Consider the following 57671-nt stretch of genomic DNA (forward strand, 5'->3'; position numbering starts at 1 on the left):
TGTTTGACAAACACGCCAACCTCAAGTATAGGTTTGGGGATCGGCATTTTGGGGCGGAAGGTTATTATGTGAGTACGGTTGGACTCAATGAAGCCACAATTAAGAAATATATTCAAGATTAAAGAAATTATCCAGTGGATGATTTCTTCACGAGTATGAAAATTTGAGAACGAGTAAAGCATGATATAGCACTAGATAAATTGAGTGTAAAAGAATATGAGGATCCCTTTAGGGATAGTGGTAAGTAATACTAAAGCCTCTTTAAGAGGCAAGTGACGAGTCAAGAGCAATGAGGCTTGAACAAAGTGAAAGCCAGCGTCTTTAGGCGCTGGCTGGTAATTTGGGCTTATAGCCCTGGTACAAACCACCCGTTTTAGGGGTGGTCATGATTCGGTTGATTTTTATTGAAATGTACTGAAATTAACAAAAAGAAAAAACGCTTGAATAGCGTTTTTCTTCTGTATTGATTCGTATTGAATGCTTACTTCACTTCTGTAAGGGTTAAATAATTGACCTATATCCCCTATATTATCAAGGATTGTAGAGTTTTAAGTTTAAAGGTAGTGAAAAAGGTAGTGATGGAATCAACTTGCCAGCTCTTCCATTTTATTTAGGAAAATATCCACTGCTTCAAACTTCTTTTTAGGAGCTAATTCAGCATAGGTATCCATAGTTGTTGATATGGACTTGTGTCCCATTCTATGTTGTAGCTCTTTCCAGTTCATACCAGCATTTAACATCATAGAAGCGTGTGTATGGCGGAAAAGATGGAAACCATAGTCAGGTAAACCAAGAGCCACTAATCGCTTTTTAAGGGTTGCACGTTCATTTCTATCACACATATAGTTGCCATAGATAGTTGGGAAGATAAGCGAAGATTTTGGTAGACTATGCTTTTCAAAATAGCCAGTCATTTCCTCGTGAAACTCTTTGAGACTTTCCATGATTGAAAGTGAAACTGCAACCCTACGATTCCCAGAATCCGTTTTAGGAGTTTTCTTACAAACCATTTCCCCTTTGATACCTAGTTTTTTATTTGCACTTTTCCACATTAATGTTTTACTGACAAGAATTTCATTAGTTTCAAAATCAAGGTCAGTAATTTCTAACGCTAGCAACTCATTGATTCGTAATGCAGACGCTAATAGCGTGTTACAAATGACCTTAAAGCGTCTATTTGCTCTGGTATTGGGCAAGGTCTCAAGGTAAAATAACCAATGTTTCAGATTATCATCATGGAGTACCATGATACGCTCTTTGTTTGCTTTTGGTTTAGGTGGAATCTTGATTGATTTAGCTGGATTAGTGGTCAGCCCACAGTTTGTAATGCCAAAATCAAAAATATCACTGACTTTGTGAGCCATTGCACCAAAATCTTTTGCACTACCTTTCGGGGCACGTTTTACACCGGAATCAACAGATTTCTTTGCTTTTCTAGCTAGCTTATTTACCCAAAGTTGAACATCAGCAGGTTCAATTTGACAAGGTTTATAATCCTCAAAGTGAGGAATAATATAGGTATCAAGATACCCCCTCACTCGGTTGATAGTGTTTTGTGAAGACACCCAAGTTTTGAAGTTGCTAAACCATACCTCAGCTAGACTTTCAAAGTTATCAATTTTGATAGTTTCTTTAAGGGTAGAGCCAGCTTTTTCAAATTCAATTTTAGCTTCAACAATTTTTCTATCCAAAGATTTCAATGTCTTAGCAGTGATAGTTTTTGTGATGCGTTTACCAGTCTTTACATCAGTTCCAATGTAAACACCTTTAAGTGAATAACTAATTACGCCATTTTGTTTTGTGATTTTTGTTATCTTTTTATTGTTGTGTTGAATGATTTCTTTACTCATATAGCCTCTTTTTTTCGGACAATTAAAAGGCTAGAATAGGACCCTCACATTCTTTATTTGATAATTCTATTCTAACATACTTAAAGTTAAATAGTCAAAAATCCAATGACATCTTCCAATTTATAATAAATTGTACGTGTTCCTTCAATCGGAGGCTCAAGACGTTTTAAACCTTTATTTTCCCATGACCTCAAAGTGTTAGGAGAAATCTGTAAAATTTTCAATAGTTCTTTTTGTGTGACTATCCCATGAGAATTATTACTTTTTAATTTTTGTTGAATGATAACAATGAGCGTATTAAGTAGCTCTTCAATTTGATTTAATTTCGTCATATCCGTCATATATTTTTTCCTTTCGTTCTCTTACTTGAATACATCCCACGGCTTCTTTTCTTTCTTTAGTTCATCTTTTCGATTATTTAAAAATATAATCGTATCAGGAGAGGGTTTGTACTTTGTTTTGAAATGAATCAAAACATGCTTGAAAAATTCCTGAATTGATTCTTTACCGTAAATTTTGTCAATCTTGTATAGAAAAGATTCTAAACCACTATTTTTTAACAAATAAATGTAAGTAGATAGTAAGTCATTCTTCCGCCTTGGTTTTGACCTCAATAAATCAAAATCAGTCGAAACGTATTCCAGCATAACCTTTGAAATATCCCATAATTCATCATTTTTGAAAAATAAATATTTGTCAGTAAAACGTTGAAAGATCAAACTGGATAGTTCTTTATCATTTCTGCACTTTAAAATATCTAATCCAGTTTGATTAGCGTAAGCCTGCCTAATTGACATTTCAAATCGCACCCAATCATCACATTTCAAGGCATCATCATAAAAGATGCCCTTCTTTTTCTCCTGCTCCAATTTTTTATCATAAATTCGTAGTAGTAGAGAGTTTCCTTTGTTTGCCTTGCTACCAACATAGATTGTTTCTACTCTGTTGTTTGTGTTAATCGTACTGATATTTGACTGATTTTTTCTTAATTTGATTGTATTTGTAAAACTGTCAACGTATTTTGATTTGATTATTGACTTGTTTAACTCCTGATGAATCTGATTCACTTTCAAACCTTCATCTATAAAATCAATCGCAAAATCAATCCTTGAAACTCTACAACTACCACTAAAATAATTTTCTAATTCAAAAAATTTTTGAACTAATTGACGATACGAAATTTTTTGATTATCTTCTTCGCGTCGTTTCAAGTAATGTTTTAAACCTTGACCTGAGAATTTGAGAAATATCCCCATTCGTGGGCTATCCGTGTTAAAACATAATAGAATTTCAAATTCATCAAAATTGACAATATAATTGTAGCCTGCAAATCCTTTTTCATTTAACTTGAAATTGACCGTGTACTTTTCTAATTCCAATAATTCATCAATTTTTAAACAGATATTTGAAGCAAATGCTTCATAATTAGACATCATTTCATTGAAATCTGGTAAAAATACAAATGAAATTTCATCAACGTCACATTGAATCATATAACATAACTCCTTTTTTATTGTTTTGTAGTTGACCCCGTTAGGGGTGGGGACTGGGATGGGGGTCATTACTATACCCCCATGAATGCTAGTACCCCATTATTTACACTTCTTTCTTAATCGTTGACCGTATAAAAACGCTTTTTTAAATGTACTAATCTTTTCCAATCCGTGTTCGTGTAGATTGATATTCCAAAATTTTCTTGGTTTACTGAACTGTCCGTCAGTGGTCATGATGTATCCTGAAAATCGTGGCGCATGATTATCAATATTATCTGTTTCTCCAAATACCATGCGAGCCAATTCGTCAGTAATAGCGCCATTTGATAAACAGATACGAACACCTAAATTATCTCTGATAGCTGTTGAAAGTAATTCCGAACGCGGTTGTTGCATACAGATACAGATATAGACACCACTCGAACGAGAACGAGATACGATAGACAAGACCAAATCTTGAACCCTTTTTCTCATTTTAGTATCAGTTATACTTGATAACATCGCAGAATATTCTTCGATAATACACAGCTTCATCTTCATCTCTTTACCGAAATTGACAAAAGTTGCTCCAGTAATATCATCACGTGCCGACAATTTCGCAATTTCTTTTTCACGTTTAATAACTAATTCCAACAATTCTTCAAAATATTCTAAAATCTCTTCACTGTCTGATAAAATAGTCCCAACTGGTAGAAAATCCCATGAGCTGAACTCAGATTTAACATCCAAGATTGTTAAATCAACATCTTCATTAAACATGAATACTTGTGCAAGCATTGATTTTAAAAACGTTGTTTTTGAGCTGTTTGTATTTCCAACTAATAAAATTTGAGGAGAACGCAAGAATGAAAATGTCAAGCCTTCTTCAACTGTTATTTCAAAATCATTGATTGGTCTTAATTCTGTTATCTTCTTTGGTCGTAGCTGTCTTGCTCTAGCTTCTACAATATCATCTAATAAATAAATGAATTCTGTATTATCTTCACTCAACCAATAATCTAAAACAATTAAAGAACGATTTTTACCCACTAAACAAGCTGATAACATTTCCGCAAACTTTTCTAAATCGTCATTAGTCTGGTCAGCTAATTTTTTGATTTTAACCGTGATGCGCCTGCTTAGCTTCTCGAAGCTCGCATGCGCTTTACTAACATCTATGAATTTGCTACCAACTTTGCGATTCGCAGTTGCTGAATCCAACAGCGCTTTGTGTGTCTGTCGTTCTATCAATCTTAGCTGATAGTATAAAGATATTGACCCAATTTTTGATAGATTCAAACCTAACCGAATCAATAACCCAAGATTAATCAAAAGCAAGACAGCTATTCCAATCACTATTAAATTCAAACTAAACTGTGCTTCACTTCTAAAAATACCAATCTCTGTTCCTTTAAATACTAACCATCTAACAACAATCCCAAAAGATAGTAACCCAACTCCAAGAACTTGGAGTAGAGTTACAATATTGGGAAAAGCTGGACTTAAATGACCTGTATTTTTATTTAACCTGTATCTAATCATAAATACCTACAAATTTCTTGCATGTCATCTAACATTTTTTTTCGCCTAAATTCCAAATACATATACGAGCGAATAAAATCAGTGTAACGTCCATCTGAGTAAACCAAACTCAAATTCACGAAAGATGAAACTCGTCCTTGAACCTCAGAATTAATGTATGTTGCTAAAATCTTGCGCAATTCGATGGGCAAGTCTAAAGCTGATAAGTCATCTAATTCTTTAAAAATTTCTTTCATATCTATTTCCTCACTACTTCAATCTAACTTCATTAACATCTTCAGCCCAAACTTCTATAACATCATAACTTTTGAACTTATAGCGACCGCGTGGGTTGACTAACTGATACAAATGTCTGAACTGGATCTTGTTCGCAATTTCTAAAGTTGGGACAACAAGACTAATCAATTTAACTGCTCCATCATCTTTGGGCATTGATAAAAATACTTCATAACCAATTGATTTGTCAGAAAAAACTGGGGCGTTTTTACCATTTTGATTTTTCTCAAAACCGATGATTGGGAAAAATGGTTTTGGCTCTGTAACACTAACTGCAACGCAAGTTGAAATATTAGTAAGAGCTGGGGCAGTACGACGGTCGTTTACAATTGAATCGCCTGATTGTTTTGAATTGCTTCCAAATAAGCCTGTTTGCAATAATTTTTCCATTAGTTTTACCTTTACTAGCTTGAAGCTAGTTCTTTCTTTTAAAGCTTTCTTGTAAATATTTGAACCTTCTTTATTTACATTTTAAGTGTATCATGATTAAGGTTGAGTGTCGATTGAGAGAAAAAACAGACATTTAAAAACATTCTCATACAACTATTTTAATCATGTGACATGAAATGAAATTAACTGATTCATCATTCACAAGATAAGTATATCAAAAATATAATTGTATTTCGTTGAAATAAAACAGATGGAAACATAGAAGCATTTCATACAACTATTATAATTACGAAACATAAAAACAGTATATATAAAGGAAGAAATAGTTGTACAATAAAGTTTTTAAAATAAATTATAAAATCGGTTGCAACGTACAATATATTGTGTTATACTCTAAATATAAACTTATAGAAAGTAGGACATTAAATGTTTAAAAACACAGTAGAATTTATAAAACGTTCAACGATTGATGCAGTACCTGAAGCAGTCAAAAGTTTTAAAGCTGAACAGTCACAAAAAGGACTAAAATATTATTGGTATTTGTTTTTGCATGATGAAAGAATTGGAGAAGTATCTGATATGTTTGCATATTACGGCGGAAACAAAGACACAGCTAAACAAAAAATGAGTCGATTAATGAAAGATAGTCGAACTCATTTGTCTGAATATGTTTTAGAGTTGCTTGCTAAGAATATGAATGTAAGTGTTTCAGAATTGTTATGGGGTAATGAAGAAAACTGGAAGAAATTGCTTCCCTCACTCTTTTATTTAATTGTTTTTGAATCTATTAACGCTTCTGATTTTAAAACAATTAGAGAGCAACAATTGAAATCAAATATGCTCGAAGTTTTGAAAGAGTCTGTCTTGTTTTCAAGTGAATTAGCTAAAAAAGAAATCGAAGCAGACTTATCTGATGGTATTGTTTCATTTGATATTTTTGATAAGAATTTATTTAAAGTTATTTCAAGACTTTATCAAAATGAAGTAGAAGAAAAATTTTACAGACTATTTAAAGAATTCTTTATTGAAAAAAACTATTGTTTGAAAAAATTAAATAATAGAATAATTGATTTTGCAGAACGAGTGTATGTAGATGTTATTTTTGATAACAAGAAAACAGAAGACTCTTTAGGGATTCAGGTTTATCAGACTTCAAATTTATTTTTGAATGCGGATTATAGAGAATATAGAACAAGTAATATACAAAAGAACTCATTGAGTGAACTAGTACTAGAAGATGGGCAAACATTAGAACATTACTTGGCTGAAGAACAAAGAATGATATCTGAACAAGTTTCAAAATTTGTCAGTGGTTTAGATAAGCTTCAAAGAATACAAGATGAACGCTTAGGATATCGAAAGAACAACAAAAATTTATTCAAATATGGATTTGATTTTGTAAAATTTGATGAAGAATATTTTAGAGAATCAGAAGAGAAAGTAGAAGAAACTATGATATCTACTGAACAAATGAGCGCAGATTTGAAAAAATTAGATATGTAAAAAAAACAACCGCTAGAATTTTTAGCGGTTGTTTATGTTATTCAATAGGGTTGCTATGTTATCAATTATAGCGCTTTGAAATTAATTAAAATATTATTTAACTTGATTTAGAATCGTATGAAATGCGGAAATTATTTCTTTTTGTTTATTATCAGGTAAATTTTTTATATTTGAAATTAATTCAACAATCTCAGGATTTTCATCTTTTTTTGTAATATCAAAGAAAGATGAAATATCACATTCAAGGGCATTCATAACTTTTTCAAGTGTGTTAATTGTTATGTTCGTTTCTAAGTGTTCAAGTTTATATACATAATTTGTTCCAAGGTCGGCTCGTTCTTCAATTTGTTCTTGTGTAAAACCTTTTTTCAGTCTTAAAAGGCGGATTCGTTTTCCTACATATTTTCTTAGTGATTGCTTCATGTAATACCTCACAAACTTAATATTACAGTTTTTTTACTACATATTTTAGTTCTTGAAAGATTGGTTTAAACTTTACAAGGTTGGTTTAATGCGATATAATTAAAGAAAAAACAACTATATATAGTTGTTAATGTGAATTTTTGGAGATGTTATGTCAAAAAATACTTTTAAAACCCTCACAACCTCAACAGCTATTGCGCTTGCGTCTGTTGGTGGAACTGCATTTGCTCAAGAAGCAACTACTACAACAGCAGTTGATGTAACTGCTGTAAATGAACCAGCTCTTGTTTCTAAACCTGTAGCTGATACAAAACCAGAAGTGAAGAAATCTTCTGATGTCAAGCCTGCTCTTGATGCTCAAGCGTCTACTGTTAAGCAAATTGAAGCTGAGAGTGAAACAGCAAAAGCTGAAGCTACTTCTGCTAACCAAGCTGTTACAACTACTGAAACTGCTTTGACAAGCGCTAAAGACGAATTGAAGTCAGCGGAAGCCGTTAAAGCAAATGCTACAGAAGAAAATATCACTGCTAAAAAAGCTAAACAAGATGCTAATGTAAAAGCTCAAGAAGCCAATCAAAAAGCAACTGAAGCGTCTACTGAAGCAATTAAAGCTCAAACTGAGACTGTAGCAACTGAAACAGCTAACGTTGCAAGCGCAACAAGTAAGAAAGCTGAAGCGGATAAAACAGTAACCGCTAAAGAAGCTAACGTAAAATCAGCTGAAGACGCGCTAAATGGTTCAGGACTTGGTGAAGCTAAAGCCTCACTTGCCCAAGCTGAAAAAGATATTGAACAAGCCAATGCCAATATCTCAAGCGCAACAACAGCTGTCGAAACCGCTAAGAAAGCAGATAGCGACCGCGCAGAAGCCATCAAACAAGCTGAGAACAATGTGAACATCAAAAACGATGCCTTGAAATTAGCTAAAGAAATGATGGACGCCGACCAAAATAAAGTTGAATCCATCCAAGAAAAAGCAGATGCTACAGCCTCTAAAGAAAAAGAAGCTCAAACTGCCTTGGATGCGGAAAAAGCTAAGTTGAATAAATCTGAAGGAATGAACATTCCAAATCCAACATTCACTATTCCAACAAATGTGTATAATGGATTTTCAGCAGATGTATTGAAATCAGCTGGTGTGTCTTCAAATGTTGTCACATTTGGACAACTATTAAAATTAGAAAAAGCTAACAAAAACAATGCAATTAAAAATGATTTAGATGATTTGATTCTCAATTCTGTAGCTGATATCGTTAAACAATCAAATGCTAACGTCAAATATGACAATGCTGACCTAAATCGTCCAGTTGATATTGACAATTTGACAGATGCTCAAAAACTTGAAATCTCAGAATTTTACGTTAATGGATTGAAACAAATCCGAAATGCATTTAAAGATTCATTCAACGTAGAATCAGAAACAGGAACAACTAAAGAAGCTGTTACTTTAGCATCAACACAAGCTAAAAAATATGAAGAACGTGGATTAGACCCAATGGTTCATGGTCACGTACCTAATGCTGTTGAAAACGTTGCTTCAATGCGTTCTGATATTTCAAATATGTATGAACTAAAACAAACTGTATACAATAATTTGATGTTTACAACATATCTTGATGGCGTTTCAAATGCTGATAAACGTCGCCCATGGGGACACCTTTATGCAAACCTAAACTTTGCAAAATATGTTGGTATTGATGTAGCTAATATCAATGGTCGTCATTACATGATTACAGCATTTTCAAATGAAGGAACTCCAGTTTCTAAATCAAATGACCTTGCCCAACTCGAAGCAAAACTAGCTGAAGCACAAAAACAAAACAGCCAAGCTCAAACTGCTCTTACAAATGCTAAAGCAGAATTAGCAGAAGCTTCACGCAAATATGCTTCTGCACTTGAAGCTAAAACAGACGCTGAAAAAGAATTGGCAAGCAAATCAGCTAGTCCACTTCAAACAGAAGTCGCTGAAAAGAACTTGCAATTGGCAAACCTTGCTTTGAAAAATGCACAAGAACGTAAAGCAACTGCTGAACAAGCTGTTGAAAACTTCTCAAGAAGCCAAGCAGAAAAACAAACTGCTCTTGAAACAGCTAAAGATGAACTAGCTACAGCTAAAACTGCTCAAAAAGATGCTGAAACTGCTCTTACAAATGCACAAGCAAAATTACAAGCAGAAGAAAACAAGTTGACTACTCTTCAAGCTGAACAAGCGAAGTTACATGAAGAAAAAGACAAATTGGTTTCAGATGCGAAAGCAATTGCAACAGAATTAAGTGCTTATCTAAACGCAGACAAAAATCTTGCAGATGCGCAAGCAAAAGTAGCTGATTTGGAAACAAAATTGACTCAAGCAAAATCTGCTGCAAAATTAGCACAAGATAAATTGGACGCAGTTACAGATAAATTGAAAGCTGAACAAGTTAAATTAGCTGAAATCCAAGAAGAGTTTGATAAGTTGCTAGACTTAGAAAACAAAGCTAAAGATAATGTAGTTGCAACTCTACCAGATGGAACTGTTGTTGCTGTAGACTCAAATTCTAATACTTTACCTACAGAAAATACTGAAGAAACTGTTGATAAAACAAAGACAGCTTCACAATCAGGTAAAGATGTTGCTTTGGATGCTAAAGAAGATGTTGTTGTGAAAGATAAACAACAAACATATTCAGCTCCAGCTGTTAAAGCGGGTGCAGATGAAAAAGTGACATATTCACGAGTAGAACGTGCAAAATCATTACCAAATACTGGAGAGTCATCAAGTGTTGCAATGTTGGTACTCGGTGCAATTCTTGGAGCATTTGGACTTGTAACAGTACGTAGAAAGAATTAGAATAATAAAAAAATCTTCTTATTGTAAATGATAGGAAGATTTTTTGGATTCACAAAATTAGTTTAAAAGACTACGCTATTTAAACCATTTTTGAGAATGAATAGAAGCGTTATTTGAAATATATACAGAAAAAGAACCCCAACGTACATTGGAGTTCCTCTTGTTTTTAATTGTCCGAATCAATATTTTTATTTCAAAAAAAGGTAGTGAAAAAGGTAGTGATTCGGTTGATTTTTATTGCAATGTAGTGAAATTTAAAATTTCAAAATTCGCTTAAAATCAAGGTTCCTCACGTCTATTGACATGTAGTGAATCCCTATTTCACCTCTGTAAACACAACGTGTTTGCGAAGTTTTGGTGAGTATTTCTTCAATTGAAGACGGTCTGGAGTGTTACGTTTGTTTTTAGAAGTAAGGTACAAGCGTTCACCAGATTCTTTGTGTTCAAGTGTAATATTTACGCGCATGGTATCTCCCTTCTATTATTCAGCTGATGCAGCTTTAGCGATTTTACGTCCTTTGTAGTATCCTTTAAGTGATACACGGTGAGAACGTGAGTAATCTCCAGTAGTTTCGTCAAAGTTTACAGATGGAGCTGTTACTTTGTAGTGTGTACGACGTTTGTTTTTCTTCGCTTTTGAAGTGCGACGTGCAGGTACTGCCATTTTAATTTCTCCTTTTAAGATATAATTCAGTTAGGTTTGATTTTCATCAACTTTAATAGTATATCAAAACTTTTTTGTAAAGTAAAGTTACTTGACAAAAAAAGATGAAAAAATTCTCCTATTCGGCACGGCAGACAGGAGAAGGTGTTAAATATCAATCTCAAATGGTTCGTCAATGGTTTCTGATACGTATTTTCCGTCTTTCTTCCGTTGTTTGACACATTCTGTGAGGAGATATTCGATTTGGCCATTGACTGAACGAAAGTCATCTTCTGCCCATGATGTGAGTGCAGCGTATAACTTTGTTGAGAGTCGAAGGGGGATCTGCTTTTTTTAGCTTCAACCATCTTTAGTAAAGACTTCCTGTGTTGACAATTGGTTGTGCATCATGATTGCCACAAAGAACGACAAGGAGATTTGAAACCATGGCAGCTTTTCGCTCTTTGTCAAGCTCTACCAATTCCCCTTCATTGAGCCGTTCTAGTGCCATTTCAACCATTCCTATTAATTGTTATCTAAATGATATCGCTTTAATTTATAACGTCAAGAAAAAGTAGAAAAATAATTACTAAAAACTTTCAGCCCAATAATTTCTTTTAAAAGGTGAGATTATATTGTGCTCAAATACTCTTTTATTCTTATAACTTTTACACTATAATTGTAGTTAGAAAGGAAGAGAAATGTTTGATTATAGAGCACTAGTTATTTTGATGACTTTGATGGATCATTGTGAGCTATCATTATATGAATTATCTGTTAAGGTGAGCTTACCTATAAAGGAAGTCAAAGAAGGAATAGATTATTTAGTGCCTTATCTAGCTAATAAAGGGATAGTGCTGGATAAAAAGCAAGGTCGCTATAGTTTATCAAATCGTACGAAGCAGTCTTTGACAGATATTATTAAGTCGGATGAATTGGTTTTACCAAAGTCGACTCGCTTAGCTTTGATCTATCTTTACACTTTTTGCCGATTAGATTTTATATCGAATAATCATTACCAAGACTTTTTGAAAGTAAGTAAGAATACAACCTTATCTGATATTCAATCATTAAGAAAGATTATGTTAGATAATGATTTGGAGCTAGGGTACAGTAGAGCAAAAGGTTATACTTTACACGGTTCAGAGTGGAATAAGCACCGTTTAGCTTTTCAAATGGTTAGTGAGTTGCTGGAATCCTCCATAGGAATTTGGGGTTTGGATTATGTTTTATCCAGTTGGGGGTATTCATTAACTTATGATTTGATAAATCAGGTAGTTAAAGATTATTATGAGAAGCTACAGCTAGTACCTATTGTTAATCAATTAAAAGTTTGCCTTTTCGGTTTAGTATTCATTCTGTGTAGGTATCAAAGGGATGTTGAAAGAGTAGGTCTTTCAGAGACATTAGTATCTCCTGTTATTCAAGATATAACCACTATTTTATTGGATACAGTGGTTGATTTGGGAATTATAGATACGGTGTTTTCTGAGGATGATTATCGCTATATCACCGTTTTATTATCAAGTTGCTTTGAAGGTGAAGTAGATGTTGCTCCGGTTTACTTTAATCAATTAACAGAGGCTATTATAAGTAGAATGGAAGATATTTCTTTGTTACATTTTAAACAAAGGGAAGGATTGAGAGAAAATCTTCGTCGCCATCTTATACCGGCTTACTATAGATTAAAGTTCGGTCTACCTAGTTCAAATGAATATGTGTTGCATGTTAAAGAACATTATCCTGATTTATTTGAACTAGTAAAAGATTCTTTGACTCCCTTGATGGACGCTATTGACAAGCCCATACCTGATAGTGAAACAGCATATTTTGTTATCCATTTCGGAGGTTATTTAAAGAAAGCAGATACTTTGCCTCAAAAATGGTATAAAGCAGCAATCATTTGTCCTAATGGTGTTAGTTCTTCATTGATGTTAAAAGAGAATCTATTAGCATTATTTCCTCAAATTGAGTTCATAGGAACCTCAAAGATTGATGATTTACAGGCGAAAACTAGTAGTGACTATGATATGGTTTTTTCTACCATAAAGGTGGAGACAGAAAAGCCAAATTATCTAGTTTCGGTTATGATGACTGAAGAGCAAGCAATACAACTAGTAGAACTAGTGTTAAAAGATTTTCCGAATTTAGAGTATGGGGATTTTGAGATTGAACAAATCCTGAATATTGTCAAAAGATATGGAATTATTACACAAGAATTGGAATTAAGATTGGCGTTAAAGAATTATCTTTATCAAAAAAATGATAGAAAGGAAATTGTACCAGTGCTAGAACAACTTATTACCAAAGAAACCTATCAGGTGAGTTCGCAAAAATTAGGATGGAAGGAGGCGATTCGTTTAGCAGCTAAACCGCTTTTGGATCAAGATAAGATAACTGAGAACTACCCTGAGGCAATGATTCAAAAAGTAGAAGAGTTTGGACCTTTTATTAATTTAGGGAAGGGAGTAGCAATTCCTCACGCTCGGCCAGATGAAGGTGTGAATGAAATAGGAATGTCAATGTTAGTTTTGGAAGAACCGATTTATTTATTGGATAATCCAGAACAAGAGGTAAGATTGTTGATTTGTATTGCAGCCATTGATAATGAAAGTCATTTAAAGGCTTTGTCACATTTAACAACAATTTTAAGAGATAAAAATCATGTTCAAACTTTAATATCATCAAAAAACTATGATGACATTGAAATGATAATTAAACAGGAGGATTAAATAATGTTAAAAATTGGTACAGCTTGTGGTTCAGGATTAGGTTCAAGTTTTATGGTACAGATGAATATTGAATCTGTATTGAGTGATTTGAATGTTTCAGATGTAGAAGTTGAACACTATGATTTAGGTGGAGCAGATCCAAATGCTGCTGATATTTGGATTGTTGGTCGTGATCTAGCTGATTCAGCTAGTCATCTTGGAGATGTTCGTATCTTAAATAGTATTATTGATATGGATGAACTACGAGAATTAATTACTAAACTTTGTGAAGAAAAAGGACTTATATAGGAGGCTAGCGTCATGATGAAGTTCATATTGGATATTGTTAGTACACCAGCTATTTTAGTAGCTTTAATTGCAATCTTAGGATTAGTTCTTCAGAAGAAGAAATTACCTGATATTATTAAAGGTGGAATTAAGACCTTTGTTGGTTTCTTAGTTGTATCTGGTGGTGCAGGAATTGTACAAAATTCTTTAAATCCATTTGGTACCATGTTTGAGCATGCTTTTCATTTATCTGGCGTTGTGCCGAATAATGAAGCAATTGTAGCTGTAGCTTTAACAACATATGGCTCAGCTACTGCAATGATTATGTTTGCAGGTATGGTATTCAATATCTTAATTGCTCGTTTTACTCGATTCAAATATATCTTTTTAACAGGGCACCACACTCTATATATGGCGTGTATGATTGCAGTCATTTTATCAGTTGCTGGCTTTACAAGTTTGCCTCTTATCTTACTAGGAGGATTAGCACTCGGTATTATTATGAGTATTTCCCCAGCATTTGTGCAAAAATATATGGTTCAATTAACTGGAAATGACAAGGTGGCTTTAGGTCATTTCAGTTCTTTGGGATATTGGTTGAGTGGTTTTACTGGTAGCCTTATCGGTGACAAATCAAAATCAACAGAGGACATTAAATTTCCAAAGAGTCTAGCTTTTTTACGTGATAGTACTGTTAGTATTACTTTATCCATGGCAGTTATTTATATTATTGTAGCTATCTTTGCAGGGTCAGAATATATAGAAAAAGAAATCAGTAGTGGTACAAGTGGTCTAGTTTATGCTTTACAATTAGCAGGTCAATTTGCAGCAGGTGTATTTGTTATTTTAGCAGGTGTTCGCCTTATTTTGGGTGAAATTGTTCCAGCCTTTAAAGGTATTTCAGAGCGTCTTGTACCTAATTCAAAACCTGCTTTGGATTGTCCGATTGTTTATACTTATGCACCCAATGCAGTTCTAATTGGATTTATCTCTAGTTTTGTTGGTGGTTTAGTAAGTATGGCAATTATGATTGCTTCAGGAACGGTTGTTATATTACCAGGCGTTGTGCCTCATTTCTTCTGTGGAGCGACTGCAGGTGTTATTGGGAATGCATCTGGTGGTGTTCGTGGAGCCACTATTGGAGCATTTTTACAAGGTATTTTAATCAGTTTTCTTCCAGTCTTTTTAATGCCAGTTTTGGGAGGACTTGGTTTCCAAGGATCAACTTTCTCAGATGCAGATTTTGGTCTATCAGGAATTATTTTAGGAATGTTAAATCAATTTGGCTCACAAGCAGGCATTGTGATTGGTCTTGTTCTTATTTTAGCAGTTATGTTTGGAGTATCCTTTATTAAAAAGCCATCTGTAAAGGAGGAATAAGGGATGATTTTAAGTAAAAATAGAGAAGATGAGTTAAGAAAATTTGCGACTAACATCCGATTAAATACTCTTGAAACCTTGAATCATCTTGGATTTGGTCATTATGGAGGGAGCCTGTCTATCGTAGAAGTTCTAGCAGTGCTTTATGGTGAAATAATGCCAATGACTCCAGAAATATTTGCATCGCGAGATAGAGATTATTTCATATTATCAAAAGGTCACGGAGGACCAGCTCTATACAGTACACTCTATTTGAATGGTTTCTTTGACAAAGAATTCTTATATTCTTTAAATACAAATGGAACCAAATTACCGTCTCATCCTGATAGAAATCTAACGCCAGGCATAGATATGACAACGGGCTCTTTAGGACAAGGAATTAGTGTTGCAACCGGACTTGCATATGGTCAGAGAATAAGAAAAAGTCCCTTTTATACCTATGCTATTGTTGGAGATGGTGAGTTAAATGAGGGACAATGTTGGGAGGCTATACAGTTTGCTTCTCATCAACAGTTATCTAATTTAATTGTATTTGTAGACGATAACAAAAAACAATTAGATGGTTTTACAAAGGATATTTGTAATCCAGGTGATTTTGTAGAAAAATTCTCATCATTTGGATTTGAATCCATTAGGGTCAATGGTTCAGATATTAGAGAAATTTATGAAGGGATTATCCAATTAAAACAGTCAAATAATTCATCCCCTAAGTGTATTGTATTAGACACTATTAAAGGTCAAGGAGTTCGAGAGCTGGAAGAAATGAAATCCAATCATCATCTTCGCCCTACTGTAGAGGAGAGACAAATGTTAACTTCAGTTGTAGAAAGATTAAGTCAGGAATTGGAGGAAACAGAATGATGAGAAGTACGAAAGAATTACGACATGTGTATAGAGATTTCCTTCTAGAGGCTAACCAAAGTTATTCTGATATAGTAGTTTTAGAAGCAGACTTGTCAAGTTCTATGGCTACTAATAATCTTGAAAAGGACTTTGGAGACCGTTATGTGAATGTTGGAATAATGGAAGCAGAAATGGTCGGGCTTGCAGCAGGTTTATCTATTCAGGGGTTTAGACCTTATCTTCATACATTTGGCCCTTTTGCTTCAAGAAGAGTATTTGATCAATTATTTATTTCTCTTGGGTACGCACAATTGGATGCCACTGTGATTGGCTCAGATGCAGGAGTAACGGCAGAGATGAATGGTGGAACACATATGCCATTTGAAGAAATTGGATTGTTACGTTTAATTCCTAAATCAATCATTTTTGAAGCAACTGATGATATCCAATTTCATGAAATCTTGAACCAGACATTAGACTTAAAAGGACTAAAATATATTCGAATAATTAGAAAGGCTCCAGAGGCTGTATATCAAGGTGGAGAAGATTTTTCTAAAGGCTACATTGAGTTAAGACACGGTGAAGATGTTGTAATAGTTGCTTCTGGCATAATGGTTGCTCCAAGTATTCGAGTTGCGGATGAACTGTCTAAATTAGGTTATTCAGTAGGTGTGATAGATTTATTTAGAATTAAACCGATACCAGAACAGATAAAAACAATGTTAAGTGGAAAAACTATATTTACTGTAGAAAACCACAATCAGATAGGTGGAATTGGCAGTGCTTTATGTGAATTATTCTCTGATGATGGAATAACAAAAATTCATCGGATGGGTGTTCAAGAAAGATTCGGTCAAGTAGGGAAAGTGGATTATCTTCTTAATGAGTATGGTTTGAGTGAATCGAATATAAAAGAGAAAGTTCTAGAAATTTATAATGCAAGATAGATGTTGAATACACTGTTCTGAAAGAATTTTTGTAACAATTACAGTACGTTATTTAAAGAAAGCGGATTAAAAAGCATATTCTGGTCATCAGAAAGTGCCCTAATCCGCTTTGTTGTTTTTAGTTTTAAATATTTCATATGTATATAGAATTTTCTGAAAATTCAAGAATTTTCTTCTGTTCATTGCTTTTAAAATGTGCTATAATAGTAAAAACTGAAATGGGAGGGAACAAATGACTGAATTAGATAAACGTCACCGCAGTAGCATTTATGACAGTATGGTAAAATCACCAAACCGTGCTATGCTTCGTGCGACTGGTATGACAGATAAGGACTTTGAAACACCGATTGTGGGAGTGATTTCGACTTGGGCGGAAAATACGCCATGTAATATCCACTTGCATGATTTTGGGAAATTAGCCAAAGAAGGTGTAAAATCAGCAGGTGCTTGGCCTGTGCAGTTTGGAACTATCACCGTAGCGGACGGGATTGCTATGGGAACGCCTGGTATGCGTTTCTCTCTAACATCTCGTGACATCATCGCGGACTCCATCGAGGCGGCTATGAGTGGTCACAACGTGGATGCCTTCGTCGCTATCGGTGGCTGTGACAAGAACATGCCTGGATCTATGATTGCTATTGCTAATATGGATATCCCAGCTATTTTCGCCTATGGTGGAACGATTGCACCGGGAAATCTTGATGGTAAAGATATCGACTTGGTTTCTGTCTTTGAAGGGATCGGAAAATGGAACCACGGTGACATGACAGCTGAGGACGTGAAACGTCTTGAATGTAATGCCTGCCCTGGCCCTGGTGGCTGTGGTGGTATGTATACTGCTAATACCATGGCGACTGCTATCGAAGTTTTGGGTATGAGTTTGCCAGGTTCTTCATCTCATCCAGCTGAATCAGCTGATAAGAAAGAAGATATCGAAGCAGCAGGACGTGCTGTAGTTAAAATGTTGGAGCTCGGTCTCAAGCCATCAGATATCTTGACTCGTGAAGCCTTTGAAGATGCCATTACTGTGACTATGGCTCTCGGTGGTTCTACAAATGCTACTCTTCACTTGCTTGCCATTGCCCATGCTGCCAATGTTGACTTGTCACTTGAAGACTTCAATATGATCCAAGAGCGTGTGCCTCACTTGGCCGACTTGAAACCATCTGGTCAGTATGTCTTCCAAGACCTCTACGAAGTCGGTGGTGTGCCTGCGGTTATGAAGTACTTGCTGGCAAATGGATTCCTTCACGGGGACCGTATCACATGTACGGGTAAGACTGTCGCTGAGAACTTAGCTGACTTTGCAGACCTTACACCAGGTCAAAAAGTCATCATGCCACTTGAAAATCCAAAACGCGCGGACGGTCCGCTTATCATCTTGAACGGGAACCTTGCTCCTGACGGTGCGGTTGCCAAGGTGTCAGGTGTTAAGGTCCGTCGTCACGTTGGACCAGCTAAGGTCTTTGACTCAGAAGAAGATGCTATTCAGGCCGTTCTGACAGATGAAATCGTTGATGGTGATGTAGTCGTTGTTCGTTTCGTTGGACCTAAAGGTGGTCCTGGTATGCCTGAGATGCTGTCACTTTCATCAATGATCGTTGGTAAAGGTCAAGGAGACAAGGTTGCCCTCTTGACAGACGGCCGTTTCTCTGGTGGTACTTATGGTCTGGTTGTTGGACATATCGCTCCTGAAGCTCAGGATGGTGGCCCGATTGCCTACCTTCGTACAGGCGATATCGTTACGGTTGATCAAGATACTAAAGAAATTTCCATGGCCGTATCTGAAGAAGAACTTGAAAAACGCAAGGCAGAAACAACCTTGCCACCGCTTTACAGTCGTGGTGTCCTCGGTAAATATGCCCATATCGTATCATCTGCTTCACGCGGAGCTGTGACAGACTTCTGGAATATGGACAAGTCAGGTAAAAAATAAACTCATACTCTTCGAAAATCTCTTCAAACCACGTCAATGTCGCCTTGCCGTAGGTATGGTTACTGACTTCGTCAGTTCTATCCACAACCTCAAAACACTGTTTTGAGCAACCTGCGGCTAGTTTCCTAGTTTGCTCTTTGATTTTCATTGAGTATCAAAAAGCAAGCCAACTTCGGCTTGCTCTTTTTCATCTTCAAAAGTGATTTGCCTGCTTAACGAGGTGGCAGTCCAAGGGCAATGCGGCCGTAGCGACTGATTCGTGTGATCTTCCAAGCAGGCGACCAGGTAACTTCAACCTTGACATCTTCGATATCCTCGATTTGTTTGAGACCTGCCACGATTTCGATAGGCAGGCTTTCGGCGCAATCGCAGGCAGTATCGGTGAAGGTCATGACAATCTTGCAGAGACCCGTTTCGTCCAGATTGATTTCATAAATCAACCCTAGATTGTAAACATCCAATTCCACATCTGTATCAAAAACCTTCTCTAGTTTTTCGATAATTTGGTCTTGTATGGCCAAAGCGCGGTCATTGATTTTGATATCCTCTCTCATTACAGTCCCTCCACGTGATAAATATCCTCTATTTTCTCATAATTCTGACAATTTGGCAAGTTTTTGATGAATTTTCTGAAAAATATGATAAAATGAAGAAAATACTGAATCAAGGGGAAGTCTATGGAGCAGATTGGAAAAGTCTTTAGACAATTACGAGAGTCAAGAAATATCTCGCTGAGACAAGCAACTGGGGGACAATTTTCGCCGTCTATGTTGTCCCGATTTGAAACAGGTCAGAGTGAGCTTTCGGTGGAAAAGTTTTTATTTGCCCTAGAAAATATATCTGCCAGTGTAGAGGAAATTCTCTTTCTGGCGAGAGGTTTTCAGTATGATACAGATTCTGAGTTGAGAAAAGAAATCATAGATGTCTTGGATCCAAAGAATATAGCACCTCTTGAGGACTTGTATCGCAGGGAGTATCAAAAGCATGCCCATTCTCAAAACAAACAGAAACATATTTTAAATGCCATTCTTATCAAGTCTTATATGAAGAGCATGGACGAAAGGGTAGAGTTAACGGCAGAGGAGGGGAAAGTCCTTCATGACTATCTGTTTTCTACCGAGATCTGGGGAATCTATGAACTCAATTTATTTTCAGTCAGTTCTCCCTTTTTATCTGTTTCTCTTTTTACTAGGTATGTTAGAGAGATGGTACGAAAATCTGATTTTCTAATGGAAATGTCTGGCAATCGAAACCTTTTTCACACTATACTATTGAATGGCTTTTTAGCCAGCATTGAGTGTGAAGAATTTACCAATGCCTCTTATTTTAAACGTGTTATCGAAGAGCATTTCTATAATGAAAATGAAACCTATTTCCGAATTGTCTATTTATGGGCGGAAGGTCTCCTTGATAGCAAGCAAGGTAGAGTCAAGGAAGGTCAGAAAAAGATGGAGGATGCTGTCCGTATTTTTGAGATGCTTGGCTGTAATAAATCTGCCGAATACTATAGAAAAACCTCCGATTGTTGAATATTTGCAAACTAAGAAAATAATTTAAAATTTGAAGCGATAGAACTGTTGGGCTCTCTCGTGTCACTGGAGAAATTCTATCGTTTCTTTTTGCTCATTTTATTTGTTGCATATGTTCAAAAGTTTTTCCTCTAAAATTTCTAAGTGCTATACTATAGTCATACTTCACATAAAACTTATACTCTTCGAAAATCTCTTCAAACCACGTCAGCTTCACCTTGCCGTACTCAAGTACAGCCTTCGGCTAGCTTCCTAGTTTGCTCTTTGATTTTCATTGAGTATTTGAACAAGAAGGGAGATTATCTATGAAACTATTGTTTAGAAATCAAGCTTATCGACTCTTGACTTTGTCACGTTTCTTCAATGCTTTTGGTGCTTCAATTTTTAACCTGGTATTTATCGTTTATGCATCGACCTTGCCACAAGCCTCTTTTGCGGTTGCTATGGCGAATATTGTCATGATTCTTCCGACTTTCTTTACAGTTTTTGTAGGGATTCGGGCAGATTACACGAGGGACAAGGTCAAATGGATGACTTACAGCGGTTTGTTTCAGGCGGTTTTATTTTTTCTGGCAGCCCTAGTTGTTCATCAAGCTAGTCTCTTTGCCTTTTCTAGCCTGTGTTTGATCAACGTCATTAGTGATGTCATCAGTGATTTTGCAGGTGGCTTGCGCATGCCTCTTATTAAGGAAAAAGTAGCTGAAGAGGATTTGATGGAAGCTTATTCTTTTTCACAGTTTATCACCTATATTTCAGCTATTGGTGGTCAAGCTTTTGGAGTCTGGCTCTTAGGTCTATCGGTCAATAATTTTTCTCTCGTTGCGGGAATCAATGCCTGTTTTTTCCTAGTATCAGCCGTTATCCTCTTTTTAGGAAAAAGCAAATTGAGCCTGTCAATCTCATCTGCTGATGGTGAAATTCTAAAAAATGAGAAGCTTCCGATCAAAGAGCAGTTCCTAACAATTTACCGAAATTTACGTCTCGTTTTTCTTAAAAGTGGACAGAAAAACTTTGGTTTTATGCTCTGTGCTGTCTTGCTTATCAATGCCTTGGGTGGCGCTTTAGGAAGCATCTATAACATCTTCTTTTTGAGCCATTCTCTTTTGGACTTTTCTTACACAGAGGCATTATTTATCAGTCAATTCTGTGCTTTGTTAGCAATCATCATCAGTAGCCTTACGGGCAATGATTATTTTGGGAAGCAGTCCTTGCCTAGATTGATGATGTGGGTGACCGTAGGACTCAGTCTAGTTGGTCTAGCTAATTTATTCAATCAAGTCGTACTTGGTTTACTATTTCTCTGTTCAACTCTGTATATGTCTGGTAAAGTTCAACCAAAGATTGGTGCCTTGCTCCTGAAAAATCTAGCTCCAGAGGTTCTAGCTCGTACCAGTAATTTTTTAGGTTTATTGTTCACCTTATCCATACCTGTGGGAACAGCTTGTTTTTCACTTATAGCTGTATGGAATATACAGTTGACTTGGATGCTATTTGTTGGTCTTTCCTTGTTAGCTATTCTTTTGACAGTTATTAATCTCAAAAATGATATCTAATACTCTTCGAAAATCTCTTCAAACCACGTCAGCTTTATCTCCAACCTCAAAGCTGTGCTTTGAGCAACCTGCGGCTAGTTTCCTAGTTTGCTCTTTGATTTTCATTGAGTATAAATCCTAATTTTTTTCTTACTGTTTTAATCCCTCTATTTATGGTAAAATAAGACTATTAAGTTTAAAGAGGATTCCCTATGAAATTACAAAAACCAAAAGGAACGCAGGATATTTTACCTGCTGAATCTGCCAAATGGCAGTACGTTGAGGGCTTTGCCCGTGAGATTTTCAAGCGCTACAACTATGCAGAAGTGCGCACGCCTATTTTTGAGCATTACGAGGTTATCAGCCGTTCTGTCGGAGATACAACGGATATCGTAACCAAGGAAATGTATGACTTTTATGACAAGGGTGATCGCCATATTACTCTCCGTCCAGAAGGAACAGCGCCCGTTGTCCGTTCCTACGTGGAAAATAAACTCTTCGCCCCAGAAGTACAAAAGCCAAGTAAGTTCTACTACATGGGCCCTATGTTCCGCTATGAGCGTCCACAGGCAGGGCGTTTGCGCCAGTTCCACCAGATTGGTGTTGAGTGTTTTGGATCTAGCAATCCAGCTACTGATGTGGAAACCATTGCTATGGCAGCTCATTTCCTGAAAGAAATCGGCATCCAAGGTGTCAAATTGCACCTCAACACTCTTGGAAATCCTGAGAGTCGTGCGGCCTACCGTCAAGCCTTGATTGACTATTTGACACCGCTCAAGGAGACCTTGTCTAAGGATAGCCAACGTCGTTTGGAGGAAAATCCTCTCCGTGTCTTGGACTCTAAGGAAAAAGAAGACAAGGTGGCAGTGGAGAATGCACCGTCTATCTTGGATTTCCTTGATGAAGAAAGCCAAGCTCATTTTGATGCTGTGCGTCAGATGTTGGAAAATCTTGGAGTAGACTATATCATCGATACCAATATGGTGCGTGGTCTGGACTACTACAATCACACTATTTTCGAGTTTATCACTGAGATTGAGGGCAATGACCTGACAGTCTGTGCGGGTGGCCGTTACGATGGTTTGGTTTCTTACTTTGGAGGCCCTGAAACTGCTGGATTTGGTTTTGGACTTGGTGTAGAGCGCCTGCTTCTCATTCTTGAAAAGCAAGGTGTGGCTCTCCCTATCGAAAACGCCCTAGATGTCTATATCGCAGTCTTGGGTGATGGAGCAAATGTTAAGGCCTTGGAATTGGTACAGGCTCTTCGCCAACAAGGTTTCAAAGCAGAGCGTGATTACCTCAACCGTAAGCTCAAAGCTCAGTTCAAGTCAGCCGATGTCTTTGCGGCTAAGACCCTCATCACTCTAGGTGAGAGCGAAGTCGAAAGCGGACAAGTGACGGTCAAGAACAACCAAACACGAGAAGAAGTGCAAGTATCACTTGATGCTATCAGCCAAAACTTCTCAGAAATCTTTGAAAAATTAGGCTTTTAATAGTAGATAAACTGGTCAGGATTTTACTCCTGACCTTTTTCTTTTGCAAAATGACAAAAATCATAATCTTTTTGACAAATATGATTGTCAAAAAGAAAAAGATGTGTTACAATATAAACAAGTTAAGAAATAGGAGGGAGCCACATGTGGGTATGGATTTTGTTTCCTTTTCTCGTCTTGATTTATATGAGTCAATCTAAGAAAATCAAGCGGTTAGAGAAGAGGTTAAAGGTAATCGAAAGAAAAGAGAAAGGAAACGCAGAAATGTCGAGATTATTGCAAGAAATGATTGGAAAGAAACCAACAATCATTGGAGAACTATTTGGAACAAATTTTTGGGAAGTTGTGGATGTTGATGAGGAATGGGTCAAGCTACGATATGTAGACAAGACGGGAAAAGAAAAAATCAAGTTGCAACGTATTGAGGATATCCAATCCGTTGAATTTGACGGAGAGTAGGTGTGTAACATGCAACTAAAAAATCGTCTAAAAGAGCTGCGGGCTCGCGATGGCCTTAATCAAACCGAACTAGCCAAGCTAGCAGAGGTTTCCAGACAGACTATCAGCCTATTAGAACGGGACGAATACACCCCGTCCGTTGTGATTGCTTTGAAAATATCTCAAATTTTCAACGAAACAGTCGAATCAGTATTTCGCTTGGAGGAGGACGAGTGATGAACAAGTATAAAGTGATTTATTACATGAGTGTTCTTGCCCTTATTGTGAATGCTTTCGCTATGGTTGGAACATTACTGGGGTGGTTCTATTTTGTTGAAAGTAAGTATTTGTTTTGGGTTAACTTAGTCCTCTTATCCATTTTCAATCGGTTGGAGAAAAAGGAGAAAAATGATGAACAAGTATAAAGTGATTTATTATGTAGTTGCCATAGCTCTATTAGTCAGCCTGTGTCTACTAATTGGAACAAATCTAGGATGGTTTGATCTCTATTACAGCGACCAATTTATCTGGGCCTACTTTGCTCTTATCCCAGTCGTTGACTGGATTGAAAAGAAATCCAAAAATCTAGCAAGTAAATAAGGAGAATGAATATGGAAAAGAAAAAGAAAAATAAAGGTGGATTGTTATTTTTAATGTCTGTTGTCTTGGGAGGTTTCTTGGGCGGTTTTGTAGGGATGTTTAAGGCACTTGCTGAATCCCACGGAATTATGTTAGATGTAAAAGTCTTGATACCATGGATATCAGCTATTTGTTTATTGATAGGTTTCATTAGCATTCTTTTGACTTTCAATTTCTTAAAGAAAAGCAGAAAATTTCACTCCTTGTATCAAGAGGAAATGGACGATGATCTGAATGAAACCTATTATGTGCAAATGCATCGTAATCTTGAGTTTGGAACTATTGCTTTTCATATTACAAGTGTAGCGATTTTATTGGCTCTCTTTATTTCAGGAAGTGAAGTGATTGTACTAGATAGAAGCAATCTAATCTTACCTCTTTCTTTTTTGGGATTAGTGTTGATTTTTAATGCTCAAAAATATTTTTATAAGACTATTGCGATTGTTCGTCAGTTTGATTTGGCATTTTTCTCTACACCAAAGGATTATTTAGACTATGTCAATTCTTGCGATGAAGGGGAGCGCCAGGCTAATTTGGAACAGAGTTTTCGAATTTTATTCCAATTAAACCAATATGTCTTGCCAGGTCTCTACTTTTTGATTGCTCTCTTTTCCTTGCTGACAGGAGAGATTCAGTTACTAGCTTTCCTGCTGGTAGGAGTGATCCATATTTATATCGGTGTGATGCAGTTGCCTATGGTGAAACGTTATTTTAAATAAAGGAGTTTCTATGATTCGTGTTGAAAATGTAAGCAAAAGTTTTGGGAGCAAGAAAGCTCTTCACCAGATTTCTTTTGAGATTAAGGAGGGAGAAATCTTTGGTTTTCTTGGCCCTTCTGGCTCAGGTAAAACAACCATGATCAATGTCTTGACAGGTCAGTTGGCTGCAGATCAAGGTAAAACAGTTTTGTTAGGCAAGAATTCTCAAGATTTAACCTCAAATGATTTGGAACAAATTGGCATTGTTAGTGATGGCAGTGGTTTTTATGAAAAGATGAGTCTTTATAAAAATCTTCTCATCTATGCTAAGTTATATGGTCTCAAGTCAGATAGAGTAAATCAGGTGCTCCAACAGGTTGGATTGGCAGATGCTAAAGATATTATTGCAGAAAAGTTATCTACTGGAATGAAACAACGAATGTTCTTGGCTCGTGCCCTTCTGAATGCTCCTAAGATTCTCTTTCTCGATGAGCCAACCAGTGGCTTAGACCCTACAACATCTAAGATGATTCATACCCTACTTCAAGAATTAAAGCAGGCGGGGACAACTATCTTTCTGACCACGCATGATATGAATGAAGCAACTCTGCTTTGTGATCGCTTATCTCTTTTAAATAAGGGTAATTTAATAGAGTATGGAAGTCCACAAGATATTATCCAGAAGTATCATGTGGATAAGAAAGTACATGTGGTTTATAACGATGGACGAGAACAGATAGTTCCATTTGAAGAATTACCACATTTAGACACGACAGATTTGATGGTGGTTCACTCTTGTGAGCCGACACTAGAAGAAATCTTTATCAGATTGACAGGAGAAAAGTTAGATGTTTAGAAAATTAAATGCCCTACTATGGTTAAGAGTGCAAGTTCTTATCAGCAATTCAACTTTGTTGGCGACTCTATTGATGCCTTTTGGTATTGCTGTTTTATATAATGAATTTTTAAATAAGAATGGACAATTGAGCCTATTTTTACTATCTGCTAGCTTGACGATGGTCTTGAGCATGGGAAGTGGTTATATGGTATCGATTATGATGGCAGAGGATAAGGAAAAACGAAATCTTAAATCACTCATTCTAAGTGGTGTGACAGCAACAGAATATACTTTCAGTATGCTCGTTCTCCCTATTCTGATAATGTTACTTGCTATGATTGTACTTCCCATCTATCTTAAAGTAGATGTATCTGGTTATTTATTTGCCTATGCTATCTATTTGCTCCTAGCAACTATTTGTATTATTTTTCTCAACCTTCTAATCGGTGCGGTGTCAGATACTCAATCTAAAGCGCAAGTTTATAGTATCTTCCCTATGCTAATCGTATCTTTTTTACCCATAATTGCTCTTCAAAATGATACGGCTCAAAAAATGTTGGATTACTCGTTCGTTGGTCCTATTGTAAATCTTTTAAATAAAAAAGGTGGGGAAATATCTTTTTCTAATATTGGTATGTTACTTGCATGGGTACTTGTGTTAGGGATAGCAAACCTCTTTGTATTGAAAAACAGCTATAAAGCAAGATAGGAGATCTATATGAAATTACTTAAAAACCTTGGCTGGTTTCTTCTAGCCTTTCTATCCTTTTTATTCATCTATGGCTTCATTCAGGTGCTCGCGACTACGTCGCTTACCTTAGGCGCTTCACCCTATGCTGTGACCTTACTCTATGTGGCCTTGGCTGGAGTTTATGTGTACGGCATTTACAAATGGTATCAGAAAGGTCCTGTTCGTATTGAGAAGAGTGGCTTCAACCGATTTATTTGGCTTCCTGCCTTGGTTTGGTTCTTATCTCTGGTTGTCCAGTTTTTCTTGCCAAATGATCCTTCAGTAAATCAGCAAATAGCGATAGACTTGACCTTGTCTCAACCACTTTTCTCATTCTTTGCGGTCGTTATTTTTGCTCCTTTGACGGAAGAACTTATCTTTAGAGGGATGTTAGCACGCTACCTCTTTCCTAAGCAGGACAATAGTAAACAAACTCTGATTTTTCTTCTGGTATCCAGTGTTCTGTTTACCTTGATTCATTTCCCAGGTGATGTGCAACAATTTTTTGTCTATTTTAGCCTTGGTTTTAGTTTGGGATTGGCCTATATTAGCAGAAAAGGTCTGGTCTACAGTATTTCTCTCCACGCTTTGAATAATTTAGTCGGCTTTTTGATGATTCTCATGCTATAATAGAGTCAGGAGGTCACATGAAACGAGTAATTTTATTAGCAGTGATTCAAGCAGTCGTTCTATTTTTCATCATTGGAGCGCTAGCTTATGCCTTTAAGGGCGATTTCTTCTATAACTATCTAGCAGTAGTCTTTGCCCCTATTGCTGGTATCTGGCGTTTTGGGACAGCTTACACAACGGAAATTGTCTTGCCTCGAAAGGCAGCTGAAATCGCTGAAAAGCGTAAAGCAGGCAAAAATTCAAAATAAAAGAGTCCGGTGAAGTTCATCGGACTTTTTGTATGGGCGTTAATTTTTAAAGACTGGCAAACTTTTCTGATGATTTTCATGAAGAGCCTGCGCTTTTATGGTAAAATAGTAACAGAATAAAAGAGGAGAGAAAACATGAAACGTAGTATGTATGCTGGTCGTGTTCGTGAGGAACACATCGGACAAGAAATAACCTTGAAAGGATGGGTTGGCCGTCGTCGTGACCTCGGTGGTTTGATCTTTATCGACCTTCGTGACCGTGAAGGAATCATGCAGTTAGTTATCAACCCTGAAAAAGTCTCTGCAGAGGTTATGGCAACAGCTGAAAGCCTTCGTAGCGAATTTGTTATCGAGGTGACAGGTCAGGTCGCTGCGCGTGAGCAAGCCAATGATAAGTTACCAACTGGTGCAGTTGAGTTAAACGTGACAGCTCTGACAGTGCTTAATACAGCTAAGACAACCCCATTTGAGATTAAGGATGGCATTGAGGCCAATGACGATACGCGTTTGCGTTACCGTTACCTTGACCTTCGTCGTCCAGAAATGTTGGAAAATCTGAAACTTCGTGCTAAGGTGACACACTCTATCCGCAACTATTTGGATGAGTTGGAGTTTATCGACGTGGAGACACCATTCCTTTCTAAGTCAACACCAGAAGGGGCGCGTGACTACTTGGTGCCATCTCGTGTTAATAAAGGGTATTTTTACGCTCTTCCTCAAAGTCCACAAATCACGAAACAGCTCTTGATGAATGCTGGTTTTGACCGTTACTACCAAATCGTTAAATGTTTCCGTGACGAGGACTTGCGTGGTGACCGCCAGCCTGAGTTTACCCAGGTCGACTTGGAAACATCTTTCCTTACTGAGCAAGAAATCCAAGATATTACAGAAGGCTTGATTGCGCGCGTGATGAAGGAAACCAAAGGCATCGAAGTGACGCTACCATTCCCTCGTATGAAGTATGACGATGCGATGGCTCTTTACGGTTCTGATAAGCCTGATACTCGATTTGACATGTTGCTTCAGGACTTGACAGGAGTGGTCAAAGGTGTAGACTTCAAAGTCTTTTCAGAAGCACCTGCTGTAAAAGCCATTGTGGTCAAAGGAGCTGCGGATAACTATTCACGTAAAGACATCGACAAGATGACGGAAGTAGCCAAACAGTATGGTGCCAAAGGTCTTGCTTGGGTTAAGGTTGTTGATGGAGAATTAAATGGACCAGTTGCCAAGTTCTTGACAGGCATCCAAGCAGACTTGACAGCAGCGCTTGCTCTTGAAGATAAGGATCTCGTTCTCTTTGTGGCAGATACGCTTGAAGTGGCCAATGCAACGCTGGGGGCCCTTCGTGGACGTATTGCTAAAGAGCTTGGCTTGATTGATAATGATAAGTTCAACTTCCTTTGGGTGGTTGACTGGCCGATGTTTGAATGGTCTGAAGAAGAAGGTCGCTACATGAGCGCCCACCATCCGTTCACCCTTCCACAGGAAGAAACTGCTCACGAATTAGAAGGTGATTTGGCTAAGGTTCGTGCCATTGCTTACGATATCGTCTTGAACGGTTATGAGCTTGGTGGTGGTAGCCTTCGTATCAACCAAAAAGACCTTCAAGAACGCATGTTCAAGGCTCTTGGTTTCTCAGCAGAAGAAGCAAATGACCAGTTTGGCTTCCTTCTTGAAGCCATGGACTATGGTTTCCCACCACACGGTGGTTTGGCTATCGGGCTTGACCGATTTGTCATGCTCTTAGCTGGAGAAGAAAATATCCGTGAAGTCATTGCTTTTCCTAAGAACAACAAGGCAAGTGACCCAATGACACAAGCTCCATCAACAGTCGCTCTCAAACAACTAGAGGAACTCAGCTTACAAGTAGAAGAAGATGAAACAAGCAAAACGAATTAAGCGGTGGCGCTATTATCTGCGCCGCTTTGCTTATCAGATAAAAATTTTACGTGTCTTACAAAGCATCTCTCGTGAAAAATACGATGAGAAGATTTCGGCTTCTCTGGTCTATGGTTTTTTATCAGCAGTAGCGGTCAATTTCTTTTTCCAACCAGGTCATGTGTATTCGAGTGGTGCGACAGGTCTGGCACAGATTATCTCTGCCTTGAGTAATCACTGGTTTGGTTTTCATATTCCGATTTCGCTAACCTTCTACGCCATTAACTTCCCTTTGATGGTCTTAGCTTGGTATCAGATTGGCCATAAGTTCACCGTCTTTACCTTTATCACGGTATCCATGAGTTCCTTCTTTATCCAGTTTGTCCCTGTGGCAACCTTGACGGAGGATCCCATTATCAATGCCCTTTTTGGGGGTGTTGTCATGGGCTTGGGGATTGGTTTTGCTCTTCGAAACAATATCTCTAGTGGTGGAACGGATATCGTCAGCCTGACCATTCGCAAGAAAACAGGTAAGAATGTCGGTAGTATTTCTTTCTTGGTAAATGGAACCATCATGCTGATAGCAGGTTTGACCTTTGGTTGGAAATACGCTCTCTACTCTATGATTACCATCTTTGTCTCTAGCCGTGTGACAGATGCAGTATTTACCAAGCAAAAACGCATGCAGGCCATGATTGTGACCAATCATCCAGACAAGGTAATTGAAAAAATCCATAAAAAATTGCACCGCGGAGCAACCATGATCCACGATGCAGAAGGAACCTATAATCACGAGAGAAAGGCAGTTTTAATTACTGTCATTACACGTGCAGAGTTTAATGAATTTAAACAGATTATGACACAAGTGGATCCAGGTGCCTTTGTCTCTGTATCTGAGAATGTTCATATTTTGGGACGATTCGTTGAAACAGAAAATTAGTGATAAAAAAACCAGCGCGAGCTGGTTTTTATTTTTCAATAATTTTGTGGGCGATTAACTGACGGTAGCAGATTTGTCTATTTTCTTTAGAATCATTGATGATGCAGAGAATAGTTTCTAAAGAAGTGCGTCCGAGGGCTAGGCTATTGATATCTATATAGGCTGCCAAATTGAGCTTGGGATTGACTGAGTCAAAGCTGAGAACAGGGACATCCAGTTGGTGCTTAGCGATGTAGTCACAGACCCCTTCAGCTAGGAGGCTATCGGTTGTGATGATGGCATCAATTTGTGGATCGTGCTTGAATAATCGCTTGCTAAATTTATAGCCCTTTTCTTCCAGAAACTCGTCTGCAAAGTAGATGCGATTGGTGTCAGTGGTAAGTTTGTAATGTTTCAGCGCCTGTTCATAGCCTGTTAAACGGTCTTTGGTCACGAAGAGCTTTTTACTTCCTCCGATAAAGGCAATGCGTTTGCAGCCTTTTTTGATGAAATATTCTGTCGCATCAAAACCAGCTTGAACGTTGTCATTATCGACAAGTGGAATGAAAGGAGATAGAGATTTACCTAAGATAAGGAAGGGGAACTGTTCTTCTGCTACGAGTTTGACGAGGGGATCTTCTTCTTGGGCATAGAGAAAGATTAGCCCATCTACACGCTTGCCGTAGACCATTTGTGAAATAGCGTTGAGACGCTCCTTCTCATCTTTCCCTGTTGCTATCTGAATGGCATAGTGGTTTTCAGATGCGACTTGAGAGATGCCACGTAGAACCGATGGAAAGAAAGGATTCTGGTAGAAGGCGTCTGAGTCATCAGGAAGAACCAAACCAATCACCTGAGTATAGCTACTTACCAAGCTGCGAGCATTGAGGTTGGGATGGTAATTGAGCTCTTTCATAGCCTTACGAACGCGTTTTTTTGTTTCGTCGCTAATGGTTGATTTATTTTGAATAACACGGGTTACGGTTGAAGGTGAAACACCAGCAGCCTTGGCCACGTCTTTAATCGTAACGGGCATAAAAATCTCCTATTTATGGTAATCTGGATCACGGAAATGTGTTTTATAAAAGATAGTGACCAGATACAGAACAAAAAGAATATTTTGTACAGTAATCAGGGTTGACATATTTTGGCCAAATAATCCCAAAATAAGTGTAATCAGAGTCGGCAATCCTAAACAATTCAAGATAAAATGGTAGCACTCTTTAAAGGTTCTAAATGAAAAGAGGCGTGATTTCTTAGTGATATAAAGGAGAAGACTCGCTCCTAGAGAGACGATAAAGAAATTCAAACCAAAGAGGAAGCTGGCACCGAGAACTAGGAAGAGACTGATATAGACACGATTCTGCTGGTACCAGTCTTTAGAAATTGCTTGGGTCAAGCTGTCCTTACTTTTGAAACTCTCAGTCTGAATCGCTCGGTAAGAGATTCGGGTCAGTTCCTTACTTTCCTTGCTGATGATCAGCTCATTTGTATCGAAATGCAGTTGCAAGTCCTTCGGGAACTCCTTACTTGGGCTTGGACCAATCACAACAGAAGGCGCTTGATTAGCTGTTCCTGTATAAGTTAATGTGCCATCAACAATTCTAGCATGTTCAGAGAGATCCTGGATAACCTCATCTGTCAGAGGTTCATAGACATTATCGATAAAAGTTTCTAGCGGATAAGTCTCCTGTGAGCTGTTTTGGATGGCAATGGGTACCATAGACAAGCTGATAAGGAAGATACTGGTAAAGAGAAGTTGAAACCAGTTGAGTCCGAAACGTTTGGACAGGGGCTTACGAAATCCCCAAATACTTGAAAAATAGGAAAATGGATATGGAAGCATAGGTATCTTTCTAAAAGGTGTTTTCTATATGAGTATTATTATATAGAGAAATGTGCTTTATTTCAAGTCTAGGAGAAAAATTGCTTGTTGTAAGGACATTACTTACAGTAACAATCGTTAATACTCAATGAAAATCAAAGAGCAAACTAGGAAGCTAGCCACAGGTTGCTCAAAACAGTGTTTTGAGGTTGCAGATGGAAGCTGACGTGGTTTGAAGAGATTTCCGAAGAGTATAAAATGAAAAAGGGTGGCGGGGATATATTATCCCTTGTCGCCACCACTTGTAAGTCCTGAAACAAAGTTCTTTTGTAGGAAGAAGAAGAGAATACTGATCGGAAGGGCGATGAGGATAGCACCTGCTGAGAAGTAGGCAATCTTCAAGTTCTTCGCATTGTTAACGAAGGTTTGGAGACCAACGGCAACAGTAAAGTATTCTTTCTCACGAAGCAAGAAACTAGAGAGGATGTAGTCCCCGAAAGGTCCCATGAAGGCCCAGAGAGCTTGTACGGCAACCATTGGGCGAACAAGTGGAAGAACAATTTGCCAGAAGCGGCGGAAGTGTCCTGCACCGTCTAGTTTTGCAGATTCGTCTAAAGACATTGGCACTGTATCGAAGTAGCCTTTCATGAGCCAAGCATTCATCGGGATACCACCACCAACGTAGAGGAAGATGAGGAACCAGCTGTGGTTAAGGGCGTTCAACATAAGCGCCATAACGAAGAAGGCTGTCAAAGCGGCCATGGTTGGCACCATTTGGATAATCAAGAAGAAAACCAAACTTTGTTTACGAGCCAAGAAGTTATAACGGCTGTAAGCATAACCAGCAAGTACGATGATACTTGTTTGAACAGCCATGGTAATCAAGGCGATAATCAAAGTGTTGAGGTACCAAGTGCCGTACAAGGTTTCAGTGAAGAGGCCTTTAAAGTTATCAAAATTGAGGTCGATGTTAGTATCTAGTTTAAAGGCTGAGACGTTACCTGCTTTAAAGGCTGACATGATGGTAATCAAAAGTGGATAGATAATGACAATTGATAGACCAATCAGGTAAAGGTAAGTAAGGGTTTGAGTCAGTCTACGTTTGAGTTTAATTGAGTTATTCATCTTAGACGTCCTCCATATCAAATGCGTGTAGTTTCTTGAATGCGATCATAGAGATTGAGATGACAATGATAGAGATAATCAAGGTAACAGCTGCCGCCATTGAGTATTGAGGAGATGTACCTGTTGTCAAACGGTAGATCCATGAGATCAAGATATCGGTTGAACCAGCTCCACCACCGACACTACCAGGTCCTCCACCATTGAAGAGGTACATGATAGAGAAGTTGTTAAAGTTGAAGGTGTATTGGCTAATCAAAGTAGGTGCCGCAACAGCCAAAATCATTGGGAAAGTGATGTTGCGGAATTTTTGCCAAGCATTAGCACCGTCAATATAAGCTGCTTCGTAAAGGTCGTTAGGAATAGATTGCAAGATACCCAAGGTCAAAACGTAGATGTATGGGAATCCGAGCCAACCTTGCATCATAATCAAGGCAATCTTAGTCCAAGTTGGGTCTGTTTTCCAAGGAATAAGAGCCCCATCAAGGAAAGGAAGGAATTTAGCAAAGATTGGCAATACTTGAGTGTTGATAGCTCCGACACTATCGTTAAACATGTTTGAGAATGTCAAGATAGTGATGAAGGCTGGAACAGCCCAAGGAAGAAGGAAAATAACACCGAAGATACGTTTTCCTTTGATAAATGGCTGGTTAGCAATGATAGCTGTGAAGATACCAATCACGATCTGCAAAGTTGAGGCAGATAAAGCCCAGATGATAGTCCAAGAAAGAACAGAACCAAAGGCAGAACGGAAGGTACTCAAGCTCCAAATGTTTGTAAAGTTGGTCAAACCAACCCAGTCCAACAATTTGTTTGGTGGTAAGTGTTGGAAGTCATAGTTAGTAAAGGCGATCATCAAGGTTACGATAACTGGGAAGATAATCGCAAAAGTCATGGCAACATAAGATGGAATGATCAAGAGGTAAGGGAAGCCATTTTCATAGATTCCTTTGATCATTTCTTTGAGGGTACGTGGAACTGGAATTCCATTGTTAATGCGTTTTGCAATCGTATGTGCATCTTTAATATTTGAGAAATAAAAGAGTACATAAACGACTACAAAGATTAAATGGAAGGCACCACGAATCAGCATAAAGAGGGAATTGTCACGACCTGGCTTGTCACCAAGAGTGATGAGGTTGCTCAATTCAGGGGCTGCAAGTGCTAGGAAGTAAAGGACAAATACGATGGTTACACCAAGGAAGATAAAACCTTTGGCTTTTTGTTTATTGTAAATCTGTCCTAACCCAGGAATGATAGACAGCAGGGCTGCTTTACTAGGTTGTTGCTTTTCCATAATAACTCCTTTCATAGGATACTGCTTTTTTATAAGAAAGCTAAATTATTTGTGTTTCTATTGATAAATTCAAAGGGGGATTTGATTTCCACCCCCCTTGAACAAATTTGTTATTCACCAAATTTTTGTTTGATTGTTTCTTTAATCAATGTTACAGCATCGTTAGCAGATGTTTTCGCATCTTTTTGACCACTTACAGCATCAAAGAGCATGTTTTTCGCTGGATCCCAAACTGCAGACATTTGAGAGATGTTTGGCAGTGGCTGAGTGCTCTTGAACTGTTTGATAACAGCTGTTGTCAACTCATCGTTTTTACCTTCAGCGTATGAACGAGCTTCAGTATTCGCTGGGATTTCGTTAGTCTTATCGTATAAGGCTTTTTGTTGTTCAGTTGAAACAAGGAAGTCTACAAATTTTTGAGAAGCTTCAAGGTTCTTAACGGCTTGAGGGATGACCCAGGCTTTACCACCACCGAATGCAGCATATTCTTTTCCATTTGGAAGAGTTGGAATAGTTGCAACTCCGTAGTTTACTTTAGCATCTTTGAAAGCTTGAGCTTTCCAAGGTCCGTCGATGATAGCAGCTGTTTTACCTTCTTGGAAATGAGTTTGGATCAAGTTTCCAGCGCCTTCAGTATCTTGCATACCTTTAGGCCATTTTTCATACCAAGATTTAGCGTAGTTGATACCTGCGATAGAACCGTCGTTGGCAAGACCGATGTCTTTAGGATCTTTACCATTTTGACCGAATACGTATCCGCCGTTACCAGCAAGAAGTCCGTATGCATAGTAGAAGTTTGTCCAGTCAGCTAGGAAGGCAGTAGTTTTGCCATCTTCTCCAGCGAAGGCATATTTGCTATCTTTAGCAAGGTTTTCCAAGTCAGCAAATGTTTTTGGAGCATCTTTTACCAAGTCTTTGTTGTAGTACATAACAAGTGACTCGATAACGGCAGGAGCACCGTAAACTTTACCATTAGCAGCGGTTACAAGAGATTTAGTTGTGTCGTCTGTTTTAGCACCATCGCTCAATTTCACTTCTGAAAGTTGTCCGTCAGAACCAAGGCTACCTACACGGTCGTATGGAGCCATCATAATATCAGGGACATTACCAGATTGGTTATCAAGTGAAAGTTTATCAAGACCTCCTAGAGCATCACCAGTTTTAAGAGTAATTTTTACGCCAGCTTCTTTTTCATAAGCTTTAGCAATCTCTTCAATATAGCTCTTATATCCTTCGTCTACATATACAGTGAGTTCTTTGGCTTCAGATGAACCAGAATCAGCAGGCTTATCAGCAGTTTTGCTTCCGCAAGCTACCAAAAGCAAGCTAGCAAGTGTAACAGTTCCAAGCACAGCAGCGCTCTTCGTGAATTTAGATGACATAGTGTATTCCTCCTAAAGAATAGCAAGTTTTATTGACAAGGAAACGCAAACGTTTTCCTTTATGAGCTTAGTATAGCACAAATAGAAAACGGTTGCAAGTGTTTTTGTCAAAAATTTTAAAAAATTTTTAAGCTTGATTTGATAGCATGATTTTGCTTTTTAATAGAAGAAAAGTGTGAAATAGATAAGAATACAGTATTTTTAATAAAAAATAGATGGAATCTATCTAAAGAGGGAAATCAGGAGGGGCTATCTCCCTGTTTCTAATTCCTATCTATTTTCTATAGACCTTTGTGTCCCTCGCATATAAATTAAAGTTTTCTGAGGAGGTTTTGCACTTTGTAGACTGTCTCATGAGAGTCAAACTTTAGGATTAGATAGTTTTCAGTTATCTTTGCTAAAATGAGTTAGTCTCCTTAAAAATAATCAAAAAAGTTTTTTAAAAACGCTTGCAATTATGCTTGAAAAGGAGTATACTTATAAGTAGCGCAAACGTTTGCGTCTGCTAAAATACGCAACGTTCCATTATTTTAACACACGAGGTGCTATTATGAAAAAACGTCAAAGTGGTGTGTTGATGCACATCTCTTCTCTTCCAGGAGCTTACGGAATCGGATCATTTGGTCAAAGTGCTTACGACTTCGTTGATTTCTTGGTTCGTACAAAACAACGTTACTGGCAAATCCTTCCATTAGGAACAACTAGTTACGGGGATTCTCCTTACCAATCTTTCTCAGCCTTCGCAGGAAACACTCATTTTATTGATTTAGATATCTTAGTGGAGCAAGGTTTGTTGGAAGCAAGTGACCTTGAAGGAGTTGACTTTGGTAGCGATGCGTCTGAAGTTGACTATGCTAAAATCTACTATGCACGTCGTCCTCTTTTAGAAAAAGCGGTGAAACGTTTCTTTGAAGTCGGAGATGTTAAAGATTTTGAGAAATTTGCTCAAGACAACCAATCATGGCTTGAGCTCTTTGCTGAGTATATGGCTATCAAAGAGCATTTTGAAAATCTTGCTTGGACTGAATGGCCAGATGCAGATGCTCGTGCTCGTAAAACTTCAGCACTTGAAAGCTACCGTGAGCAATTGGCAGACAAATTGGTTTACCACCGTGTGACTCAATACTTCTTCTTCCAACAATGGTTGAAATTGAAAGCTTACGCTAACGACAACCACATCGAAATCGTTGGGGACATGCCAATCTACGTAGCGGAAGATTCAAGCGATATGTGGGCAAATCCACATCTCTTTAAGACAGATGTCAATGGTAAGGCTACTTGCATCGCAGGATGCCCGCCAGATGAGTTTTCTGCAACTGGTCAGCTTTGGGGTAACCCAATCTATGACTGGGAAGCAATGGACAAAGACGGCTACAAATGGTGGATTGAACGCTTGCGTGAAAGCTTCAAAATCTACGACATCGTTCGTATCGACCACTTCCGTGGTTTCGAATCTTACTGGGAAATCCCTGCTGGTTCTGATACAGCAGCACCTGGTGAGTGGGTCAAAGGTCCTGGCTACAAGCTCTTTGCAGCCGTTAAGGAAGAACTTGGTGAGTTAAACATCATCGCAGAAGACCTTGGTTTCATGACAGATGAAGTTATCGAGTTGCGTGAACGTACTGGCTTCCCAGGAATGAAGATTCTTCAATTTGCCTTCAACCCAGAAGATGAAAGTATCGATAGCCCACACTTGGCACCTGCTAACTCAGTTATGTACACAGGAACTCACGATAACAACACGGTTCTTGGTTGGTACCGTAACGAGATTGATGATGCGACTCGTGAGTACATGGCTCGCTACACTAATCGTAAAGAATACGAAACAGTGCCACATGCTATGCTTCGTACAGTCTTTTCATCAGTTAGCTTCATGGCAATTGCAACTATGCAAGATTTGCTAGAATTGGATGAGACAGCTCGTATGAACTTCCCATCTACCCTTGGTGGAAACTGGTCTTGGCGTATGACTGAAGAACAATTGACACCAGCTGTCGAGGAAGGTTTGCTTGACTTGACAACAATCTATCGCCGAATTAATGAAAATTTGGTAGAATTAAAGAAATAATACAATATCAGGAGACATCTTAAACATGTTATCACTACAAGAATTTGTACAAAATCGTTACAATAAAACCATTGCAGAATGTAGCAATGAAGAGCTTTACCTTGCTCTTCTTAACTACAGCAAGCTTGCAAGTAGCCAAAAACCAGTTAACACTGGTAAGAAAAAAGTTTACTACATCTCAGCTGAGTTCTTGATTGGTAAACTCTTGTCAAACAACTTGATCAACCTTGGTCTTTACGACGATGTCAAAAAAGAACTTGCTGCTGCAGGTAAAGACTTGATCGAAGTTGAAGAAGTTGAATTAGAACCATCTCTTGGTAATGGTGGTTTGGGACGTTTAGCTGCCTGCTTTATCGACTCAATTGCTACTCTTGGTTTGAATGGTGACGGTGTTGGTCTTAACTACCACTTTGGTCTTTTCCAACAAGTTCTTAAAAACAACCAACAAGAAACAATTCCAAATGCATGGTTGACAGAGCAAAACTGGTTGGTTCGCTCAAGCCGTAGCTACCAAGTGCCATTTGCAGACTTTACTTTGACATCAACTCTTTATGATATTGATGTTCCTGGTTACAAGACAGAAACGAAGAACCGCTTGCGTTTGTTTGACTTGGATTCAGTTGATTCTTCTATTATTAAAGATGGTATCAGCTTTGACAAGACAGACATCGCTCGCAACTTGACTCTCTTCCTTTACCCAGATGATAGTGACCGTCAAGGTGAATTGCTCCGTATCTTCCAACAATACTTCATGGTTTCAAACGGTGCGCAATTGATCATCGACGAAGCAATCGAAAAAGGAAGCAACTTGCATGACCTTGCTGATTACGCAGTTGTACAAATCAACGATACTCACCCATCAATGGTGATTCCTGAATTGATCCGTCTTTTGACTGCACGTGGTATCGAGCTTGACGAAGCAATCTCAATCGTTCGTAGCATGACTGCCTACACTAACCACACAATCCTTGCTGAAGCGCTTGAAAAATGGCCTCTTGAATTCTTGCAAGAAGTGGTTCCTCACTTGGTACCAATCATTAAAGAATTGGACCGTCGCGTGAAAGCAGAATACAAAGATCCAGCTGTTCAAATTATCGATGAGAGCGGACGTGTTCACATGGCTCACATGGATATCCACTACGGATACAGTGTTAACGGGGTTGCAGCACTTCACACTGAAATCTTGAAAAATTCTGAGTTGAAAGCTTTCTACGACCTTTACCCAGAAAAATTCAACAACAAAACAAACGGTATCACTTTCCGTCGTTGGCTCATGCATGCTAACCCAAGCTTGTCTCACTACTTGGATGAGATTCTTGGAGACGGTTGGCACCATGAAGCAGATGAGCTTGAAAAACTCTTGTCTTATGAAGACAAGGCAGCTGTCAAAGAAAAATTGGAAAGCATCAAGGCTCACAACAAACGTAAATTGGCTCGTCACTTGAAAGAACACCAAGGTGTGGAAATCAATCCAAACTCTATCTTTGATATCCAAATCAAACGTCTTCACGAGTACAAACGTCAACAAATGAACGCCTTGTACGTAATCCACAAATACCTTGACATCAAAGCTGGTAACATCCCTGCTCGTCCAATCACAATCTTCTTTGGTGGTAAAGCAGCTCCAGCCTACACAATCGCTCAAGACATTATCCACTTGATTCTTTGCATGTCAGAAGTGATTGCTAACGATCCAGCAGTAGCTCCACACTTGCAAGTAGTTATGGTTGAAAACTACAACGTTACTGCAGCAAGCTTCCTTATCCCAGCATGTGATATTTCAGAACAAATCTCACTTGCTTCTAAAGAAGCTTCAGGTACTGGTAACATGAAATTCATGTTGAACGGAGCTTTGACTCTTGGTACTATGGACGGTGCTAACGTGGAAATCGCTGAGTTGGTTGGCGACGAAAACATCTACATTTTCGGTGAAGATTCAGAAACTGTTATCGACCTTTACGCAAAAGCAGCTTACAAATCAAGCGAATTCTACGCTCGTAAAGCTATCAAACCATTGGTTGACTTCATCGTTAGCGATGCAGTTCTTGCAGCTGGAAATAAAGAGCGCTTGGAACGTCTTTACAATGAATTGATCAACAAAGACTGGTTCATGACTCTTCTTGACTTAGAAGATTACATCAAAGTGAAAGAGCAAATGTTGGCTGACTACGAAGACCGTGACGCATGGTTGGATAAAGTCATCGTTAACATTTCTAAAGCAGGGTTCTTCTCATCTGACCGTACAATTGCTCAGTATAACGAAGATATCTGGCACTTGAACTAAGATACAAATTTATACTAATACATTTTGTAAAAAAGCGAGTTTCGATTGAAATTCGCTTTTTTAATGATGTAGATTTGAGTCAATCTTGTCTTAAAAAGATAGAAATCATAGATACAGTGAAGGCTTTAAATACTGCTTTTTACTCTCTTTCAACCTCATACCCCTTGTATTCGATTACATAAAGTATTATAATATAATTGTAGGAAAGAAGGTGTTTTTATGTGGAAAAAATATTTTTCAAAATATAAATGGACGGATTTATTTTGGATTTTATTTATCATTTTGACCTGCCTCTTGGCGGGTAATGATACTCTTTTCCCCCTTACCCATCAAGAAATCTCTTATCATGGGTGCTTATTTGGAATTACACTTGCCTTATTTCACTTGCTATTTATTGATAAGTTTGTTATCTCGAATCGAAAATAAAGATTAGAACTATGCTTGACTGCCTACTTTTATGATTGATTTTGGAGGGAAGATTTTGTCTCTGTTATTTATTATTTTAAATTTGTTTATCTTGTACAAGATCTATTCTTTAAGGCGGGAAAAATCGAAATACTTGATTTATACGGCCTATATCATATTTGGGGTAAATGTACTATATGGTATTCAATGGTTATTAAAAGAACTGATTTCAAATATTTCCCCTTAATGTGTATGGAAACTATAACAAAACGCATAAGATTAAGGTTTTTGACCACCTGTTCTTATGCGTTTTCGTAATATTGAAGATTTTCGGTAAGTTTTATACCTTTGGGAAGTATAGTTTATAGTACTTTCCCAACCAGAATCTCTGCTTCAATGGTAATTTCTGTCAGTTGGCTCCAGTCAATCTTGCTCTGGTCGATATGAAAGAGTAGAGGGGTCATGCTGAGTAGGGCTTGGAGCTGTTCTGCTGTGATAGTCTTAGTCAGAGAGGCCGTTTGGTTAGATAGGATGGTAAAGTGTTCCTGGAAATGCTCCTTGATATCTTGATTAGAATAATCCTTGTTTGTCAGCTGGTCTTGTACCTTCTGACGGATTTCCTTGAGATGATTTTCAGTTGGGATAATCTTTATCAAGATACCGTCTTTGGATAAAACGCGACGAAATTCTCCATAGTTGGCAGGTGAGAAGATATCAAGCAGGATATCCATGCTAGCGTCTTTTATAGGAAGACGAGCCAAGTCACCAACGAACCAGTTGACTGCCCAGTTGGGTTCGCTCTTGGCAGCGATTTGGACTGAATCTTTGGAGATGTCAAAGGCATAGAAAGTTTTTTCAGAGTGACTTTCTTGGAGTTTACGAGAGTAGAAACCTTCACCACAACCGATATCTAAAATTGTTTTGGCATTTTTTGAGCTTGAAAGTAAATCAGAGACGACCTCTAGAATAGCTTGGTAAAATCCAGCTTCTAGGATTTGTTGGCGGTTTTGAAAATTTTCCTTGTCGTAGTTAGCAGATTGCTTAATTTGAGGTGCCAGATTGACATAGCCAAATTTAGCCAAGTCAAAAGAATGACGGTTGCAGCACTTGAGACTAGTCTCTACCAGAGTCAGATTTTCTTGGCAGATAGGGCAGGCAAAGGCAGTCGCAGAAGCAAAACGCTGGAGTTTAGGTTTGAGATTTGTATTCATAGTTTAAGTGTATCAAAAGAGGCAAATGAAAGCAACTTTAGGATGATTTGTAATAAAATTAAATAGTAGTATAATTACTTTTCAAAGTGCCAAAATTAAATTGCTTTTATATCTAAATTGTTATATAATAATAGCTAGGAGGAAATAAGTATGTTAAAAGAAGTATTGACCGTCGCAAAAGTTGCGAAAAAATCATCACTCTTTTTAGGTGGAGTTGCATTTGGTACCCTTGGTTTGAAAATCTTGGCAAGTAAGGAAGCTAAAAAAGGTTATTCTAAAGCTTTGGCTAAGGCTTACAAGTTGAAAGACGGGCTAGACGCATCTGTTTCTGTTGTGAAGCAACATGGAGACGATGTCTTGCAAGATGCCAAATATTTGTACGAGCAAGAGAAAAAAGAAGAGCAATTAGATAGCCTTATAGGAGAATAATATGTCTTTTAAAGTGCTACATAGAGGATACCAACATATCCGACTATCATCTTCTTTTTCACTCACCTTGGATATTCAAGACTATCTTCGTTCCTTGGCGAGAGATGAAAAGGGGATTGAGTCTATCCAGTTTTACATGGATCAACAGCACTTTACTCTACGTATAAAAGAAGGCTTTTCTGTATTAGATAATGCAGAAGCCTTTTTAAAAAGAATTGATAAAGGGAATGTTTCTGAGTTGATGACTCTTCCCATTCGTAGAGAAGAGAGTGCTTATTCTATAGTTTCAGGTGCAGCGATTAAGCGTATACTTTTTCGTAGTTTTGTGCCGTATCCTATTCGCTATATATGGACTTGTTATCAGGCTTTTGGTTATATTAGAGAAGCCTATCAAACACTAGCGCGTAAGGAACTAACGATGGAGGTTTTGGACTGTTCGGCGATTTTATTGTCCTTATTTATGAACCAATCCAAGACAGCTAGCAATATCATGTTTATGCTTGATTTGGGGAATCATTTAGATCAGTGGTCCTTGAAAAAAACGGCAACAGATTTAGAACAAAGCCTTCTTGCAAAAGAGAGCGATGTATTTCTAGTACAGGGGGATACGGTCGTTAGTATCAAGAGTTCCGATGTTCAAATAGGAGATGTCTTGGTCCTATCTCAAGGAAATGAAATTCTGTTTGATGGACAAGTAGTTTCAGGTTTAGGTATGGTCAACGAAAGTTCCTTGACGGGAGAGAGTTTTCCAGTTGAAAAAAGAGAGTTTGATTCGGTTTGTGCAAATACAGTATTAGAAACTGGAGAGTTACGCATTCGTGTAACCGATAATCAGATGAACAGCCGGATTTTACAACTGATTGAGTTGATGAAGAAATCTGAAGAAAACAAGAAAACGAAACAACGCTATTTCATCAAGATGGCGGATAAGGTCGTCAAATATAATTTCTTGGGGGCTGGACTGACTTACCTATTAACAGGTTCTTTTTCTAAGGCTATCTCTTTCCTATTGGTCGATTTCTCCTGCGCTTTGAAAATCTCTACTCCTGTAGCTTATTTGACAGCTATCAAGGAGGGGTTGAATCGTGAAATGGTGATTAAGGATGGGGATGTTCTGGAGAAATATCTGGAAGTTGATACTTTCTTGTTTGATAAGACGGGAACAATCACAACTAGTTATCCTATAGTTGAAAAGGTGTTACCTTTTGGGGACTATAGTGAGGAAGATATTCTCAGAATCAGTGCCTGTCTTGAGGAACACATTTATCATCCTATTGCTAATGCCATCGTCAAGCAAGCCGAGATAGAGGGAATTGAACATGAGGAAATGCATGGGAAACTCCAATATATCGCAAGCAAGGGGATTAAATCTCATATAGATGGGCAACCAGTTCTTATTGGGAATTATGTCTTGATGCAGGATGAGCAAATTCATATCAGTTCAGAACAAAATGCTTTAATTGAAGAGTACAAGAGCCACTACAATCTCTTATTCTTGGCTTATCAGAATGAATTGATTGGAATGTTCTGCATTCATACTCCTTTGAGAAAAGAAGCAAAAGCAGCCTTGGAGAAACTTAAGGCACAAGGGAAAAAATTGATTCTGGCAACAGGGGACACCTTGGTTAGAACAGAGGAATTAGTCAAAGATTTGCCCTTTGATCAGGTCTATACAGACTTGAAACCTGATGGGAAATTTGAGTTAGTAGAGGAACTGCAGAAAGCAGGTCACACTATTTTGATGGTTGGGGATGGGTTGAATGACTCAGCTGCTCTAACCCTATCAGATATCGGTGTGGTGATGAATGAGAGTGCAGATATTTCTAAGCAGATGAGTGATATCTTATTGTTAGATAATCGCTTGGATTTCTTCCAAGAGTTGGATTGGCTATCATCATCTTTGCAAACACTCATCAAGAAGAATATTCAAGATACCGTTGTCGTAAATAGTAGTTTGATTGGCTTTGGCTTGTTTAACTGGCTCAGCCCTTCAAATCTTTCTATCTTACATAATCTAACAACCTTACGCATTGTACTGCGTAGCCTGTCTATTAAGGGATAGGTAGGGACTATTCACAGCAAAAAGGAGTTACCTTTCTCGAGGGTAACTCCTTTGTTTATAGGTAAATGTTGAACAGTTTAGTAAGTCAATACAAAGTATTTTTTCTTCCCACGACGGATAACAGTCAGTTCGTTCTCTAACTTATCAGCATCACTCAAGACATAGTCAAGGTCTTGGATGCGGTCGCCGTTGACGTAGATAGCACCGTTTTGAACGTCTTCACGGGCTTGGCGTTTTGAGTTAACCACACCAGATGACACGAGCAGTTCTACGATATTGTGGTTTTCATCTGCTTGAACTTGGTAGTTTGGTACACCCCGAAGTCCTTGTTTGAGTTCTTTAACAGAAAGGTTTTTGATGTTTCCTGCAAAGAGTTGCTCAGTGATGTTGAGGGCTTCTTTGTAAGCTTCTTCGCCATGAACAAGTGTGACGACTTCACGAGCCAAGACTTTTTGAGCCAAGCGTTCGTGTGGAGCTGCTTCAAATTGTTTGCGGATGTCTTCGATCTCATCAAGTGACAAGAAAGTAAAGATTTTCAAGAAGCGAACAGCGTCAGCATCCATGACATTCATCCAGAATTGGTACATTTCGTATGGAGAAGTCTTTTCAGGATTGAGCCAAACTGCGTTTCCTTCTGATTTACCAAATTTCTTACCAGTTGCATCGGTAATCAGTGGAACAGTGATAACGTGACCAGTTTTGTCAGCCTTACGACGAAGTAATTCGGTACCAGCTGTCATATTTCCCCACTGGTCAGAACCACCGATTTGAAGCGTTACGTTGTGGTCTTGGTTAAGGACGAAGAAGTCGTACCCTTGCATGATTTGGTAAGCAAACTCAGTGTAAGAAATTCCTGTTTCGATCCGTTTTTTAACAGATTCCTTACTCATCATGTAGTTGACCGTGAAGTATTTTCCAATGTCACGGAGGAAGTCAATGAAGCTGATGCTGCCAAACCAGTCGTAGTTGTTGACCATGACAGCTTTATTTTCGCCATTTTCAAAGTCAAGAAAACGAGAAAGTTGTCCTTGGATAGACTTGACCCAGCCATTTACTGTGTCTTTTGTTTGGAGACTACGTTCAGCATCTTTGAAGGACGGATCTCCGATGAGACCTGTAGCACCGCCAACGAGCGCATAAGGTTTGTGACCTGCTAGTTGCAAGCGACGACTTGTCAAGATTGCGACAAGGTGGCCTAGGTGAAGGCTGTCAGCAGTTGGATCGTAGCCAGTATAATAAGAAACTTGACCTTCTTCTAGGGCTTTACGCAAAGCTTCTTCATCAGTCGTTTGAAAAATCAAACCACGCTCTTTTAGCTCATCAAAAATGTGCATGTGTCTTTTCTCCTTTTTAAAATTATTGTTTCTACCTATTGTATCACAAACTTGGGCAATAGCCTAGCAGAATAGGGAAGAAAGTGGCTATTTTATTGAAAGTTTCCCTTTTGTGGTATAATAGATAGAGTGAGGAAATCCATGCAAAATCAATTAAATGAATTAAAACGAAAAATGCTGGAATTTTTCCAGCAAAAAAATAAAAAATCAGCTAGACCTGGCAAGAAAGGCTCAAGTGCCGAGAAATCTAAATCCTTAGATAGGCCAGCCATTTTTCCAGCTATTTTACTGAGTATAAAAGCTTTATTTAACTTGCTCTTTGTGCTCGGTTTTCTAGGAGGAATGTTGGGAGCTGGGATTGCTTTGGGGTACGGGGTGGCCTTATTTGACAAGGTTCGGGTGCCTCAGACAGAAGAATTGGTACATCAGGTCAAGGACATCTCTTCTATTTCAGAGATTACCTATGCGGATGGGACGGTGATTGCTTCCATAGAGAGTGATTTGTTGCGCACTTCTATCTCATCTGAGCAAATTTCGGAAAATCTGAAGAAGGCTATCATTGCGACGGAAGATGAACACTTTAAAGAACATAAGGGTGTAGTGCCCAAGGCGGTGATTCGTGCGACCTTGGGGAAATTTGTAGGTTTGGGTTCCTCTAGTGGGGGTTCAACCTTGACCCAGCAACTAATTAAACAGCAGGTGGTTGGGGATGCGCCGACCTTGGCTCGTAAGGCGACAGAGATTGTGGATGCTCTTGCCTTGGAACGCGCCATGAATAAAGATGAGATTTTAACGACTTATCTCAATGTGGCTCCCTTTGGCCGAAATAATAAGGGGCAGAATATTGCAGGAGCTCAGCAGGCAGCTGAGGGAATTTTCGGTGTAGATGCCAGCCAGTTGACTGTTCCTCAAGCAGCATTTTTAGCAGGACTTCCACAGAGTCCCATTACTTACTCTCCTTATGAAAATACTGGAGAGTTGAAGAGTGATGAAGACCTAGAAATTGGCTTAAGACGGGCTAAGGCAGTTCTTTATAGTATGTATCGTACAGGTGCATTAAGCAAGGACGAGTATTCTCAGTACAAGGATTATGACCTTAAACAGGACTTTTTACCATCGGGCACGGTCACAGGAATTTCACGAGACTATTTATACTTTACAACTTTGGCAGAAGCTCAAGAACGTATGTATGACTATCTAGCTCAGAGAGACAATGTCTCCGCTAAGGAGTTGAAAAATGAGGCAACTCAGAAGTTTTATCGCGATTTGGCAGCCAAGGAAATTGAAAATGGTGGTTATAAGATTACTACTACCATAGACCAGAAAATTCATTCTGCTATGCAAAGTGCGGTTGCTGACTATGGCTATCTTTTAGACGATGGAACAGGTCGTGTAGAAGTAGGGAATGTCTTGATGGACAACCAAACAGGTGCTATTCTAGGCTTTGTAGGTGGTCGTAATTATCAAGAAAATCAAAATAATCATGCCTTTGATACCAAACGTTCGCCAGCTTCTACTACCAAGCCCTTGCTGGCCTACGGTATTGCTATTGACCAGGGCTTGATGGGAAGCGAAACGATTCTATCTAACTATCCAACAAATTTTGCTAATGGTAATCCGATTATGTATGCTAATAGCAAGGGAACAGGAATGATGACCTTGGGAGAAGCTCTGAACTATTCATGGAATATTCCTGCTTACTGGACCTATCGTATGCTCCGTGAAAAGGGTGTTGATGTCAAGGGTTATATGGAAAAGATGGGTTACGAGATTCCTGAGTACGGTATTGAGAGCTTGCCAATGGGTGGTGGTATTGAAGTCACAGTTGCCCAGCATACCAATGGCTATCAGACCTTGGCTAATAATGGAGTTTATCATCAGAAGCATGTGATTTCTAAAATTGAAGCAGCAGATGGTAGAGTGGTGTATGAGTATCAGGATAAACCGGTTCAAGTCTATTCAAAAGCTACTGCGACAATTATGCAGGGCTTGTTGCGAGAAGTTCTATCCTCTCGTGTGACAACAACCTTCAAGGCTAACCTGACTTCTTTAAATCCTACTTTAGCTAATGCAGATTGGATTGGGAAGACTGGGACAACCAACCAAGACGAAAATATGTGGCTCATGCTTTCGACACCTAGATTAACCCTAGGTGGCTGGATTGGGCATGATGATAATCATTCATTGTCACGTAGAGCAGGTTATTCCAATAACTCTAATTACATGGCTCATCTGGTAAATGCGATTCAGCAAGCCTCACCAAGCATTTGGGGGAACGAGCGCTTCGCTTTAGATCCTAGTGTCGTAAAATCCGAAGTCTTGAAATCAACAGGTCAAAAACCAGGGAAGGTTTCTGTTGAAGGAAAAGAGGTAGATGTTACAGGTTCGACTGTTACCAGCTATTGGGCTAATAAGACAGGAGCGCCAACGACCAGTTATCGCTTTGCTATTGGTGGAAGTGATGCGGATTATCAGAATGCTTGGTCTAGCATCGTGGGGAGTCTACCAACTCCATCAAGCTCCAGCAGTTCAAGTAGTAGCTCTAGTGATAGCAGTAACTCAAGTACTACACGACCTTCTTCTTCAAGGGCGAGACGATAAGTTCTATAAACTGTGCTAAATGAAGTGGCGAATCAATGGATTGCCACTTTTTTCTTTTTTCCTTTCGTGTTACAATAAAGGTATGAATCAGTATCAGAAAAAGATTGTTAAAGGGACCATTTATTCGCTCCTATCCGGCTTGATATGGGGAATCTGTGGGATTCTAGGAGAGTATTTCTTTACTCATTATCAGGTGTCTTCTGGTTGGATTACCTCTATGCGTCTGACGCTGGCAGGAAGTCTTGTTCTCATTTGGTCTGCGATGCAATTAAAATTGCAAGTGCTAGATATTTGGCGAGATAAGAAAAATTACCTGCCCTTTTTAGCTTATGCTATTTTAGGGATTTTTTCAGTTCAGTATTTTTTCTATCTCTGTGTAGAATACTCAAATGCTGCGACAGCAACTATTTTACAGTTTATCAGTCCTGTCTTTATCCTCTTTTACAATCGCTTAATTTATAAAAAACGAGCGTCGAAAAGTGCTATTTTCTATGTTTTGATTGCTATGCTGGGTGTTGGCTTGATGGCGACAAAAGGCGATCTTTCTCAGTTATCCATGACGCCACTAGCTCTTATAACGGGTTTGCTGAGTGCCATGGGTGTTATGTTTAATGTTATCTTGCCCCAACCTTTTGCTAAGCGTTATGGTTTTGTTCCTACGGTTGGGTGGGGGATGATTTTGGCAGGTTTGTTTAGCAATGTCCTCTCGCCAGTGTATCAGCTTTCCTTTACTCTTGATATTTGGAGTATCTTGATTTGCCTCATTATCGCTTTCTTTGGGACGGCTTTTGCCTTTTTCATCTCCATGAAGGCAGTGTCCTTGGTCTCTCCTTTGGTAGTTTCTGTTATCAGTGCCAGTGAACCTCTCTCCTCTGCTCTCTTGAGTGTTTTGTTTTTAGGATTGGTGGTGGATTGGTCCCTTCTTCTAGCTATGGCCTTGATTATTTTACCTATGATATTTTTGTCTATAGAAGAAGCGAAAGAAAGTAGATAAAAAGTCTTTTCTTAATTCTAAAAGTGTGCTATACTAGAATAGTCAATAAAACACGGGGAGATAGTTGTGAAGATTGTTTTTAGGTTGTATCGGTAGGGGCTTGCTTTTACCGACAGCACGTTTTATCTCACATCCCTAAAAATCATACCTAAAAACAAACAAAAAGGCTTCAAATTTGAGGCCTTTTTTGGTAGAATAGTTATCATTATAAAGAATGAGAGGCCTTTTATGACTGCTACAAAAATGAATGCTCAAGAAATTATCCAATTTATCGCCAATGCTGAAAAGAAAACCAGTGTGAAAGTAACCTTTGATGGACAACTCGCAACTGCTGTACCAAGCTCTGTTGTTAAACTAGGAAATGTCCTATTTGGAGACTGGAAGGACGTGGCTCCGCTTCTTGATGGTTTGGTAGAAAATCAAGACTATGTTGTTGAGCAAGATGCTCGCAATTCTGCAGTTCCCTTGCTAGACAAACGTGAGATTAACGCTCGTATTGAGCCAGGTGCGATTATTCGTGATCAGGTTGAAATTGGTGACAATGCTGTTATCATGATGGGAGCAGTTATCAATATCGGTGCTGAAATCGGTGCAGGAACCATGATTGACATGGGGGCTATCCTTGGTGGCCGCGCTATCGTTGGGAAAAACAGCCACGTTGGTGCAGGTGCTGTTCTTGCAGGTGTGATTGAGCCAGCTAGCGCTGAACCAGTCCGTGTCGGAGACAATGTTCTTATCGGGGCTAATGCAGTGGTTATCGAAGGAGTCCAAATCAGTAGTGGTTCAGTTGTCGCAGCAGGAGCTATTGTTACCCAAGATGTCCCAGAAAACGTGGTGGTAGCAGGTGTTCCAGCTCGTATCATCAAAGAGATTGATGCCCAAACCCAACAAAAAACAGCGTTAGAGGATGCGCTTCGTACCTTGTAATTGTAAAAGTAATAAAGAGGCGGAACCCTTTTTCCAGCCTCTTTCTGCTATATAGGAGGATAGATAGATGTTAGATTTGATTCAGACTAGACGAGATTTGCACCAGATTCCGGAGATTGGCTTGGAGGAGTTCAAGACTCATGCTTATTTGCTGGATCTGATTGAGAAATTGACTGCGGGCAAGGATTTTGTCCAAGTTCGTACTTGGCGGACAGGGATTTTGGTTTATTTGCAGGGAAGTCAGCCAGAGCGTACCATTGGTTGGAGAACAGATATAGACGGTCTGCCTATCGTCGAACAAACAGGCCTTCCTTTCGCCTCTCAACACCAAGATCGTATGCATGCTTGTGGCCATGATTTCCACATGACCATTGCCTTGGGCTGTCTCGAGCGCGCCCTTGAGGAGCAACCAAAGAACAATCTGCTCTTCCTATTTCAGCCTGCTGAAGAAAATGAAGCTGGTGGGATGCTCATGTATGAGGACGGCGCTTTTGGAGACTGGTTGCCAGACCAATTCTATGGTCTTCATGTTCGTCCGGATTTGAAGGTTAGACAGATTGCGACCAATACACACACTCTCTTTGCAGGGACTTGTGAGGTGAAGATTCGTTTCAAAGGAAAAGGGGGACACGCGGCCTTTCCGCATGAAGCCAATGATGCTTTGGTGGCGGCTAGTTACTTTGTGACCCAAGTGCAGTCAGTTGTCAGCCGCAATGTCAACCCAATCGAGGGAGCAGTGGTGACCTTTGGCGTTTTCCAAGCTGGAACAACCAACAATGTCATCACAGACACAGCCTTTTTACATGGAACCATTCGTGCCTTGACACAGGACATGAGCCTCTTGGTGCAAAAAAGGGTCAAAACAGTTGCAGAAGGAGTTGCAGCTGCCTTTGATATGGAAGTCGAAGTCGAACTCAAACAAGGGGGCTACTTGCCTGTTGAGAACCATCCAGTCTTGGCGCGTGAACTGATGGACTTCTTTGAAGAGAAAGACGGAATCGAGTTGATTGATATCGAGCCTGCTATGACAGGTGAGGACTTTGGTTATCTCCTTTCAAAGGTTGATGGCGTTATGTTTTGGCTGGGTATCGATAGTCCCTACGCCCTTCATCACCCTCAGATGAGTCCTAAGGAAGAGGCACTAGCTATTGGGGTGGATGCGGTCTCTAGTTTCTTAAAAAAGAAGGCAGCAGAGTAGAGGAATTATCTATGAAATCGGAATTACGCAAGCAAGTCTTGCAGGACATGAAGGCTATCCCTCGAGAGCAAAAACAGGCTATGGATCAAGCTTTAACCGAGCGATTTTTAAAGCATCCCTTTTACCAAGAAGCCAAGGTCATCGCAACCTATCTCTCTTTTCCTCATGAATTTCAAACGCAGGAACTGATTGAGCAGGCGCTGAAGGACGGCAAGAAGGTTCTGATACCCAAAACTTATCCCAAGGGGCGCATGGACTTTGTGGTATATGATCCACAGCAGTTGGTAAAAACTTCCTTTGGATTACTGGAGCCACAGGGAGATTTGGAAGTGGTGGATGCCTCTCAGATTGATTTGATTCATGTTCCAGGGCTGGCTTTTACGACAAAGGGATATCGAATTGGCTATGGCGGAGGTTATTATGACCGCTATCTGGAATATTTTTCTGGTCATACTTTGAGTACGGTTTATCATTATCAAGTTCAGGACTTTATCCCTGAAAAGCATGATATTCCTGTTCAGGAGGTTCTGATTGATGAAGGAAATCTTTGATAGGCGTTACCCTGTGACGAGTTTCTTCCTCTTAGTGACGGCCTTGGTATTTCTACTAATGTTGGTGACCACAGGTGGAAACTTTTACAGGGCGGATACCTTATTTCAATTTGGAGCCATGTACGGGCCTGTCATTCGTCTCTTTCCTGAGCAGGTTTGGCGTCTCTTCTCTGCCATTTTTGTTCATATTGGGTGGGAGCATTTCATTGTTAATATGCTTTCGCTTTATTATCTTGGTAGGCAGGTAGAGGAAATTTTCGGTCCTAAGCAGTTTTTCTTTCTCTATCTCTTATCAGGAATGATGGGCAATCTCTTTGTTTTTGAGTTTAGTCCCAAATCCTTAGCGGCAGGTGCCTCCACTTCTCTTTATGGTCTATTTGCCGCGATTATCATTCTTCGCTATGCAACTCGCAATCCCTATATCCAACAGCTAGGTCAATCTTATCTGACACTTTTTGTGATTAACATTATTGGAAGTGTTCTGATTCCAGGAATCAGCCTAGCAGGCCATATCGGAGGTGCAGTTGGTGGCGCATTTCTAGCAATTATCTTTCCAGTTCGAGGAGAAAGACGGATGTATAGCGCTAGCCAGAGGTTAGGAGCAGTAGTGTTATTCGTAGGAATCACAGTCTTGCTTCTTTACAGGGGAATGGGATGAAAATTTGTGTAATGAAAAAAGATAAGGAATTTTTTGAACCTTATCTTTTTATGTTATTCTTTTTCAGCTAATTCTTTTCCAAGTTGGATGAGGTAATCTTTCAAGTCATCTTTGACTTGTGGATGTTTGAGGGCGTAGTCAATAGATGTTTTCATAAAGCCAAACTTATCCCCAACGTCGTAACGAGCTCCTGTAAATTCACGGGCGAAAACACGTTGTGTTTTATTAAGGGTATCAATAGCGTCGGTAAGCTGGATTTCATTTCCAGCGCCTGGAGCTTGCTTTTCGAGAATTTCAAAAATTTCTGGTGTGAGAAGATAGCGACCGATAATCGCTAAATCACTTGGAGCATCTTCGGGAGCTGGTTTTTCAACGAAAGTTTCAACACTATAGAGACCATTGATTCCTTCACCTTGAGGAGCAATGACTCCATATAATGAAACGTCTTCGTGTGGTACGGGCATGACAGCAATGGTTGATGCGTGCGTCTTTTCGTAATCATTCATCAATTGTTTTGTCAAAGGAACGGCATTCTCATCTGTGATGTCCATAAGATCATCACCCAGCATAACAACGAAGGGCTCATTACCCACAAAAGCTTTGGCTTGTAAGACAGCATCTCCAAGACCACGAGGGTGAGTTTGGCGGATGAAATGGAGGCGCATACCAGTTGCTTCATCTACCAATTTTAACAGATCTGTTTTACCTTTTTCTTTGAGGTTGTACTCAAGCTCAAAATTTGAATCAAAGTGGTCCTCAATAGAACGTTTTGACTTACCAGTGACAACCAGAATATCTTCAATACCTGATTTGAGAGCTTCTTCCACGATAAACTGGATAGTTGGTTTGTCTACAATTGGCAACATTTCTTTGGCAAGAGCCTTGGTTGCTGGTAAAAATCGAGTTCCTAGTCCAGCGGCAGGAATGACTGCTTTTTTCACTTTCAGTGCCATAAGAATCCTTTCTCTAGAGGGTTAAGACCACTCATTTTCTGCTTTAAATTCATTGTTCATGATGTCGTAAATGGCATCTTTAATATTGGTTCCTTGGTAGATAACTTGGTAAATGGCCTGTGTAATGGGCATATAGACTCCAAGTTCTTGCGCTAGTTCGTAGGCTGCTCGAGTCGTTGAAATTCCTTCAATCACCATGCCCATATTGGCTTCGATATCAGCTAAAGATTCTCCACGACCAAGGGCATCTCCAGCTCTCCAGTTACGAGAGTGGCTGGAGGTTCCTGTTACGATCAAATCTCCCACGCCAGATAAGCCACTATAGGTCAATGGACTGGCCCCGAGTGCTACCCCTAGGCGGGTAATTTCTGCCAATCCTCGAGCGATGATGGCTGCCTTGGCATTGTCACCAAATCCCAGACCATGTAAAGCTCCGGCGCCAACAGCGATAATGTTTTTAAGAGCACCAGCGGTTTCGACCCCGATAACATCCGTATTGGTATAAAGTCGGAAGTAGTGATTACTAAAGAGCTCTTGAACGTATTGAGCTGTTTGTAAATCTTTAGAAGCAGCAGTGATTAAAGTCAGGTCACGCACAATGGTCTCTTCTGCATGACTAGGCCCTGAAACAACGACAATATCACTACGGAGATGTTCAGGAATTTCTTCTTCAAGAATGGTTGATAATCGTTTATGGCTATCGGGTTCTAATCCCTTTGATGCGTGCATGATGATAGCCTTATGGTCTAAGGTTTGTGCAACTTGTTGGGCAACAAGTCGTGTCACTTTTGTTGGGACAACAAACAAAATCGCATCCACATCTTTCAATGTTTCTGCTAAGTCAGTGTAGGCAATGATATTTTCATCTAGGACGACATCTTTAAAGTAGTGCTTATTAGTATGGTGTGTATTAATTTCATTGATTTGCTCGGGAAGATTTCCCCAAATACGTACCTCGTGTCCATTGTCATTTAAGACTTGTGAAAGGGCAGTTCCCCAAGAACCAGGCCCCAAGACGGCGATGGTTTGTTTTTCCATGATTTCCTCCTTGATAGAGTTCTTTCTCTTATTCTATCATATTCTAGGGGATTTTGCACTTGCATTGCTGGGGTATGGTGGCTTTGTGACTTCAAAAATACACAAAAACCGAGACGAAGGGATAAACTCTTAGTCTTTAGTTAAAGTGAGAAGAAATCTGATAGATAGTTTGATTCAATATATGCTATAATAGAGGTAAACAACTCAGGAGGTTCTTGTAGGTTGCGAGAGTTTGGCGAAAAAATTAAAAGATTACGTTTGGCTAAAAAAATCAGTCGTTCAGAATTTTGTGGTGATGAGTCTGAATTAAGTATCCGCCAATTAATTAGAATTGAAAATGGAGAATCCAGACCAACACTAACAAAGTTAAAATATATCGCTGAACGTTTGGGGGTTGAAGATTACAAGTTGATGCCAAGTTATATAGAGTTGGATAAGGAATACCTAGAATTGAAGTATTTCTTGATGAGGACTCCTACATACGAAGATGAAACTATCGCCCAAAAGAAAGAGAGTGTTTTTGATAATATTTTTGAAGAGTATTATGATAGGCTACCTGAGGAAGAAAGATTTATCATAGATGTTTTACAAGCATATGATGACTTTGGTTGGTGGAATGATGATAGCAATTTAGGAATGATTTTACAAGAGTATTTCGATCACATTTTGTTGAAATCAAAATATGAAGTTAACGATATTTTAATCATAAAGCTATTTTTGGTAAGATTAGTACACCAAGATACAATAATAGATGAGATTGAAGTGAATACCTTCTTAGTAATAGCTGATAAAATTTTACAACAAGTTGAGATGTTTGATATTGAATATTCATTTCTAATCAGAGATTCATTACTTTTGTTGTTAGGAATATTTGAAAAAATTGCTAATTACAGTCAATTTGAAGATATTCTTTATAAATTAAATGAAATTACCTCAAAATCATACGACTATCAGAAAAAACCAATTATTCGACTATGGGAGTGGCGCTATGCATTATTTGTAAAAAAAGATTATCCAGTAGTTGAAAATTATTTTCAAGAAGCAAAAATATTTGCTAGAATGATTGATAATCGTCATTTGATAGAACAGCTAGAAAAACAATGGCAACATGACCTCCAGGATTTTTTTAAAAATAAACATTAGAAAATAAAAAAGTGACAAAAATGTCACTAGTTAAAAAGATCGAGAGAAAGTTTTCGAAATCATAAAAACGCATGATATCAGGTGTTTAAAAACTTGATATTATGCGTTTTATCATTTAAAGAGTTATTATGTTTTTCCCTTAGATTGAGTTCGTATCGAGTTCCTTTTTATACTAATTGAGTACTTATTAGTAGATAAGTTGTTGAAATTAGTGACATTTATGACCTTGGAGAATGTGTAACATAGAAGTATAATAATCCTGTAGAAAAAATAAGGAGAGAACATATGTTAGTGCTAGTTGTTGCCATTTTTTGGATTTATAAATAATAAAGATAGAATGGGAAGGTCTATGTTAGAACTAAAAAATATTAGTAAAAGTTACGGACAAGGGACGCTAAAAAATAATGTCTTAAGAGAAATAAATTTTAAGGTAGTTGAAGGAGAATTTGTATCGATAATGGGACCATCAGGTTCGGGCAAATCGACATTTATCAATATTTTGGGACTGATTGATTCTGAATTTGAAGGAGAATATATATTAGACGGAAAAAGTATTGAGAAGTTAAATGAAAATCAACAAGCAAATTACCGTAATCGTGATATTGGATTTGTTTTTCAACAATTTCATCTTATTGATGAATATACTGTTAAAGAAAATATTTTATTATCATTCCTATATTCTGACCAACAGCCAGATATAGAATACATTGATAGTTTATTACAAGACTTAGGACTTATAGATAAGATGAATGAGTACCCAAGTCATTTATCAGGCGGACAGAAGCAACGAGTTGCTTTAATTAGAGCTCTTGCTCATAAACCTAGATTTCTTATAGCAGATGAACCTACAGGTGCATTAGATGAGAAAAATAGGAATGAGATATTGCAAATTCTACAAAATTTGAATCATTCTGGAACGACAATTATTGTAGTAACTCACGATGAGTTTGTTGCCAGTCATTGTAGAACAAGGTATCGAATGAAAAATGGGTATCTAACATCTGAAGGAGAAGGATTACATGAAGTTTAAAAAGCTGTTAATAGATACTCTAAAACTGTTAAAGAGGAATAAAAGACAAAGTATTCTGACATCCTTAGCCATCACAGTGGCAACATTTGTTTTATTAGTAATACTATCAAGTTCTTCCTATACAACTTCTACATTAGGTAATGATTTAAAGATAGAAGAAGACACAGCAACAATGACTTATACTCCTCAGAATATGTTGGATATTAGAGGGTTTACACAGGAAGATAAACAATTGGTTGAGCAAACTATTGGAAAACATGCAAGACTTTCTTCCAGCTCTTATGCCTTGTATGCTGAAACGTATTTTAATGATTCTAAGCAGAATCTTAGTTTTCGAACATTGGGCGATTTGAATAAGAATGGTTTAGTTGTGCCTGCTTTATTAAAAGGAAGAGCATTAGAGGAACTAGATGGAGGTGTCGCTATTAGCGATAAGGCTCTCATGTCATTGACTAGAAAGGAAAATATTGAAACTTTTTTAGGAGAGACTATCAATATATCTGGAAAAGAATATCCAATTCAGGCAATATATTATGGATCAGCTGTTAATGAA

The 57671-nt window shown here is 38.5% G+C and carries 57 protein-coding genes and 1 pseudogene (1 of these 58 running past the window's edge); 37 read left to right on the top strand and 21 right to left on the bottom strand.

The window, feature by feature from the left end; genetic code table 11:
• Positions 1-248: pseudogene (locus HT728_RS06885) on the top strand (hypothetical protein); the annotation flags it as partial.
• Positions 249-584: 336 nt separating this feature from the next.
• Here the strand turns inward: HT728_RS06885 and HT728_RS06890 are convergent.
• From HT728_RS06890 to HT728_RS06915, 6 genes are all read right to left on the bottom strand, one after another.
• Positions 585-1850, bottom strand: coding sequence for a site-specific integrase (locus tag HT728_RS06890; RefSeq protein WP_173234476.1), 1266 nt, complete (start codon positions 1848-1850; stop codon positions 585-587).
• Between the two features lie 86 nt (positions 1851-1936).
• The gene (locus HT728_RS06895) at positions 1937-2191 is read right to left on the bottom strand and encodes a MerR family transcriptional regulator (protein ID WP_084889612.1); all 255 of its coding nucleotides are present in this window, start codon (positions 2189-2191) and stop codon (positions 1937-1939) included.
• Between the two features lie 21 nt (positions 2192-2212).
• Positions 2213-3343 (bottom strand): replication initiation factor domain-containing protein, encoded by a 1131-nt coding sequence (locus HT728_RS06900; protein WP_084889611.1) that lies wholly within the window; start codon positions 3341-3343, stop codon positions 2213-2215.
• A gap of 99 nt (positions 3344-3442) precedes the next feature.
• The gene (locus tag HT728_RS06905; protein WP_084889610.1) at positions 3443-4864 is read right to left on the bottom strand and encodes an FtsK/SpoIIIE domain-containing protein; all 1422 of its coding nucleotides are present in this window, start codon (positions 4862-4864) and stop codon (positions 3443-3445) included.
• Entirely contained in the window at positions 4861-5100 is a 240-nt protein-coding gene (locus HT728_RS06910; protein ID WP_084889609.1) for a hypothetical protein, read from the bottom strand. Before HT728_RS06910 ends, HT728_RS06905 begins: the two co-directional genes overlap by 4 nt.
• A gap of 13 nt (positions 5101-5113) precedes the next feature.
• Positions 5114-5530, bottom strand: coding sequence for a hypothetical protein (locus HT728_RS06915; protein ID WP_084889608.1), 417 nt, complete (start codon positions 5528-5530; stop codon positions 5114-5116).
• A 426-nt stretch (positions 5531-5956) separates the two neighbouring features.
• Here HT728_RS06915 and HT728_RS06920 point away from each other — a divergent pair, with 426 nt between their 5' ends.
• Positions 5957-7033, top strand: a complete 1077-nt coding sequence (locus HT728_RS06920) for a hypothetical protein (protein ID WP_173234478.1) — start codon at positions 5957-5959, stop codon at positions 7031-7033.
• A 93-nt stretch (positions 7034-7126) separates the two neighbouring features.
• On the opposite strand, the gene HT728_RS06925 is transcribed toward HT728_RS06920, so the two are convergent.
• Positions 7127-7456: a helix-turn-helix transcriptional regulator gene (locus HT728_RS06925; RefSeq protein ID WP_084891187.1), complete on the bottom strand. Its 330-nt coding sequence runs from the start codon at positions 7454-7456 to the stop codon at positions 7127-7129.
• Between the two features lie 151 nt (positions 7457-7607).
• On the opposite strand from HT728_RS06925, the gene HT728_RS06930 reads away from it, so the two are divergent.
• Positions 7608-10286: an SEC10/PgrA surface exclusion domain-containing protein gene (locus HT728_RS06930; protein WP_173234539.1), complete on the top strand. Its 2679-nt coding sequence runs from the start codon at positions 7608-7610 to the stop codon at positions 10284-10286.
• 316 nt (positions 10287-10602) lie between these two features.
• Here the strand turns inward: HT728_RS06930 and rpmG are convergent, their stop codons facing one another.
• The 4 genes from rpmG to HT728_RS06950 all read right to left on the bottom strand — a co-directional run bounded on the left by rpmG (position 10603) and on the right by HT728_RS06950 (position 11440).
• Entirely contained in the window at positions 10603-10752 is a 150-nt protein-coding gene (gene rpmG, locus HT728_RS06935; protein ID WP_001265622.1) for a 50S ribosomal protein L33, read from the bottom strand.
• Between the two features lie 15 nt (positions 10753-10767).
• Positions 10768-10950 (bottom strand): 50S ribosomal protein L32, encoded by a 183-nt coding sequence (gene rpmF / locus HT728_RS06940; RefSeq protein WP_000290417.1) that lies wholly within the window; start codon positions 10948-10950, stop codon positions 10768-10770.
• A 147-nt stretch (positions 10951-11097) separates the two neighbouring features.
• A complete protein-coding gene (locus HT728_RS06945) occupies positions 11098-11274 on the bottom strand; it encodes a PTS ascorbate transporter subunit IIC (protein WP_033607100.1) in 177 nt (58 codons plus the stop codon).
• Positions 11275-11299: 25 nt separating this feature from the next.
• Positions 11300-11440: a hypothetical protein gene (locus tag HT728_RS06950; RefSeq protein WP_001162849.1), complete on the bottom strand. Its 141-nt coding sequence runs from the start codon at positions 11438-11440 to the stop codon at positions 11300-11302.
• Positions 11441-11630: 190 nt separating this feature from the next.
• Here HT728_RS06950 and HT728_RS06955 point away from each other — a divergent pair, with 190 nt between their 5' ends.
• The 6 genes from HT728_RS06955 (at position 11631) to ilvD (ending at position 19034) form a co-directional block, all read left to right on the top strand.
• Complete coding sequence (locus HT728_RS06955; protein WP_112444842.1) at positions 11631-13661, top strand: BglG family transcription antiterminator; 2031 nt, start codon at positions 11631-11633, stop codon at positions 13659-13661.
• 3 nt (positions 13662-13664) lie between these two features.
• A complete protein-coding gene (locus tag HT728_RS06960) occupies positions 13665-13949 on the top strand; it encodes a PTS sugar transporter subunit IIB (protein ID WP_000912476.1) in 285 nt (94 codons plus the stop codon).
• A gap of 12 nt (positions 13950-13961) precedes the next feature.
• Positions 13962-15308, top strand: coding sequence for a PTS ascorbate transporter subunit IIC (locus tag HT728_RS06965; RefSeq protein WP_000975300.1), 1347 nt, complete (start codon positions 13962-13964; stop codon positions 15306-15308).
• Positions 15309-15311: 3 nt separating this feature from the next.
• Positions 15312-16169, top strand: coding sequence for a transketolase (locus HT728_RS06970; RefSeq protein WP_166732271.1), 858 nt, complete (start codon positions 15312-15314; stop codon positions 16167-16169).
• Positions 16166-17098 (top strand): transketolase family protein, encoded by a 933-nt coding sequence (locus HT728_RS06975; protein WP_166732270.1) that lies wholly within the window; start codon positions 16166-16168, stop codon positions 17096-17098. Before HT728_RS06970 ends, HT728_RS06975 begins: the two co-directional genes overlap by 4 nt.
• 232 nt (positions 17099-17330) lie before the next feature.
• Positions 17331-19034, top strand: coding sequence for a dihydroxy-acid dehydratase (gene ilvD / locus HT728_RS06980; RefSeq protein WP_138701011.1), 1704 nt, complete (start codon positions 17331-17333; stop codon positions 19032-19034).
• Between the two features lie 212 nt (positions 19035-19246).
• Here the strand turns inward: ilvD and HT728_RS06985 are convergent, their stop codons facing one another.
• Positions 19247-19588 carry a metal-sulfur cluster assembly factor gene (locus HT728_RS06985; RefSeq protein ID WP_173234480.1) on the bottom strand — a complete coding sequence of 114 codons (342 nt, stop codon included), beginning with the start codon at positions 19586-19588 and terminating at the stop codon, positions 19247-19249.
• A gap of 123 nt (positions 19589-19711) precedes the next feature.
• On the opposite strand from HT728_RS06985, the gene rgg reads away from it, so the two are divergent.
• The 14 genes from rgg (at position 19712) to HT728_RS07055 (ending at position 30627) form a co-directional block, all read left to right on the top strand.
• On the top strand, positions 19712-20563 hold the full coding sequence (gene rgg / locus HT728_RS06990; RefSeq protein ID WP_173234482.1) for a quorum-sensing system transcriptional regulator Rgg: 852 nt from the start codon (positions 19712-19714) through the stop codon (positions 20561-20563).
• Positions 20564-20868: 305 nt separating this feature from the next.
• A complete protein-coding gene (locus tag HT728_RS06995) occupies positions 20869-22116 on the top strand; it encodes a transporter (protein WP_173234483.1) in 1248 nt (415 codons plus the stop codon).
• Between the two features lie 191 nt (positions 22117-22307).
• Positions 22308-23588 carry a histidine--tRNA ligase gene (gene hisS / locus HT728_RS07000; RefSeq protein WP_172924717.1) on the top strand — a complete coding sequence of 427 codons (1281 nt, stop codon included), beginning with the start codon at positions 22308-22310 and terminating at the stop codon, positions 23586-23588.
• 144 nt (positions 23589-23732) lie between these two features.
• Entirely contained in the window at positions 23733-24047 is a 315-nt protein-coding gene (locus HT728_RS07005) for a hypothetical protein (RefSeq protein WP_173234485.1), read from the top strand.
• Positions 24048-24056: 9 nt separating this feature from the next.
• On the top strand, positions 24057-24263 hold the full coding sequence (locus tag HT728_RS07010; RefSeq protein ID WP_001176233.1) for a helix-turn-helix transcriptional regulator: 207 nt from the start codon (positions 24057-24059) through the stop codon (positions 24261-24263).
• Positions 24263-24451, top strand: a complete 189-nt coding sequence (locus HT728_RS07015) for a hypothetical protein (protein ID WP_173234487.1) — start codon at positions 24263-24265, stop codon at positions 24449-24451. Before HT728_RS07010 ends, HT728_RS07015 begins: the two co-directional genes overlap by 1 nt.
• Positions 24438-24626, top strand: coding sequence for a hypothetical protein (locus HT728_RS07020; RefSeq protein WP_001046123.1), 189 nt, complete (start codon positions 24438-24440; stop codon positions 24624-24626). The genes HT728_RS07015 and HT728_RS07020 overlap by 14 nt, the downstream gene beginning before the upstream one ends.
• 11 nt (positions 24627-24637) lie before the next feature.
• On the top strand, positions 24638-25384 hold the full coding sequence (locus tag HT728_RS07025; RefSeq protein WP_173234489.1) for a DUF3169 family protein: 747 nt from the start codon (positions 24638-24640) through the stop codon (positions 25382-25384).
• A 10-nt stretch (positions 25385-25394) separates the two neighbouring features.
• A complete protein-coding gene (locus HT728_RS07030) occupies positions 25395-26219 on the top strand; it encodes an ABC transporter ATP-binding protein (protein WP_061425775.1) in 825 nt (274 codons plus the stop codon).
• Positions 26212-26910: an ABC transporter permease gene (locus tag HT728_RS07035; protein ID WP_173234491.1), complete on the top strand. Its 699-nt coding sequence runs from the start codon at positions 26212-26214 to the stop codon at positions 26908-26910. The genes HT728_RS07030 and HT728_RS07035 overlap by 8 nt, the downstream gene beginning before the upstream one ends.
• Before the next feature lie 9 nt (positions 26911-26919).
• Entirely contained in the window at positions 26920-27561 is a 642-nt protein-coding gene (locus tag HT728_RS07040) for a type II CAAX endopeptidase family protein (RefSeq protein ID WP_173234493.1), read from the top strand.
• 17 nt (positions 27562-27578) lie between these two features.
• A complete protein-coding gene (locus HT728_RS07045) occupies positions 27579-27809 on the top strand; it encodes a hypothetical protein (protein ID WP_173234495.1) in 231 nt (76 codons plus the stop codon).
• A gap of 135 nt (positions 27810-27944) precedes the next feature.
• Complete coding sequence (gene aspS, locus HT728_RS07050) at positions 27945-29708, top strand: aspartate--tRNA ligase (protein ID WP_173234497.1); 1764 nt, start codon at positions 27945-27947, stop codon at positions 29706-29708.
• On the top strand, positions 29686-30627 hold the full coding sequence (locus HT728_RS07055; protein ID WP_112444813.1) for a YitT family protein: 942 nt from the start codon (positions 29686-29688) through the stop codon (positions 30625-30627). Before aspS ends, HT728_RS07055 begins: the two co-directional genes overlap by 23 nt.
• A 28-nt stretch (positions 30628-30655) precedes the next feature.
• On the opposite strand, the gene HT728_RS07060 is transcribed toward HT728_RS07055, so the two are convergent.
• The 5 genes from HT728_RS07060 to HT728_RS07080 form a co-directional block, all read right to left on the bottom strand.
• Complete coding sequence (locus HT728_RS07060) at positions 30656-31642, bottom strand: LacI family DNA-binding transcriptional regulator (protein WP_050261020.1); 987 nt, start codon at positions 31640-31642, stop codon at positions 30656-30658.
• A gap of 9 nt (positions 31643-31651) precedes the next feature.
• Positions 31652-32452, bottom strand: coding sequence for a DUF1189 domain-containing protein (locus tag HT728_RS07065; RefSeq protein ID WP_173234499.1), 801 nt, complete (start codon positions 32450-32452; stop codon positions 31652-31654).
• A 261-nt stretch (positions 32453-32713) separates the two neighbouring features.
• Complete coding sequence (locus HT728_RS07070; protein ID WP_119946937.1) at positions 32714-33556, bottom strand: sugar ABC transporter permease; 843 nt, start codon at positions 33554-33556, stop codon at positions 32714-32716.
• A 1-nt stretch (position 33557) separates the two neighbouring features.
• Positions 33558-34850: a sugar ABC transporter permease gene (locus tag HT728_RS07075; RefSeq protein WP_049513553.1), complete on the bottom strand. Its 1293-nt coding sequence runs from the start codon at positions 34848-34850 to the stop codon at positions 33558-33560.
• A 110-nt stretch (positions 34851-34960) separates the two neighbouring features.
• The gene (locus HT728_RS07080; RefSeq protein WP_173234501.1) at positions 34961-36232 is read right to left on the bottom strand and encodes an extracellular solute-binding protein; all 1272 of its coding nucleotides are present in this window, start codon (positions 36230-36232) and stop codon (positions 34961-34963) included.
• 502 nt (positions 36233-36734) lie between these two features.
• Between HT728_RS07080 and malQ the strand changes: the two genes are divergently transcribed.
• The 3 genes from malQ (at position 36735) to HT728_RS10670 (ending at position 41010) form a co-directional block, all read left to right on the top strand.
• Positions 36735-38300: a 4-alpha-glucanotransferase gene (malQ, locus tag HT728_RS07085; protein ID WP_345890040.1), complete on the top strand. Its 1566-nt coding sequence runs from the start codon at positions 36735-36737 to the stop codon at positions 38298-38300.
• A 25-nt stretch (positions 38301-38325) separates the two neighbouring features.
• Positions 38326-40584, top strand: a complete 2259-nt coding sequence (gene glgP, locus HT728_RS07090; RefSeq protein ID WP_173234505.1) for a glycogen/starch/alpha-glucan family phosphorylase — start codon at positions 38326-38328, stop codon at positions 40582-40584.
• Between the two features lie 219 nt (positions 40585-40803).
• Positions 40804-41010: a hypothetical protein gene (locus HT728_RS10670; protein ID WP_240148998.1), complete on the top strand. Its 207-nt coding sequence runs from the start codon at positions 40804-40806 to the stop codon at positions 41008-41010.
• A gap of 341 nt (positions 41011-41351) precedes the next feature.
• Here HT728_RS10670 and HT728_RS07095 read toward each other — a convergent pair whose 3' ends face one another.
• Positions 41352-42200 (bottom strand): putative RNA methyltransferase, encoded by an 849-nt coding sequence (locus HT728_RS07095; RefSeq protein ID WP_164226276.1) that lies wholly within the window; start codon positions 42198-42200, stop codon positions 41352-41354.
• Between the two features lie 150 nt (positions 42201-42350).
• Between HT728_RS07095 and HT728_RS07100 the strand changes: the two genes are divergently transcribed.
• Both HT728_RS07100 and HT728_RS07105 read left to right on the top strand, forming a co-directional pair.
• Positions 42351-42629 (top strand): DUF6110 family protein, encoded by a 279-nt coding sequence (locus HT728_RS07100; protein ID WP_000910910.1) that lies wholly within the window; start codon positions 42351-42353, stop codon positions 42627-42629.
• Position 42630: 1 nt separating this feature from the next.
• Positions 42631-44691: a heavy metal translocating P-type ATPase gene (locus HT728_RS07105; RefSeq protein WP_173234507.1), complete on the top strand. Its 2061-nt coding sequence runs from the start codon at positions 42631-42633 to the stop codon at positions 44689-44691.
• A gap of 77 nt (positions 44692-44768) precedes the next feature.
• Here HT728_RS07105 and tyrS read toward each other — a convergent pair whose 3' ends face one another.
• Positions 44769-46025: a tyrosine--tRNA ligase gene (gene tyrS / locus HT728_RS07110; RefSeq protein WP_049494745.1), complete on the bottom strand. Its 1257-nt coding sequence runs from the start codon at positions 46023-46025 to the stop codon at positions 44769-44771.
• 141 nt (positions 46026-46166) lie between these two features.
• Here tyrS and pbp1b point away from each other — a divergent pair, with 141 nt between their 5' ends.
• The 6 genes from pbp1b to HT728_RS07140 all read left to right on the top strand — a co-directional run bounded on the left by pbp1b (position 46167) and on the right by HT728_RS07140 (position 52954).
• Positions 46167-48626 carry a penicillin-binding protein PBP1B gene (pbp1b, locus tag HT728_RS07115; RefSeq protein ID WP_173234509.1) on the top strand — a complete coding sequence of 820 codons (2460 nt, stop codon included), beginning with the start codon at positions 46167-46169 and terminating at the stop codon, positions 48624-48626.
• Positions 48627-48708: 82 nt separating this feature from the next.
• Complete coding sequence (locus HT728_RS07120; RefSeq protein WP_173234511.1) at positions 48709-49620, top strand: DMT family transporter; 912 nt, start codon at positions 48709-48711, stop codon at positions 49618-49620.
• 228 nt (positions 49621-49848) lie between these two features.
• A complete protein-coding gene (gene dapD, locus HT728_RS07125; protein WP_173234513.1) occupies positions 49849-50547 on the top strand; it encodes a 2,3,4,5-tetrahydropyridine-2,6-dicarboxylate N-acetyltransferase in 699 nt (232 codons plus the stop codon).
• A 67-nt stretch (positions 50548-50614) separates the two neighbouring features.
• Entirely contained in the window at positions 50615-51745 is a 1131-nt protein-coding gene (locus HT728_RS07130; protein ID WP_173234515.1) for an N-acetyldiaminopimelate deacetylase, read from the top strand.
• Positions 51746-51756: 11 nt separating this feature from the next.
• The gene (locus tag HT728_RS07135) at positions 51757-52296 is read left to right on the top strand and encodes a 5-formyltetrahydrofolate cyclo-ligase (protein ID WP_173234517.1); all 540 of its coding nucleotides are present in this window, start codon (positions 51757-51759) and stop codon (positions 52294-52296) included.
• Positions 52280-52954, top strand: coding sequence for a rhomboid family intramembrane serine protease (locus HT728_RS07140; RefSeq protein WP_173234519.1), 675 nt, complete (start codon positions 52280-52282; stop codon positions 52952-52954). Before HT728_RS07135 ends, HT728_RS07140 begins: the two co-directional genes overlap by 17 nt.
• A gap of 53 nt (positions 52955-53007) precedes the next feature.
• On the opposite strand, the gene galU is transcribed toward HT728_RS07140, so the two are convergent.
• Together galU and HT728_RS07150 are read right to left on the bottom strand one after the other, a co-directional pair.
• Entirely contained in the window at positions 53008-53907 is a 900-nt protein-coding gene (galU, locus tag HT728_RS07145; RefSeq protein ID WP_173234521.1) for a UTP--glucose-1-phosphate uridylyltransferase GalU, read from the bottom strand.
• A 21-nt stretch (positions 53908-53928) separates the two neighbouring features.
• Positions 53929-54945, bottom strand: coding sequence for an NAD(P)H-dependent glycerol-3-phosphate dehydrogenase (locus tag HT728_RS07150; RefSeq protein WP_173234523.1), 1017 nt, complete (start codon positions 54943-54945; stop codon positions 53929-53931).
• Between the two features lie 222 nt (positions 54946-55167).
• On the opposite strand from HT728_RS07150, the gene HT728_RS07155 reads away from it, so the two are divergent.
• The 3 genes from HT728_RS07155 to HT728_RS07165 form a co-directional block, all read left to right on the top strand.
• A complete protein-coding gene (locus tag HT728_RS07155; RefSeq protein ID WP_173234525.1) occupies positions 55168-56088 on the top strand; it encodes an XRE family transcriptional regulator in 921 nt (306 codons plus the stop codon).
• Between the two features lie 349 nt (positions 56089-56437).
• Positions 56438-57118, top strand: a complete 681-nt coding sequence (locus HT728_RS07160) for an ABC transporter ATP-binding protein (protein WP_173234527.1) — start codon at positions 56438-56440, stop codon at positions 57116-57118.
• Positions 57108-57671 carry the 5' portion of an FtsX-like permease family protein gene (locus HT728_RS07165; RefSeq protein WP_023943969.1) on the top strand. It continues 591 nt past the right edge of the window, so only the first 564 of its 1155 coding nucleotides appear in the window; it begins with the start codon at positions 57108-57110; its stop codon lies off the right edge, out of view. Before HT728_RS07160 ends, HT728_RS07165 begins: the two co-directional genes overlap by 11 nt.

This window comes from Streptococcus sp. 544 (assembly GCF_013277385.1).
Lineage (GTDB): Bacteria > Bacillota > Bacilli > Lactobacillales > Streptococcaceae > Streptococcus > Streptococcus mitis_BA.

What these genes read in the sequence shown, in the direction of transcription:
- HT728_RS06895 (WP_084889612.1), bottom strand. Translation starts at nt 2,191, where the DNA reads ATGACGGATATGACGAAATTAAATCAAATTGAAGAGCTACTTAATACG.
- HT728_RS07040 (WP_173234493.1), top strand. Translation starts at nt 26,920, where the DNA reads ATGAAATTACTTAAAAACCTTGGCTGGTTTCTTCTAGCCTTTCTATCC.
- HT728_RS07130 (WP_173234515.1), top strand. Translation starts at nt 50,615, where the DNA reads ATGTTAGATTTGATTCAGACTAGACGAGATTTGCACCAGATTCCGGAG.
- aspS (WP_173234497.1), top strand. Translation starts at nt 27,945, where the DNA reads ATGAAACGTAGTATGTATGCTGGTCGTGTTCGTGAGGAACACATCGGA.
- HT728_RS06960 (WP_000912476.1), top strand. Translation starts at nt 13,665, where the DNA reads ATGTTAAAAATTGGTACAGCTTGTGGTTCAGGATTAGGTTCAAGTTTT.
- HT728_RS06965 (WP_000975300.1), top strand. Translation starts at nt 13,962, where the DNA reads ATGATGAAGTTCATATTGGATATTGTTAGTACACCAGCTATTTTAGTA.
- HT728_RS07075 (WP_049513553.1), bottom strand. Translation starts at nt 34,850, where the DNA reads ATGGAAAAGCAACAACCTAGTAAAGCAGCCCTGCTGTCTATCATTCCT.
- HT728_RS07030 (WP_061425775.1), top strand. Translation starts at nt 25,395, where the DNA reads ATGATTCGTGTTGAAAATGTAAGCAAAAGTTTTGGGAGCAAGAAAGCT.
- HT728_RS06955 (WP_112444842.1), top strand. Translation starts at nt 11,631, where the DNA reads ATGTTTGATTATAGAGCACTAGTTATTTTGATGACTTTGATGGATCAT.
- glgP (WP_173234505.1), top strand. Translation starts at nt 38,326, where the DNA reads ATGTTATCACTACAAGAATTTGTACAAAATCGTTACAATAAAACCATT.
- HT728_RS07035 (WP_173234491.1), top strand. Translation starts at nt 26,212, where the DNA reads ATGTTTAGAAAATTAAATGCCCTACTATGGTTAAGAGTGCAAGTTCTT.
- HT728_RS07010 (WP_001176233.1), top strand. Translation starts at nt 24,057, where the DNA reads ATGCAACTAAAAAATCGTCTAAAAGAGCTGCGGGCTCGCGATGGCCTT.
- HT728_RS06930 (WP_173234539.1), top strand. Translation starts at nt 7,608, where the DNA reads ATGTCAAAAAATACTTTTAAAACCCTCACAACCTCAACAGCTATTGCG.
- HT728_RS07105 (WP_173234507.1), top strand. Translation starts at nt 42,631, where the DNA reads ATGTCTTTTAAAGTGCTACATAGAGGATACCAACATATCCGACTATCA.
- HT728_RS06900 (WP_084889611.1), bottom strand. Translation starts at nt 3,343, where the DNA reads ATGATTCAATGTGACGTTGATGAAATTTCATTTGTATTTTTACCAGAT.
- HT728_RS07160 (WP_173234527.1), top strand. Translation starts at nt 56,438, where the DNA reads ATGTTAGAACTAAAAAATATTAGTAAAAGTTACGGACAAGGGACGCTA.
- HT728_RS07055 (WP_112444813.1), top strand. Translation starts at nt 29,686, where the DNA reads ATGAAACAAGCAAAACGAATTAAGCGGTGGCGCTATTATCTGCGCCGC.
- HT728_RS06925 (WP_084891187.1), bottom strand. Translation starts at nt 7,456, where the DNA reads ATGAAGCAATCACTAAGAAAATATGTAGGAAAACGAATCCGCCTTTTA.
- HT728_RS06915 (WP_084889608.1), bottom strand. Translation starts at nt 5,530, where the DNA reads ATGGAAAAATTATTGCAAACAGGCTTATTTGGAAGCAATTCAAAACAA.
- HT728_RS07060 (WP_050261020.1), bottom strand. Translation starts at nt 31,642, where the DNA reads ATGCCCGTTACGATTAAAGACGTGGCCAAGGCTGCTGGTGTTTCACCT.
- HT728_RS07015 (WP_173234487.1), top strand. Translation starts at nt 24,263, where the DNA reads ATGAACAAGTATAAAGTGATTTATTACATGAGTGTTCTTGCCCTTATT.
- HT728_RS07070 (WP_119946937.1), bottom strand. Translation starts at nt 33,556, where the DNA reads ATGAATAACTCAATTAAACTCAAACGTAGACTGACTCAAACCCTTACT.
- HT728_RS06995 (WP_173234483.1), top strand. Translation starts at nt 20,869, where the DNA reads ATGAAACTATTGTTTAGAAATCAAGCTTATCGACTCTTGACTTTGTCA.
- rgg (WP_173234482.1), top strand. Translation starts at nt 19,712, where the DNA reads ATGGAGCAGATTGGAAAAGTCTTTAGACAATTACGAGAGTCAAGAAAT.
- HT728_RS07120 (WP_173234511.1), top strand. Translation starts at nt 48,709, where the DNA reads ATGAATCAGTATCAGAAAAAGATTGTTAAAGGGACCATTTATTCGCTC.
- HT728_RS07020 (WP_001046123.1), top strand. Translation starts at nt 24,438, where the DNA reads ATGAACAAGTATAAAGTGATTTATTATGTAGTTGCCATAGCTCTATTA.
- HT728_RS06910 (WP_084889609.1), bottom strand. Translation starts at nt 5,100, where the DNA reads ATGAAAGAAATTTTTAAAGAATTAGATGACTTATCAGCTTTAGACTTG.
- HT728_RS07045 (WP_173234495.1), top strand. Translation starts at nt 27,579, where the DNA reads ATGAAACGAGTAATTTTATTAGCAGTGATTCAAGCAGTCGTTCTATTT.
- HT728_RS07095 (WP_164226276.1), bottom strand. Translation starts at nt 42,200, where the DNA reads ATGAATACAAATCTCAAACCTAAACTCCAGCGTTTTGCTTCTGCGACT.
- rpmG (WP_001265622.1), bottom strand. Translation starts at nt 10,752, where the DNA reads ATGCGCGTAAATATTACACTTGAACACAAAGAATCTGGTGAACGCTTG.
- HT728_RS07100 (WP_000910910.1), top strand. Translation starts at nt 42,351, where the DNA reads ATGTTAAAAGAAGTATTGACCGTCGCAAAAGTTGCGAAAAAATCATCA.
- HT728_RS07080 (WP_173234501.1), bottom strand. Translation starts at nt 36,232, where the DNA reads ATGTCATCTAAATTCACGAAGAGCGCTGCTGTGCTTGGAACTGTTACA.
- rpmF (WP_000290417.1), bottom strand. Translation starts at nt 10,950, where the DNA reads ATGGCAGTACCTGCACGTCGCACTTCAAAAGCGAAGAAAAACAAACGT.
- HT728_RS06905 (WP_084889610.1), bottom strand. Translation starts at nt 4,864, where the DNA reads ATGATTAGATACAGGTTAAATAAAAATACAGGTCATTTAAGTCCAGCT.
- HT728_RS06970 (WP_166732271.1), top strand. Translation starts at nt 15,312, where the DNA reads ATGATTTTAAGTAAAAATAGAGAAGATGAGTTAAGAAAATTTGCGACT.
- galU (WP_173234521.1), bottom strand. Translation starts at nt 53,907, where the DNA reads ATGGCACTGAAAGTGAAAAAAGCAGTCATTCCTGCCGCTGGACTAGGA.
- HT728_RS07150 (WP_173234523.1), bottom strand. Translation starts at nt 54,945, where the DNA reads ATGGAAAAACAAACCATCGCCGTCTTGGGGCCTGGTTCTTGGGGAACT.
- dapD (WP_173234513.1), top strand. Translation starts at nt 49,849, where the DNA reads ATGACTGCTACAAAAATGAATGCTCAAGAAATTATCCAATTTATCGCC.
- HT728_RS06985 (WP_173234480.1), bottom strand. Translation starts at nt 19,588, where the DNA reads ATGAGAGAGGATATCAAAATCAATGACCGCGCTTTGGCCATACAAGAC.
- HT728_RS06890 (WP_173234476.1), bottom strand. Translation starts at nt 1,850, where the DNA reads ATGAGTAAAGAAATCATTCAACACAACAATAAAAAGATAACAAAAATC.
- pbp1b (WP_173234509.1), top strand. Translation starts at nt 46,167, where the DNA reads ATGCAAAATCAATTAAATGAATTAAAACGAAAAATGCTGGAATTTTTC.
- HT728_RS06950 (WP_001162849.1), bottom strand. Translation starts at nt 11,440, where the DNA reads ATGGCACTAGAACGGCTCAATGAAGGGGAATTGGTAGAGCTTGACAAA.
- HT728_RS07140 (WP_173234519.1), top strand. Translation starts at nt 52,280, where the DNA reads ATGAAGGAAATCTTTGATAGGCGTTACCCTGTGACGAGTTTCTTCCTC.
- HT728_RS06920 (WP_173234478.1), top strand. Translation starts at nt 5,957, where the DNA reads ATGTTTAAAAACACAGTAGAATTTATAAAACGTTCAACGATTGATGCA.
- HT728_RS07135 (WP_173234517.1), top strand. Translation starts at nt 51,757, where the DNA reads ATGAAATCGGAATTACGCAAGCAAGTCTTGCAGGACATGAAGGCTATC.
- ilvD (WP_138701011.1), top strand. Translation starts at nt 17,331, where the DNA reads ATGACTGAATTAGATAAACGTCACCGCAGTAGCATTTATGACAGTATG.
- HT728_RS07005 (WP_173234485.1), top strand. Translation starts at nt 23,733, where the DNA reads ATGTGGGTATGGATTTTGTTTCCTTTTCTCGTCTTGATTTATATGAGT.
- hisS (WP_172924717.1), top strand. Translation starts at nt 22,308, where the DNA reads ATGAAATTACAAAAACCAAAAGGAACGCAGGATATTTTACCTGCTGAA.
- tyrS (WP_049494745.1), bottom strand. Translation starts at nt 46,025, where the DNA reads ATGCACATTTTTGATGAGCTAAAAGAGCGTGGTTTGATTTTTCAAACG.
- HT728_RS07025 (WP_173234489.1), top strand. Translation starts at nt 24,638, where the DNA reads ATGGAAAAGAAAAAGAAAAATAAAGGTGGATTGTTATTTTTAATGTCT.
- HT728_RS07065 (WP_173234499.1), bottom strand. Translation starts at nt 32,452, where the DNA reads ATGCTTCCATATCCATTTTCCTATTTTTCAAGTATTTGGGGATTTCGT.
- HT728_RS10670 (WP_240148998.1), top strand. Translation starts at nt 40,804, where the DNA reads ATGTGGAAAAAATATTTTTCAAAATATAAATGGACGGATTTATTTTGG.
- HT728_RS06975 (WP_166732270.1), top strand. Translation starts at nt 16,166, where the DNA reads ATGATGAGAAGTACGAAAGAATTACGACATGTGTATAGAGATTTCCTT.